We start from the raw sequence: 57538 nt of genomic DNA on the forward strand, positions 1-57538 counted from the left end.
CCCGAACAGGTGTTAAGTCAGGTGTCCCGTTCTTTAGAAACTATCCCCGAAAAACAGGTGCAAAGCAATCTCGCTGCCGCCACCAGTATTCTCGCCGGGTTAGTATTAAATCGGGAGACGATTAAAAAAATCCTTCGGAGTGACATTATGAGAGAATCAGTCATCTATCAAGATATTTTAGAGGAAGGCGAGGAAAAGGGACTACAAAAAGGACGACAAGAAGGACGACAAGAAGGACTGCAAGAAGGACGACAAGAAGGTAAAGAAGAAAAAGCCCGACAAATTGCCCTAAAAATGCTATCTGCTGGCTTTTCTGTCCCAGAAATCGCCCAATTTACCGATTTATCCCCCGCAACTATCGAGGAATTACAAAGACAGCAGCACAATTAAAGCTTTTAACCGCAAAGGGTGGCGAATTGGCAAAATTTTGGCTCATCCCCCCACCCCAAGCGCGGTTAACGACGTTTAGCGAGGCGACACACCACTAAACCGCTCCCTAGTATGCCTAGTCCGATAATACTAGAAAGTTTGGGAGTGGACACATTACCAATATCACCCGGAATATCAGCAGCAACAAGGCGAAAGTTATCGATTGCAGCATAACCACTGCTGAGAATATCGGTTTTATCCCAAAAAAGCCCCAATTTTCTCCACGGCAGCCTCTAGAATATCGGGATCGTGAACTAAGGCAAAACGCACATAACCCTCGCCACCCTTACCAAAACCGGAACCGGGGGAAACAGCGACACCGGTTTGGGCCACCAATTGCCGACAAAAATCGACGGAATTACCCGGCCAACTGGGGGGAATTTTCGCCCAAACGTACATAGTGGCGGCCGGGGTGGCAACTGGCCAACCGATGCGATTTAGGGCATTAATAAACACATCCCGGCGTTTTTGGAAGATAGCGACGGTTTCCTTGACTGAATCTTGATTACCGGTTAAAGCAGCGATCGCACCGTTAAGGATGCCCAAATACTGATTAAAATCAACCATGGCTTTAATCTGTCGCAAAGCCATAATTAACTGCGGGTTGCCAATGGCGAAACCGATGCGAAAACCGCCCATATTATAGGACTTAGAAAAGGTAAAAAACTCGATCGAATTAGTTTTAGCTCGATCGGCCTGTAAAATTGACGGGGGGGGCGATGTTCCCGCAAAAAAGATGTCTAGATAGGGAAAATCGTGGATTAAAACTAAATTATGCTGACGGCAAAAGTCAACCGCTTTTTGGAAAAATGCCAAAGGTGCGATCGCTGTAGTGGGATTATGGGGATAACTCAAGACCATCAGCTTCGATTGTGCCAGCACTGCCTCAGGAATGTCCTCTAAAACCGGCAGAAAGTCATTTTTTGCCAAAATTGGCATTCCGTACATTTGACCGCCAGCAAGGGCAACACCGCCCAAATGGGAGGGATAACCCGGATCGAGGAGCAGAGCAAAATCCCCGGGGTTGAGAAGGGCCAAAGGTAGATGGGCCGTGCCTTCCTGAGAACCAATTAGGGGTAAAACCTCCGTTTCCGGATCGACGGGGACACCAAAGCGATCGCTATACCAGTTAGCGGCAGTTATTCGGAAGTCTCGCGTACCATTATGGAGTAAATAGCCGTGGGTGTGAGGATCGTGGAGAGATCGCTCAATAGCATCGACAACGTGGGGAGCAGCCCCAAGATCGGAGGAACCGAGCGAAAGATCGATAATGGTATTACCCGCTTCTCTACTGGCAGCTTTTGCCCGATCCATATCGGCAAAAACGTTGGATTGGAGTGCCTGTAAGCGGTGTGCTAGGGTTAAGTTATTCATAACCACAGATACCTAATTAGCTGACATAGGTATCGATAAAAGATTGTAATTGTGGTTTGCCGATCGCCCCTTCATGAGTGGCAATAAGTTTTTTATCTTTAAAGATGCGTAAAGCGGGAACACCTTTCACATCACATTTAGCCACCGAGTTGGGGTTAGGGTCCACCTCTAGTTTAACTACTTTTAGCCGTTCGCCGTAGGTGTTGGCTACCCAATCGATCGAGGGGGATACCAGACGGCACGGACCGCACCAACTCGCCCAAAAATAGACTAAAACGGGTTTTTCGACCTCAAAAACCTCTTGGTCAAACTTCTGATCGCTAATGACAGTTACGCTACTCACAGTATTTATTTCCTCACCATCGTTACTGATCATCATAGGGGTTCTGGGTAATTTTCGGCAATTATCCACTTCCACAATTCCTCAAACATGAGGATCGAAGACATCGCGTAAACCATCACCGATAAAATTAATACTTAACACTGTGATCACGATAGCCAGAGCCGGAAAAATGACCAAGTGGGGGGCAGTTGTCAAGTAATCTTTAGCTTTAAATAACATTTGTCCCCAAGTCGGCACATCGGGGGGGAAACCCAAACCCAAAAAACTCAGGGTTGACTCGGTAATAATCGCATTACCCACCGCTAAAGTAGCCGCCACGATAATCATTCCCAAAACATTAGGCAATAAATGCACCCAGATTAAACGGAAAGGAGTGGCCCCCAAAGCAATCGCAGCCGAGATAAACTCCATCTCGCGTAATTTTAAGAAATTTCCCCGCACCAATCGCGCCACCGACATCCAATTTAAACCCCCGATTACTAAAACCACGAGGATAAAAATACCCGTTTCCGGTCCGGCGATTTTTTTGATGCTATCGCGAAATAGATAGACAATCAGTAAAAGTAGGGGTAATTGGGGCAAAGATAGGAATAAATCCGTTAATCGCATCAATAAGCCATCGATTGCGCCCCCGTAAAACCCGGAAATAGCTCCGATCGCCGTCCCTAGAATAATCGCAACTATCATAGCAGCAATCCCCACCGCTAGGGAAATTCGACCCCCCACCAAAATCCTCGCCAATTGATCCTGGCCCAGATCGTTAGTGCCGAAAAGATGTTTTAAACTAGGGGGAGCAGTGGTTTGACTAAAATCAATGGTATCGATGGGGACCCGATAAAAAATCGGACCGAATAGGACGGCAAGAATAATTATAATTAATGCGATCGCTCCTATTGTTGCCAGGGGATCTCGGTAAAAACGTCGCCAAGTATCGATAATTGCAGAAGACAGGGGAGACATAAGCTGTTAAGTGTTTAAATTACTTTTTGAGACGAGGCACTCTTGCATTAGGGGAGATTCCGCTAATCTAAGAATAAACGGTTTAAATGAGTCTTTTTAGTCTGCTGTATTTTAGGTAAAATCTCAAGATGAGTCCCTTTATTGAAGGAACCGTTGTGTTATAGTATAACTCAAGTTCAGAAAATAGAGAGTAAAACTATGACTGTTAAAGAACTTATTCAAACAGCAATTGATAATTTACCTGAAGAACAACTAGATGAACTTTATCAATTAATTAAAAATTTCACCGCCAGCAAAAACAACTTATTAGAAGAAAAACCATCCTTATTCAAACGTCATTTTCCAGTTGAGAATATGGTGGGTAAAGCTAAAATACTAGGTGATATGGTCAGTCCTATTGTAGATGAAGAAGATTGGGAATGTCTGAAGTAATTGTGCTTGATACTCATATTTGGTTGTGGTTAATAAATGGCAATTTTGACAGATTTCCCGAGCATTGGCTAGAAAAATTTGAGTTAGCAGAATCTCTCGGAGTTTCCCCCATTTCTTGCTATGAAATAGCCCTTGCTAACCAACGGGGGAGATTAGAATTAAGTTATCCCCTTCAAGAGTGGATTCAACAAGCTTTAACAGTAGCTAAAATAGATATATTTTCAATTACCCCCGAAATTGCCATTAGAGCCGTTAATTTATCTCCCATTCACAAAGATCCTTTTGACCGTATTATTATGGCTACAGCCTTAGCATACGGGGCAAAACTGGCTAGTATTGATAACTTATTTTCTAAATATGTTGAAATCAAAGATCATCTCATGGAGAGAGGGAAATAGTGATAAGTAAGAGGACAAAATCAACAGATGATTAAAATTTACACGGAAATCGAACGGGGGCAAAATTGGTTAGAGCGCCATCAAAAATCTTCTCCGATATTTGCCCTAGTTTTGGGGTTTACCGAGACGGGATTAATCCCCGGAATCTCCACCGCCGGCGCCACCCCGGAAGATAGAAAATATACAGCGATCGCCGATGCCGAATTTATCGTTAAAGGAGTTTCACCCCATCCCCGTTATCCCTTACCCCCCCTAACGGTGGGAGCCTCCCCTGCCTATATTACCCGCGCCGTGGTGGAAAAATTAGCCATTCCCGTCCGGGTTTTTAACGCCGGTTTACCCTTGCCCCCGGCCGTCGATTATATCGAACTGGGGGGACAACCGGCCCGTTGTCTCTCCACCGGCCGCGCCCTAGATTTCGACATAGTAAAACACCTGTTCGCCCAAGGACTAACCTGGGGAGAAAAACTAGCCCGCGAGTCTAGTTATCTAATTATCGGCGAGTGTGTGGTCGGTGGCACCACCACCGCCCTCGCCATCCTCACCGGATTGGGTTATCGAGCCAACGGCAAAGTTAACAGCAGCCATCCCCAGTGCAATCATGCTCAGAAATGGGCAATAGTTGAGCAGGGATTAGCCCGAAAAGAAATTTTTGATCCTTTTGAGGTAATCGCCGCCCTAGGCGATCCTCAGCAGATTTTCGTCGCTGGCATGGCGATCGCCGCCAGTCGCCAGGGTGGGGTACTCCTCGCCGGAGGAACCCAAATGTTAGCCGTTTCTGCCCTAATTAAAGCTCTAGTGGCTAAATATGCCTATCCCGTTAACTGGGAAAATATCATCGTCGGCACAACTCGCTGGGTAGCGGAAGATAAAACGGGGGATACGGTGGGATTAGCCCGAATGATCGGAAAAGTGCCTTTATTAGCCACACAATTAAACTTTTCAGCCTCTAAATACCCGGTTTTGCAAGCTTATGAACAGGGTTTCGTCAAAGAGGGAGTAGGTGCGGGGGGATGTGCGATCGCCGCTTATCTGTACCAGAATTGGACTAATCAAGATTTACTCAAAGCGATCGAAAATTTAATCGGGTTTCAACTATAGCAGTTATCTTAATGATCAGGTAGGAAGTTTTCCTTTTAGGGAGTCGGTAGTCGGATGTGAGTTTTTTAAATTTTATCTAGCTCTAAACTTTTATTTATTCTCTCCTACTACAGATTGATAAAATCTTTCTAGACTTTCTACAGAGGTTTGATCGTTAAATACTGTATCGATATTCATTTTAGTATAATCTTTGATTGTTTGTCGCCATTGATTATCTAAACCTAAACGAATAGCAATTTCAAGATAGTGATTTTTATCCGTAGCAATTGTCTCGGTTATGCCTAATTTTTTCAAGATAGCATAGGAATGTCTTCCGCGCATAAATTCCCCCGGACAGGTAACAACTGGAAGTTGACAGGCAATTGCTTCTAAGGTGGTATTTCCCCCCGACCAACTTAAGTTATCTAAATAGATGTCTGCTAATAAGTTAAGCTGAAAATAATCATTTTGTTCTAATTGTGGCATCATTACCCCGTAATCTTGCCAATTGAGTCCATACTTATCAAAAGCTTGACTTAATCTCGACTGAAAGCAATGGGTCACAAATTCGCTACGATGACAGATAAAAATAAAGTGGCTGTGGGGAACTTGTCGGGCAATTCTAGGAAAAATATCGTCATTTTCTGGCAGATATTTAAATAAACTCTGACAGTTTAAATAGATGATTTTATCCTCGGCTAATCCCATCTCTAAACGAGTTTTTCTCTGGGGAGGAAGCGAGGGTTTAGCATAGGCAATACCTAAATTAGATAAGCGAATTAATTTTTCACTGTAGTGATTATCTCCCTCCGTGGGTTCCATTAATTCACTGGAGATAAAATAATCAAGGGTTGGTAATCCTGAGGTGATTGGATGGCCCCAAGTTACACATTGTACTGGAGCTAAACGCAATGCTGCTAGTTGGGTAGTGCGAGCATCCATACCAATATCTAAATAAACCAGAATATGTAACTGATTATCTAAAATATGTTGAGCAATTCTTCCTATATTGACCAGATTATCAAATTGATAAAAATAATCACTTTGCTCTTGATATTGTTTGGTAAAATTATCCCAGGTGTTATTAATATCTATTCCATAACAGTAAATTTCAAATTGCTCTCGATTTCGCCACTGCAACCATCCTTGAAACAGTTTCGCTACTGTGTGATGACGCAAGTGAGCAGAAATATAGCCAAGGCGGATTTTTCCCGTAGGCATGGTTAGGTTTTTCACCCAATTAGGAAAGTTAACCGAGGCAATTTTACAAACCAATTCTCCATATTTTTTTTGTAGTTCTAAATCATTTTTAGCTTGATATTGAAGATAAAAGTTAGTTCTTAATCCAATACTTTTCCAAGCATCCTGTTGTTGATTAGTAGTAGTTAAATCAAGATTGGATAAGATATTATCTAACTGTTTCTCGTAGTTTGATCGATATTGCATAATATCGGCTTGAGTTGTGTAAACTATTGGCATTAACCGCATTAATTCTAACTTCAGAGATAGGTGATCGGGAAGATACTCTAAAGCCGATTTAGTTGCTTGAATTGCCACCTCGATCGGATAATTATTTTGTAGTAACCAAATTAGGCGCAAATGTAAATCAATATTTTCTGGATGATAGGCAATGCCTTTTTTATACACTTCCAAAGCTTGTTTTTCTTCTTTAAGAATGAGATAGCAATGGGCGCAGTTTAAATAAAAATTGCTCTCCTCTATTTTAATTGCTAATAATTTTTGATAATAGTTTAATGCTAATTGATAGATTTTTCTTTGATAAAAATAATCACCTGAATAAAGATTTGCTCTTTTTTGGTCAGCTTGCAGAATTTCCCAAAGGGAGAGATTTTGACTAATTTCTCCTCTATCTCCTGCCAGTTGTTGAGCCGTTTTATAAGCATTTTTTGCCTCTGTCCAAGCTTGTTTAACTAAATAGACATTGCCTAAATTGATATAGAAAGGATAAAAATCACCCTGTTTATTAATTCCCTGCTGATAGAATTTTTCGGCTGACTCTAGCTGCCCTAGTTTATAAAATAAATTGCCCAGTTTGTTATAAGCATCGAGAAAATTATCCTTGAGATCAATCGCTTTTTGATAAGCTGATAAAGCTATATCTAAACGGGATTGTTTTTCTAGCACCATGGCCATAGTATAATGATATAAGGCTTGATTTTCCTCTAAGTTGATGGCTCGTGCCAAACAGTTAAAAGATTCTGTTAGTCGGTTAATTATATAGTATAAATATCCTAAATCGTGCCAGATGTAAGCTAATTGTTCACGCCAAGATAAAATTCTTAAGTAAAAGTCCTCAGCTAAAGTATATTCTCGCCGATTAATTGCCTCTTGCACCTCTTGAAGACAGGAGTTTATCACCGTCAGGGCATAATTTTCTATCTCTTCATCCCCTTCTATTTCTTCTAATTCTAGCCACTGGAGATAGATTAATTTAGCTTCGGCAAACTGCCAGCAATCGAGATTTCTAATTATCTCTTTTTTGAGCAGCATAATTAAATCCTGACTGGACTCTGATTCTAACAGCCAAAATAACCAAATTTCTTGCGCTGTTGCTTGCTGCCCTAGCAGCAAATAAGCTAATCCCAGATAGGGATAATAATCAGTCACTTCCGGATGAACCGCCAGTGCTTGCTGACAAAATAACAATAATTGATTATAGTCTCCCGATGCTAACATTAGCTCGATCGCTTGTTGGTGATTACTGTTGATCATTATTTTGACTCTCGCTGCTTTTATTCCACAATACCCTCGATCGAGCTTAGGGTAACATTTTGGGCTTATTGAACTTAACTAGCGATAGATTCGAGGATTTATTAGCCCCATCAAAACCAAAAACCCTGATTTTACCTAGATTTTACCCGATCTACCGCCCTAGCCCAACAAATAATTTTTCGCACAGATAAGAATTATTCTCAATAGCTGTACAATAGGAAAAGACAACTTTACCAAGAATCGAGCAATGAACGATAAAATAACTCGTAGAGTCTTTCTAGGCGCAGGAACAGCCACCTTAGCCCTAGCGGTGGGTCAATTAGGGAAAATAAACGAGGTTTCCGCCCAAACTAACCAATTAAACCTCTATTCCTCCCGTCACTACAACACCGACCGACGATTGTATGACAACTTCACCCGACAAACGGGAATAAAAATTAACCTCGTCGAAGGGGAAGCGGACCCATTAATCGAACGGATTAAAAGCGAAGGCAGCAATAGTCCTGCCGATATACTCCTGACGGTAGATGCGGGGAGATTATGGCGGGCCGACCAACAGGGAATTTTTGCCCCGGTCAATTCCCGCATTCTCACCCAAAGAATTCCCGCTAATTTGCGTCACCCCAAAGGTCACTGGTTCGGGTTTAGTAAACGCTTGCGGGTAATCATGTATAACAAAGACAGAGTTAACCCCAGAGAAATCGATTCCTATGGGGATTTAACCAATCCCAAATGGAAAGGAAAAGTCGTCACCCGGTCATCTAGTAACATCTATAGTCAATCTTTTACCGCTTGGTTAATCGACATCCAAGGAGAAGCAGCCGCAGAAAAATGGTGTCGGGGATTAGTGGCTAATTTTGCCCGTTCACCCCAGGGAAATGATAAGGCACAAATCGAAGCTGTCGCCGCAGGAATTGCCGATTTAGCCCTAGCTAACACCTATTACTTAGCTGGGTATGCCGAAGAAAAAGACCCCGCTAAACGGGCAATTTATGACAAAGTAGGCGTAATTTTCCCCGACCAAACAGGGCGCGGCGCTCACGTTAATATTAGCGGTGGTGGTTTAATTAAAACCGCCCCCAATCGAGAATCGGCCATTAAATTTTTAGAGTATCTTTCTAGCAATGAAGCACAGAACTTTTTTGCTAAGGGTAATCAAGAATATCCCGTCGTTCGAGGAGTTACTTTAGACCCTGTTCTGGCAAAACTCGGACGCGGGAAAGAAGATACAGTTAGCGTGGCTAATTATGGTCCTAATTTAGCCAAAGCAGTACAGGTAATGAATCGCGCCAGTTGGAAATAAGTTATCAGTTATCAGTTATCAGTGGGAATTATGAATTATGAATTATGAATTATGAATTAGGAAGTTAGGAAAATTGAAGATATATTTTGGGTTCGATCCCCCCTGCCCCCCTTGATAAGGGGGGTGCCGATAGGCGGGGGGATCCCCCCTTGATAAGGGGGGTGCCGATAGGCGGGGGGATCCCCCTTAATAAGGGGGCATCTGACAGTTTTTAACACCTAACCACTTATGTTAAGGCAAATAAAACCGAGAGATTATTAGCGGGCATAGGAATTACTTCTAACAATTGTAAACCTCGATCGCTCGCTGCTTGCACCACATCTTCTAAATTCCTAACTCCCCAAGCAGAGTTTTGAGAACGGAGAGAAAAATCAAAGCTTTCATTACTAGGAGAAGTATGTTTTCCCTGTCGTTTATAGGGACCATAAAGATAGAGAATTTCCCCCGGACTGAGAAGGCGACTCGCTCCTGCCATTAAAGCTAAACAAGCGGACCAAGGAGCGATATGAATCATATTAATATTAACAATGGCATTAATGACGATATTTTCCGTCTCTACCGCCCAAACTGACTGATGAACATCGATAAATAGGGGGTGAGCGAGATTGGAACTAGGACAATAATCGCACCAACTGCGAATACTATCTAGAGCCAGAGGGTGACAATCCGAGGGAATCCAACGACAAGGAGCAAGACGAGGAGCAAAAAAAACAGCGTGTTCACCCGTGCCGCTAGATATTTCTAGGATATTCCCAGTCTTTGGTAAAAATTGGCTGAGAACTTCTAAAATCGGCTGACGATTGCGTTCTGTTGCTGGAGCGTATTGACGTAAATCAGACATAATTAGGCTTTGCGGCAAAAAGTTTGTTGGTGGGGTTAGGAGTCGGTCGTCAGTAGCCGCTCGTCGGGAGAGGAAGTCAGAATAACAGAATGACCTCGCACGTCTGGAAGCGGAACCCTTCGAGACTGCCAATAGTGGTCGCGTCCAGTGCTAGGGCGATTCTTTCTATAGTTATAGGCAGTAAACTGATGACCCACACTAACAAAGGTGCAAAACAACTGCTTATCTCAAGAGTGCTGCGCTTTTCTCCTTTTTTCGCTTTCCAAGACTCATACCATTCTTTCAGTCTCTGCCTGACTGTGTTGGGTTTTTCCTCGTTGACTGCCGCAATCAACCTCGACACCTGAGTCAAACTGCTCGATTTGGTCATGACCATGCCAAAACTCCAAGTTGCCAATCCGATAGCTTGCGGTATTGACAAATGGGGCAGATGTTCTGATTCTATGCACGACCACTGCTTGAGATATTTGTTGTTTAGCATTGTCTTTCACGATGCTCCTCTAAATCTCTAGCTTGGTTTTCTCAGCATGAGTAGGTGACTGCTCACCTCTTTGTAATAAACCTACACCTGTAAGCGATAGGCGGGGGTATCTGAGAGTTTTTAACACTTACCTACTTATTAATTATCCCACTAAAAGGTTTTCTTCGGGGTAATTAATAACTGTTGGTTTCGGATCGCCGATAATAGCCGCTATTAAAAGTATAACTCCCACCCGTCCCAGATACATCATAAAAACAATGATTAACTTAGAAATCGGCGATAAAGAGGCGGTTATCCCCATAGATAAGCCGACAGTTCCAAAGGCAGAAACCACCTCAAAAAACAGTTGAATCATTTGAAAATCTGTCTCCACAAATGAGATAGCTAGGGTGGAGATAATAATCGCTATAACCGAACCAAAAACCACGGCCATTGACTTTAAAATTAACGGCATAGGAATGCGCCTTTGATAGAGAGTCACTTCTTCACGACCTCTTAAAACCGAGCGAGTACAGTTATATAAAATCCTAAAAGTTGTGGTTTTAATACCTCCCCCTGTACCGCTAGGACTGGCACCAATAAACATCAAAGCCATGGTAATTGATAAACCTTCTACGGAAATTTTACCAATATCAATGGTATTAAATCCTGCTGTTCTCGATGTTACCGATTGGAACCAAGCGGCCAGCAATTTATCTTTAATTGATAAATTAGCCAAAGTGTCAGTGTTTCCCTGTTCAGTAAGTAAAAAAGCCAAGGTTCCTATCACTAATAAAAATATAGTTGTGCTGATAGCAACTTTATAGTTAAGGGAAAAAACAAAGCCTTTTCGTTTATATTGAAAGCGATGAATAAACCAAGTGTAAAACTCGATAATTACCTGATAACCGATACCTCCAAAAATGATCAATCCTGTGATAGATAAGTTAATAATAATTGAAGACTGATAGGACATCAAATTATCTTTAAACAAGCCAAAACCCGCATTATTCCAGGCACTAATACTATGGAATAAAGATAACCACACCGCATATCTAAAATCATACTTTTGGGCGAAGACAGTTAACATAACAAGAGTTGCTGTTAACTCAAAAACTAGAGTAGTAGCAATCACTGATTTCATTAAACTTTGACTACCTTGCAGGAAAGGTCGATCGAAGGATTCTTGAATTGCTAACTTCTGTCTCAGGTCAAATTTTCGCCCAATTAATAACATTAAAAAAGTGGTAGTGGTCATATATCCCAAACCTCCCACTTGCACTAATAAAGCAATAAATAATTGACCCCAAAAAGAAAAATAAGTCCCTGTATCTACTACTGCTAAACCCGTAACACAGACAGCAGAAGTGGAGGTAAACAGGGCAACAATTGGGTCATTCCAAGTGCCGCTAGTGGTAGAAACAGGCAACATCAACAGGGAAGTTCCCGCTAAAATTACCGCAATAAATCCCAAGCAAATTGTCCGGGCAATCGTCATATAAATTCCTTAGTGAAAGTAGCTAAGAGAAGATTGTTTTTTGGCTAACACTTCTTGATAAACTAACTGTAAGCGATCGATATTTTTGCTGAGAGTGTAAGAGTCTAAAACTCTTTGACGGGCTTTTTGTCCTAAAATTGTTGTTAATTCGGGATGATCTCGTAAGACGGGCAAGAGAGTTTTTAATTGGGTAATTAGTCCTTTAGTATCTAGAACTATTCCCGCACCTTTTAACACTTCCCCATCGGCACCCACATCCGTAGCCAGACAAGCAACACCACAGGCCATCGCTTCCAAGAGGGAAATCGATAAACCTTCCACTAATGAGGGTAAAATAAAGCCGTCAACCCCGCGCAAAATTTCAATTCGTTTATTTTCATCGCCGATAAAACCTAACCAGATAATACCATCTTCTTCTCCATAAAAAGGTTTGAGGGAAGGAGTTAACGGACCATCGCCAACAATGAGCAGTTTGCATCTACTCCCTAAATTGGTTTTTTTCCAAGCTTTCAATAAAGATTCTACATTTTTCTCCGGCATGATCCGACCGAGATAAACAAATAAACAATCGGCATTATATTGAGCTTTAATATTCGATAGTCCTGGACAATACTTATTAACATCAACCCCATTGGGAATAATTGCTAATTTTTCTTCGGGAACTCCCAATTTAACTAAAAAATCCCGTTGAGAGGTGGAAAAAATAATTACCTTATCGTAATTAGCTAAAAAAGGGGCGTGTAGTTGGTAGGTTAATAATTGGGTACTGGAGATGAGATTGCGAATTTTACTATCAAAAGCCGGGTGAAAAGTCGCCACCAGAGGCAAATCTAAAGACTCACAAATTTCTGGTAGCAGAAAATCGAGGGGAGACAGGGGTAAGGACGCATGAACTAGATCGGGTTTCAGTTCCCTGAGTTTATCCTGTAGAACCCGACTCGATTTCAGGGTGGGAATAGTATAGACTTGGGAACTATAGAGACGTGGCAGGGTGATTTCGTCGTAAAAGTCGGGCCAATCGCTTACGGTGGGTTTTTCGGAAGAAAAATGCAGAAAACTGACTTGATAATCTCGATCGAGCAGGGAATTAGTCACTTCTCGCCCATAGGTAACGTTACCGCAAAAAGGAGATTTTTTTCCTAACCAGGCAATGTGCATTGAGATTCTCTTAAGAAAAATTTAATTTAGTCAAGTATCAGCTTACTAAATTAACCGTAAAATTAAAAGCTAATAGAGTACCCAAGCAAAATTAATTACCCATCTAAGTCCTCAGCTAAAAATTGCCCTTTGCAAGAGTGCCTATTTGATAGTTAAAATTCTCGGCTTTTTACTGATTGGCCGAGGACTTGCGACGACGACAGCGTTCTGAACAGTATTTGACCTCATGCCAACAGTTTTGCCACTTTTTGCGCCAAGTAAAGGATAAACCGCAAACGGGACAAATTTTACTGGGAAGATCGGACTTCGAGACCTGACGTGCCATGATTAAAATTAAAAAGTCAAAAACTGCGCCTTATCTATGAGTGTAGATGAAAATAATCAGAGTTCCCCACTCGATCGCCTGAGAATTATTTTAGTTGAACCAGCCGGAGCCTTAAATGTGGGTTCCACCGCCAGAATTATGCGGAATATGGGCTTAAGTCGCTTAATTATCGTCAATCCTGCCTGTGATATCCTTGCAGAAGAAGCGCGACGCATGGCAGTACACGGGATTGAAGTCCTAGAAAACTGTTCACAGGTAGCCACCCTTGGGGAAGCTTTGCAGGGTTGTCATCGCATCATTGCCACCACCTCGAAACCCCGTCACCTGAATACTCCCCTCGAAACACCCCGGACCGCCTTACCCTGGTTACTCACCCCTAACCTGGAATCGGCCCTAATTTTCGGGCCAGAAGACCGGGGTTTAAGTAACAGCGAACTGAACCACGCCCAGCGTTTTGTCGGTATTCCCGCTAATCCTCAATATTCCTCCCTTAATCTGGCCCAAGCGGTGGCGGTTTGCTCCTACGAACTGTACCAAATGGCAAGGGAAAATAGGCTCGAACCCCCGGTAGAAACGCTCCCTAATGCCACTTTTGAGGCTCTAGAAGGCTATTATCAGCACTTAGAGAGCTTTTTGCTCAAAATTGGCTATCTTTACCCCCACACCGCCGCCGCTAGGATGGAGAAATTCCGGCAATTTTATCATCGGGCCCGGCCCACAGTGGAGGAATTAGCCCTGCTGCGGGGTATTATCGGTCATATTGAAAGTATCGGGCAACTTTTTCTCGGTCTTGATAGTCTCAAGGGCAAGAAAAAAAATTCTCCTAGCGATCGATAATAAATCTGGATACCCTTGAGGAAAACCGTGACTCGTCAAGTAACTCGTCGTCCCACTAAAGTCCAATCCGGCCCTGGGTCCCCTAAGTCTATGGACTCAAACAATAAAAAAAGGTCTTTACCAGTTAAAAAGTCGCAAAAACAGCGTAAACCTAACCTAATCGCCTCTTTTCTCCTTCAGGTTCTTCGCTTCTCTATCCTTGGTGTCGGTTTAGGTGCGATCGCTGGTACGGTTTTAACGGTGGTGGATCCGAGCAAATTACCCCTACACCCAAAACCCACCGCTACTAATTCCCCGACTCCCCAACCCGTCACCCCGAAACCGACCACGTTAGTTTTAAACGAAAATCTCAGCAGCCTCAACCAGAAATTACAGGCTTTAGCGGTCAAATATCCGAAATTACAGGCGGGAGCTTTATTTATTGACCTCGATAACGGTGCTTACGCTAATTTTCGCGGAGATACTATTTTTGCCGCCGCTAGTACGATTAAAATCCCGATTCTGGTGGCCTTTTTTGAGGATGTGGATGCGGGAAAAATTCGTCTCGATGAACCCCTTGTGGCCACTAAGGATGTCATGGCCAGTGGGTCCGGGGATATGCAGTATCTAGGAGCGAATAAAACCTATACTGCCCTAGAAACCGCCACTAAAATGAACGTAATTAGCGATAATACCGCTACTAATATGTTAATTAAGCGCATGGGAGGCAAAAAGGCTCTTAATCAGCGTTTTCAAGCTTGGGGTTTGACCAGTACGGTAATTAATAACCCTTTACCTGATTTGGAAGGAACCAATACCACAAGTCCGAGAGATTTGGTGACAATCTTAGGAAAAGTTAATCAAGGGGAATTACTCAGTTTACGTTCCCGAGATCGTCTATTGAATATTATGCAGGAAACGCGCACTCGCACCCTGCTGCCCCAAGGTATCGAGAAATCCGCCGATATTGCCCATAAAACCGGTGATATTGGCTCGATGTTAGCGGATGCGGGGATTATTGATATGCCCAACGGGAAACGCTATCTAGGAGCAGTGATGGTCAAACGTCCCCACAATGATAGTAACGCTAGGACTCTGATTCAACAAATATCGCGCACGGCCTACCAACACTTTAAATGGTATCAAACTCAACCCCCAGCCAAACCGCAACCGGTCGCCCAATCTTCTCCCTCTCCTAGTCCGGTCGTTATTCCTAGTCCGGGTAATTAGGGTTTGCGGCAAAAAGTTTTTCGTGGGGGTAGGGTGTGGGGTGTGGGGTGTGGGGTGTGGGGTTTTACCCATTTTCAGGTGGTCAATTACCTAATTTTCAGGGAAAAAGTAGCTGAATTTTGCCCCCGATCCCCGCAATGGCTGGCACTTTTTGAGGGAAAAAAAGTCTAAAAGTCTTATCCAACAAGGTTTTTAGATTTATTAAGCAAACCCTAATTAGCCCCTAGGTTAAATTATTGGCTAAAAGACGGGCCAATTGTTCGGCATTTGCCCGGGGGGAAAGACGAGGAAGGATTTTTTCCCCCGTGGCTAGTTTTTGACAGAGGACGGGGATTTCGTACTGATAAGCGTTAAACCAATCCTCTCGACTGGTAATGTCCCTAATTTCTAACTGCCACTCTGGTTGACGGATTTTTTCTAGTTTTTCTAGCAACCCTTCGCAAAGATGACAGTCTGGTTTACTGTATAAAATTAGTTCTATGGTAGTCATAAATATTTATGTTCATTACCTCCACGATTAGTCTCTCATCAACAATTCTACAAACTCCCACACCCACACCGACTTTAAATAATAATTTAGTTAATTCAGGTAGTCAATATCTAGTCTATATCGGTGTGTTTCTTTTGGCAATTACCGTAGTCATGGTTATTGGTATTATCAATCAAAAAATTGAATACGCTCTCATTTTTGCCGCCACTCTCACTGTTATTTTAGTTGCTTTTTTCTGGTTTTTATAAGTCCTTCAACTAAGGGAATTGAGGGCAAATCCCCCTTAATAAAGATTAACGGCTCTCGTTGATTCACCTTCACCAAATTGTTAACTAATTCGAGTTCAGACTTGACAAAAATCTCCCTAGGTCCGAGCGGAAGATTAAGGAATGCATCCTATATTTGCAGAAATACCGACAATTAGCAATTATCAGTGACTCTTAAATTGGTACAAAAATATGAACAATCGCGTGTAAGCATCTCACCGAAAAACTAATGCGCGGTAGGGTTGATTCATGAATCAACCCTACTATGAATCAACCCTAGGGGTTTGGGGGGTTCTACCCCCCAAAAGCTTGGATTGAGTGATAAAACCGAAAGTAACGGCCGATTTTAGGAGAAAGTTTCCCCTTAAAAATCGCAACTTAGTCGATTTACAAAAATGAGATGTACCCCAAGCAAAACGATCGGACTTATAATATAATTGTATTGATTGTGGCTTGTTGCTAGAATCACCCCAAATTGACTCAATGGGTTTATAAACGATGACAACCCTAGATATTGCTAACGATATTGTCTGTCCTCCCACCGATTTATGGAGTGATGAACCACCCTTGGAAAGTGATCTGCATTTACAACAAATTATTTTATTATTATCTTGTCTTGATTGGCTCTGGCAAGATAGAAACGATTACTATGCCTCGGGCAATTTGACTATTTATTATAACGAAAGACAACTGAAACAGCGAGATTTTTGTGGACCAGATTTTTTCGTAGTTTTAGATACGGAGAAACGTCTCAGAAAAAGTTGGGTCGTCTGGGGAGAAGGGGGTAAATATCCCAATGTAATCATCGAAATTCTCTCCGATTCCACCGCTAATGTGGACAGAAAAGCCAAAAAGGAACTATATCAGCATACTTTCCGGACTCCTGAATATTTTTTGTTTGATCCTAATACTTTAGAATGGCAAGGATTCACTTTAATCGAGGGACAATACCAACCGATTACCCCCAATAAAAATGGTTATTTATGGAGTAAGCAACTAGGATTATATTTAGGGATTTTTGCCAATAAATTGCGCTATTTCACCGAATCGGGTGAATTGGTTCCCACCCCTCAAGAGTCAGCCCGACAGGAAAGATTAGCCAAAGAAAGAGAACAACAACGGGCGGAAAAATTAGCCCAAAAGCTGCGAGAATTGGGCATTAATCCCGATGAAATTGCTTAAATATCCAGTTGGGGGTGTTAGGGTTGCCCAACTCACCCCAGCAGTCTAGTTATAAATACTTATAATTTCTCAGGGAATTATAACAATTATTAAATAATGTGTAGTTTTGTATACTGATGTCAGGAACTTAGATACAATATCAAGTGGCGTAAGATATATAGAGATTAGCTAGTGAGTCGGCATCAAGACAGTCAAACTGACCGGAAACGAGAAGAAACACAGTTCACTCCTTACAGTGCAGAAGCGATCGCTCAACAATACCGTTACAAACCTTGGCAATTGTTCGGTCGCGCTTTCGTGATTATTTGGTCTTTAGGATTATTTCTGCTCAGTCTCCTCTGGGACAAATGGACAAAGCAAGAAGAAGCCAATAAATACCGGCGTGCCAGCGAACTTAGGCAAATTCTCACCCGTTTGGGTCCCACCTTCATCAAAGTCGGTCAAGCTCTCTCTACCCGTCCCGACCTCGTTCGCAAAGACTTTTTAGACGAATTAGTTAAACTGCAAGACCAACTTCCCCCCTTCGATAACCACATCGCTTTTGCCATTATCGAGACAGAATTGGGGATGCCTGTAGAAAAAGCCTATCGAGAAATATCCCCCACCCCGGTAGCTGCCGCTAGTTTAGGACAGGTTTACAAAGCTATTCTCCCCACCGGCGAAGAAGTAGCCGTTAAAGTGCAACGGCCCGGGCTGCGGTCGCTTTTAAGCCTTGATTTATACCTAATGCGCTGGGCTGCCCAAAAATTCGGTCGTTTATTACCCCTCAATCTCGGCCACGACCTCACCCTGATTGTCGATGAATTCGGAACCAAACTCTTTGAGGAAATCGACTATCAAAACGAAGGTCGCAACGCTGAAAAATTCGCCACCAACTTCCAAAATAACCCCGAAGTTAAAGTTCCCAGTATCTACTGGCGTTATAGTGGTCGCCGCGTCCTCACCCTGGAATGGATTGATGGCTATAAACTCACCGATACCGAGAAAATCAAAGCTTTAGGATTAGACCCCAATAATATCGTTAAAATCGGCGTAACCTCTGGATTGCAGCAACTCCTCGAACACGGCTTTTTCCACGCTGATCCCCATCCGGGTAATCTTTTCGCCACCTTTGATGGTCGCATGGCCTATATCGATTTTGGCATGATGGATCAGTTAGAGGAGGAAACTAAAGAAACCCTCGCTAGTTGCGTCGTCGATTTAATTAACAAAGACTACGAAAACCTAGCCAGCAACTTTGTCAAACTGGGATTTTTAACCCCAGAAACCGATATAAAACCAATTATTCCCGCCCTAGAACGAGTTTTAGGCAATGCCATCGGTCAAAGGGTCGGTGACTTCAATTTCCGCACCATTACCGATGATTTCTCCGAATTGATGTACGAGTATCCCTTCCGGATTCCCGCCAAATTCGCCCTGATTATTCGTTCCCTCGTCACCCAAGAAGGGGCAGCCCTCACCCTCGATCCTAACTTCAAAATCGTCCAAGTGGCCTATCCCTACGTCGCTAAACGTCTCCTGACCGGGGAATCGCCCCAACTGCGCCGGCGTTTACTGGATGTACTGTTCAAAGACGGTAAATTTCAGTGGCAACGCCTAGAAAACATGATTACAATGGCTCGATCGGAAAGTAACTTCGATTTACTGCCCACAGCGCAATTAGGCATCACTTTTCTTCTCTCGGAAGAAGGTCGTTATCTGCGTCGTCAATTGCTATTAGCTTTGACGGAAGATGACCGTCTCCACACGGCCGAAGTGCAACGTCTCTGGAGTTTAATTCAAGGAGAATTGCAACCGCGGCGACTCTTGGATGTGGCCATGAGCGCTTTTCGGGAATTATCGTCCCAAGGTGTGGCCGCTGTCGTTCCGCGAGAAACCAGTTCGCGTTAGAGTGTTTAAGGTCAACATCGGTTAATCACTTTTTCTATGGATTATTATTTTCTGCCCCAACCGCCCTATTTTCTGGTTGTTGCCGGTTTATTTATCGGTATTACCTGCGGGGCCGCTTTTGAAGCTAGTCTCAAGCAAGTGGTTAACAATTGGTATAAAAATAAGGGTTCGGACGATCAAAATCTTTTAAAATCCAGTTCCTTACAAATTCCTTTTATTGGTATTTGTGTAGGAATCTGTCTTTTCCTTGCCTCGGGATTAGATATATTTATTCTCAATGGTTGGGTTGCCTACGCTATCTCTCTCCCGATGACTATCTTTATCGGTGGTTTGGTTTGGAGTCAGTTAGGGGAATTATTAGGCCAATTACAGCGCGGCGGTTCTAAAGAAATTGACCTCGATTATCGGGGATAATTGGGAGGCAGCAAACATTTAGGACTAAGATCATCGGTGTTAGCAGATAGGAAAGAGCAACTTCCCCACAACTAACACCAAAACCCTAGTTATACCCAATTTACCAGCTATTTTGGCCCGCAATTAGATGCAAAAACCTTTAGCATGGCATTGGCGATCGCTACCCCTGCATCAGCGCACCGGTTCCGAGGTTTTTGCCTGCTTATTCGCCCAAGATGCGATCGCTACCTTACTAGAAAGTCCCTATCCGGGTAATTCCCTCTCCCGTTACTCTCTTTGTGCTGGTTCCCCGCGTCAGCTTTGGACCCCCGCACTAGGGGAAATTTTCCCCTTTTTAAGCAGTTTACTCCCCCAAACTCGATCGGATGTGCTTCCCGATCATCTTCCCTTCCATGGCGGTTGGTTGGGGTGGTTAGGCTACGATTTAGCTTGGGAAATAGAAAAATTACCCGACAGGAAAGCTGATACTCTCCCTTTTCCCATCGCTTATTGGTATGAACCGGATAGTTTTGCCCTTCTCGATCACCAAGCACAAATTCTCTGGTTAGCTGCCACTAAACCCGAAGATTTAGATAAATACGAACAATCTTTAACCACTAACCCCGATTTTGAGTTGATCGATCCTCATCCCTCTCCCTTAATCTTTTATACTTCTCAACTCGACTACGAAAAAGCTGTTAAAAAAGCGTTAGATTATATCAGAAAAGGTGATATTTTTCAAGCAAATTTATCCCTAAGATTTCAAAGCACAACTAGGGCAAAAGGATGGCAAATTTATCGCAGTTTACAACAGATAAACCCTTCTCCTTTTGCTAGTTATTGGCGCACCCCTTGGGGAGAAATGATTAGTTGTTCTCCCGAAAGATTGGTCAAATTAGAAAGAGGAATAGCCAGCACTAGACCGATCGCTGGAACTCGTCCCCGGGGTAAAACCGAGGCACTCGATCGACAATTGGCCGAGGAACTATTAACTAATAAAAAAGAGCGCGCCGAGCATATTATGCTAGTGGATCTAGAACGTAATGATCTGGGTAGAGTTTGTGAATGGGGATCGGTTGATGTGGATGAATTACTGACGATCGAGCGTTATAGTCATGTTATGCACTTGGTCAGTAATGTTCAAGGAAAATTAGATAAAAAGTATCATGCTATTGATTTAATTAAAGCTCTTTTCCCCGGGGGAACAATTACCGGTTGTCCGAAAGTTCGTTGTCTAGAAATTATCGAAGAATTGGAACCAGTGCGACGCAATTTATTCTATGGTTCCTGTGGCTATATTGACAGCAGAGGTCATTTAGATTTGAATATTCTCATCCGTACCCTATTAATGACTAATCAAGGGAATTTAAACACCGTTTGGGGACAGGTGGGAGCGGGAATAGTTGCCGATAGCGATCCCGAAAAAGAATGGTTAGAATCCCTTCATAAAGCTGAGGCACAATTAATCGCTTTACGTTCTTTTTAATTTTTGATTTCAACAAACTCACCTAAGTAGGTAGGCATTAAAAATTATCAGATGCCCCCCTTATTAAGGGGGGACTAAGGGGGGATCGGCACCCCCCTTATCAAGGGGGATCCCCCCGCCTTCGGCTTCCCCCCTTATCAAGGGGGGTAGGGGGGATCGAACCTAAAATCCATGTTTAATTTAATTATAACCAGCTACCTATTGTTGCATCTAAAACCGATCTTTTTACTTTTTACCTTATCTGCTATTTTGTAGGATAGCTTCTGATCTTGAACCCTATTCATGAATCAAATTTCTATCGCTGTTACTTTTTTTCTTAGTTTATTCTTGACCTCGCTTCCCTTTTTACTTTTGGGGGCAGCCGTTTCCAGTTTTTTGCTGGTTTTCGTCAATAAACAGCGATTAGCGGCGATATTTCCCCGTAATCGACTGTTAGGAGCGATCGTCGGCAGTACAATCGGATTAATCTTACCCGTCGGACAATACGGCACGATTCCCGTCGCTAGAAGATTCTTATTAGAGGGAGTACCCCCAGGGGTGGTGTTTAGCTTTCTCACCGCTGCACCTACCCTAAATATCGTCACTCTTTGGCTAACTTGGCAGACTTTCACCTATTCTAGTATTTTCTTCTATCGATCGCTTTCGGTGTGGTTAATGGCAATTTTTATCGGCACTCTCTTTAGTTTCTATCGGGAAAAACCCCGCACCGATAGTGAAATTCCCCTAGAATCGAGTTTAGTTCTTTCTGGTAGTTTTTTACCGGAGGAAGCAGCCAGTCAACCCCTGCAAAGAGTCGGCAGTCTTGTTTATGAGTATAAAACTAGAGATAGGCAAGCTTGGCCAATTTCTGTGCAGTTATTTCTTGATAACTTTATCGATGAAGCGCTGGAATTAGGGGGATTATTAATTATAGGCTGTGCGATCGCTAGTGTCTTTCAGCTATTATTACCTCAGAGTCAATTAATTGCCTGGGGGAATACTCCCGCTACTCAAATTCTCGTGCAGTTGTTCTTTGGTTTCACCCTCGCTGTTAATGCCAGTCTTAGCACTTTTGTCCCCGGTTCTTTAATTACTAATCTGTCCGTCGGTTCCACTCTAGCTTTTTTACTGGTCGCTTCCCTCATTGATATTAAAGCTTTTATCCTCCTCCTATCAGCTTTCCGTCCTAAAATTGTCCTTTATTTCGGAATTTTATGCCTGTTAATGACTTTTTTAGTGGCTCTGATCCTCAGTTTTTATCTAGGTTGAATTCCTTCCGGGTCAAAAAAATTTTCTCTTGACAAAAGTCCCTTGACATGATATTATATTCATAATGGAAAATCCGTGCGCCTACAAGCCCTATTTTCCCAAGCATTTAAACTCTATCTTGATTCTGCTTGCTGGAGTTGCGACAACATAGTTTTATAGTTCTCACTCCACCCACCTACCTAGAGGTTCAATAAGCATCTTTTCGATGAATACTACTCAATATGATAATCAGCATTTCTTGATCTTGAATTTTGTAAATGATGCGATAATCCCCTATTCTAATTCGGTAGGTGTCATCATATCCTTTGAGTTTCTTGACTCCGCTAGGACGAGGTGTATCGGTAAGTAGTCTAATGGCAGTAATTAAGCGTTCGCGTTGTTGTTTGGGTAAGTTGTTTAGTTGTTTTTGAACTGGTTTCGGAATAATAACTCTGTAGTTCACGCTTGAGTTGCCTCATATTCTTCGAGGGTTAGATAGTCTCCTGCTTGATAAGCTGATTCAGAAGCGATTATGTTAGCTTGCTCTTCTTCTGTAATTTCTATTGCAGTATGTCGTTCTTTGATAAAGAGCAAAAAGTCAAGTAATTCAGTCAAAAGGGTGTCAGGTGTCTGCTCGATTTCTTTAATTAGTTGTTCTTTGAGTGTCATAGCTTTATCAGTTATCAGTCATCAGTTATCAGTTATCAGTGAGCAGTAATCAGTTATCAGTGATTAATTCCATCATAGTCCATCATTCAATCATTCCAATCATAGTCGATGATAGGTGGTGGGTTACTGGACTAGGTAATAGGTGTAGGGGTAATTCATGAATTACCCCTACAATCGGCTAGGTTTTTCTGGATTTTGTCAAATTTTCTCTTGACAAAAGCCTCTTGACATGATACTATATTCATAATGGAAAAGCCGTGCGCCTACAAGCCCTATTTTCCCAAGCATTTAAACTCTATCTTGATTCTGCTTGCCGGAGTTGCCAGAATATACTCCTATAATTCTCCATAAGGTTGACCTGGAATAGTCTTCTGATAATATATCCAAAAGTCCCTATAATATCAAATCCGTCGCTTTTTATTGAAGTTATCTAAAGCGGGAAAAATCCCCTTTTATGTAGTCTGTGATACTGTTTTTGGGATTGAGATCGTCTAAGGTCAAAGAAATTGCTTCTAGGGTTCCGATTTAAGCGTGCTTAAATGTCAGGTCCGAGAGGAGCAAGCTAGTCTTAAATGAGCGGATCAAACATTTTTTCCGTCTAAGCTGGCTACACGGCGGGATAAAAGCCCGGGAGACTTTAAGGATAACTGTTTTGAGGCAGTGTCTTTGAAGACTCCTGGGTTATTGTATTTTGAGGTGAAATGATGTCCGAGGAATCTACTTTTCAACCCCCGCATTTAACCGAAGCTCAACAGGCCCTAGAAAAAGAACGCCATTTGCCCCTAACCGGTTGGCAACAGGAAGTTTCCCAGGGGTTAACCTACGGTTTAGAGGCGGCCGATAGTATTCGCGATCGCAGTATTCCCACCTTTTCCAGGGGTGAGTTACCCCACTATGCGGGAATTAACACCTTTATGAAGGCCCCCTATTTGGAAGATGTGCGGAATGTGGGCAATTATGACGTGGCAATCGTCGGTGTTCCCCATGATTCGGGGACAACTTACCGACCCGGAACTCGTTTTGGACCCCAGGGAATTCGGCGGATTTCGGCCCTTTATACGCCCTACAATTTTGAATTAGGGGTAGATCTGCGCGAACAAATTACGCTCTGTGATTTGGGGGATATTTTCACCATTCCTGCTAATAATGAAAAGTCCTTTGATCAAATCTCTAAGGGGGTTGCCCATGTCTTTAGTTCCGGCGCCTTGCCGATTATTTTAGGGGGTGATCATTCCATTGGTTTTCCGACAGTGCGGGGTATTTGTCGGCATTTAGGGGATAAAAAAGTCGGTATTATTCACTTTGATCGCCATGTGGATACCCAGGAAACGGATTTAGATGAACGGATGCACACTTGCCCCTGGTTTCATGCCACCAATATGAAAAATGCTCCTGCTAAAAATCTCGTCCAATTAGGGATTGGTGGTTGGCAAGTTCCCCGTCAAGGTGTTAAAGTTTGCCGCGAGCGGGCCACTAATATTTTGACCGTCACCGACATTGTAGAACGAGGCATTGATGCGGCCGCCGAATTTGCCTTAGAACGAGCTTTAGATGGTACGGATTGCGTTTGGATTAGTTTCGATATTGATTGCATTGATGCCGGTTTTGTCCCCGGTACAGGTTGGCCGGAACCGGGCGGGTTATTACCCCGTGAAGCCTTAGCTTTATTGGGTAAAATTATCCAAAAAGCTCCCATTTGTGGTATGGAAGTGGTGGAAGTTTCCCCTCCCTACGATATTAGTGATATGACCTCTTTGATGGCTACCCGTGTTATTTGTGATGCCATGGCCCATCTGGTTATTTCAGGTCAATTACCCCGTAAAGAAAAGCCCTATTATATTCATTCTGATGCCAATATGGAGGTTGATGAACCTTGGATTTAAGGACAAAAGCAGCAATAATTAGAGAGGTAACACATTCGCGAAGAAACACCGATGGCCAAAGGATTTGGAACTCCTATTAACAAAAGGTTAGGTTACGTTTTAACTCTAGTATCTGATCCTAAAATTTATGCTGCTGCTGAAAATGCTTTGCCCTATCTTGATCAAGATGAATCAGATGAACCTTTTGCTGGTATTACTAATGACTTGTCAATGGCGCGTGTCTGGAAAAGTCGCAAACAAGCAGAAAAAAGTGTTCAGAATTATCTTGGATTTTTAATGGATTGGATGACTAATGAAAATTTAGACAGATTAACTATTTTAATTTGTTCTTTAAACGCTAACAACAAAGGAGAGTTAACGACCGAAATTGCCCAAAAAATGCAGCTAGAGAGAGTAGAAAAGGAGTAGCCACTTCAGCATATTATGCACGAAACTGATATGACCAAGGCGTTAATTATGACAGTTCGAGATTGGTATGATAGTCAACCTGAAAAGCTCAAAATTGAAAAAATTCATCTCATGGTTGGTGAATTTACCTGTGTCGAACCGGTCAGTTTACAATTTGCCTTTGAAGTTCAAACTGCCAATACTTTTCTGGCTGGCGTGGAATTAGCGATTAAAAATATTCCCCTAATTGCTTATTGTCATTGCTGCCAAAAGGATTATAAACCCCAAATTGGCCAGCAATATTCCTGCCCAACTTGTCGATCGCCGATGGAGGATATTCGTTCAGGTCGAGAGTTAAAAATTGACCACATTGAATATTCTTTAGATTCTTAAACAAAGTTGGGCGATCGCTTCTACAAGTTCGATGATCAATTATTCATTCTCAACTAAAATGCACCAAACTTTTGACGCAGCCCTAGAAATTAATCTACTTCATGCCAATCAAGCAGGAGCCGATCACAACCGGGAACATTTTGACGAGTGGGGCATTACCTGTTTAAACCTGATGAGTAGTCCAGGTGCGGGTAAAACTGTGTTATTGGAAAAAACCCTCGCAGCCTTAAAAGATCAATTAAAAATGGCTGTTATTGAAGGTGATATGACTACAGAACTAGATGCAGAGCGCCTGAGACAATATGGAGTTCCCGTGATTGCCATTAATACTGGTCGCTCCTGTCACTTAGATTCCAAAATGGTAGCCGGGGGAATTCATCGTTTCAAAGAAGATTATAACCCCAAAGAGTTTGATTTATTGTTGGTGGAAAATGTGGGAAATTTAGTTTGTCCCGCCGAATTTGAGGTAGGGGAACACGCTAAAGTTGCTCTATTAAGTATTACTGAAGGAGAAGATAAACCCCTTAAATATCCAATTATGTTTCAAGAAGCGGATTGTCTGATTATTACCAAATTAGATCTGGCTCCTTATTTAGAGATTGATTTAAAACGTTTAGAGGCAAATGTTCGTTCTATGAATCCCGATGTAAAGATTATTGCTCTTTCTGCTCAAACAGGAGAAGGTTTAGAAGACTGGTTAAATTGGCTAAAAAGCCAAGTCAATAGACCGAGTTTTTTGAATTGTTAATCAGTAACAGTTTTTGAGATTTATTTCTGTTTTACTAGCTGTCATCTCTAAAGGCTATTACCTATGAAACGGCGCAATTTTTTCTCCTTACTTCTCGTTTTTTTTAGTAGCTTACTGCTGACCATTAGTTGTAATCAAGCTCCTCAGCAAACCCCCAATGCAAGTAGTTCTCTGAGTAATACTGCCCCCATTGTCATTGGTTATAGTAATTGGGCCGGTTGGTGGCCCTGGGCGATCGCTGAAGAGGAGGGATTATTTGCTAAAAATGGGGCTAATGTTCAAATGAAATGGTTTGATGGTTATCTTGAATCCTTGCAAGCTTTAGCTGCCGGACAATTAGATGGAAATAGCCAAACTCTCAACGATACAATCGCTTTTGCGGGAGATGCAGTGAATGGTCAGGTTGCTGTTTTAGTTAATGATAACTCGTCAGGAAATGACAAAGTTATTGTCACAGAAGAGATTAAAACGATTCAAGATTTAAAAGGCAAAAAAGTTGCTGTTGAAGAAGGCGTTGTTGGTGACTTTCTCCTCAGTTTAGCCCTAGAAAAAGAGGGAATGAGTCGTAAAGATGTGCAAATTGTCCCCATGGAAACAGGGGCTGCCGCCGCCGCTTTTGCATCGGGAAAAGTCGATGCAGTGGCCGCTTTTCCACCCTTTTGGTCAACGGCCCTTAAACGAAAAGGTTCTAAAGAATTAATTAGTTCTAAAGCTTTTCCAGGTGCTATTCCTGATTTGTTAGTTGTCAGTGCCAAATTAATAAAAGAAAAACCAGAACAGGTTCAGGCTCTTGTCAAAACCTGGTTTGATGTTCGAGAGTTTATGGCTAAAAATCCCCAAAAAGCCGATGAGATTATGGCCAAGCGTGCGGGCATTAGCACAGAAGAATTGGCCTTATATAAAGAGGGAACGAAGTTTTTCACCTTAGAAGAAAACCTAGAAGCCTTTAGTCCGGGGAAAACCATGAAAAATATGCCCTTTGCCGCTCAAAAAATGGCTGATTTTATGAGGGAAGTTGGCTTTATTAAAAAAGTCCCCGATCTAACAACCATTTTAGATGCCCAATTTGTCAAGGCGTTGGCAAATCAAGACAAAAAATCCTAATTAGTCCCTTAATCATTGACTTCAAGAATTGTTTGATAACTGGGTGATATTGGCTATCAAAATTATTCTTTTCTTTGGCAAATCCCATGACCACAACACATAAAACGCTTCCTCAAAGCACTTTTTGGCGGATTACCGAGGATATTCCCGAATCCCTCAAATGGACTTTAATGGTTTCCTCTATTATTGTCCCGCTTATTTTCTGGTTACTAATCTCTAGTTTTGCGGGCATTGAATCCGTATTTTTGCCTTCTCCTTTAGCCGTTATTCAGGCCTTAGGAAAATTAGCAGAACAGGGCTTTTTAATTCAAGATACTATTACCAGTTTTTTACGAGTAGTTGGGGGCTTTTTTTTAGGAGGATTGTTTGCTATTCCCCTAGGGATTTTAATGGGAACTTTTCCGAGTATTCGTAGTTTAATGGAACCGATCATTGGCGTTGTACGTTATATGCCCGCTCCTGCTTTTATTCCTCTATTGGTTATTTATTTGGGTATTGGAGAAACGTCAAAAATTATGCTGATTTTTATCGGGACAATTTTCTTTAATACCCTGATGATTATGGATGCAGTTAAGTTCATTCCCCGTGAATTTATCGAAGTAACTTATACCCTTGGAGGAACGCGAAAACAGGTTTTATTTAAAGTGATTACTCCCTATATTATTCCTAATATTATTGATACTTTTCGGGTTAATATGGCAGCCGCCTGGAATTTGGTAGTAGTGGCGGAATTAGTGGCGGCGGATAATGGATTAGGCAAACGCATTTTATTAGCCCAGAAATTTCTGAGAACCGATGAAATTTTTGCCTGTTTAATTGTCCTGGGAATTATTGGCTTTGCCCTAGATTTAAGTTTTCGTTTGTTTTTGCATTGGACTTGTAAATGGTCAATTACTCGTTAACTTAAAAACTCAATAACAGAGTTTATTCTGTCACCAGTAAAGTTATTTTAATGATAAGAGAAGAACCTTAATGCACTTAGAAATTACTCAAATCAATAAAATTTTCACCACTAAACGAGGTGCTGTGGTCGCTCTGAAAGATATTAATTTACACGTTGAAAGTGCTGAATTTGTCTGTGCGGTCGGGGCCTCTGGTTCGGGAAAATCGACTTTGTTGCGAATGATTGCGGGTTTAGAATTGCCCACTTCCGGCAAAATTACCGTTGATGGTGTTGAAGTGACAGGGCCAGGAGCCGATCGCGGCATGGTTTTTCAAAATTATACACTCTATCCCTGGATGACGATCCAAAAAAATGTTGAATTTGGCTTAAAACTACAGGGATTATCGACAAAAGAATGCTGGGAAGTGGCCTGTTATTATCTGGATATTGTCGGTTTAATCCAATTCGCTAATGCTTACCCCAGAGAACTATCGGGTGGGATGAAACAACGGGTTGCGATCGCCCGCTCTCTTGCCTGTCATCCCAAAGTCTTATTAATGGACGAACCCTTTGCAGCTTTAGATGTACAAACCAAAGAAAGAATGCACGAATATTTAATTGAAATTTGGCAAAAAATCAGGTGTAGTATTTTAATGATTACCCATGATGTGGATGAAGCGGTTTTTTTGGCTCAACGTATTTATGTTTTGAGTGCTAGGCCCGGGACTATACAACGGGAATTAACAATTAATTTACCCGTAGATCGTAATTATAAAATTAAACGACAAGCTCAGTTTTATGACTATACGGATCAAATTTACGGCCTGCTACGGGGTGAGAAATGCTAGAAAAAACTAGGGATGATCAAGAGTAGTCCCGGGTTGAAAACGAGTTAGAGCAGCAAAAATCATCCTTTAGAGATACTTTCGGTTATCTAGCATCGCCAAACAGCGATCGCTCGTTGCTGCCGCAAACCCTAGATAAGTGATAGAACAGTTGTTCAACCATTAAGATTTTGTGATAATCCCGGGTAAGTGTGATCTAAAGTACAGCTTTTTTTGGGAAAGTTTCCCCGGGGGTGCTGCCTTGGGGCGCAAATATGATAGAATGCTGGTAGATTGATACAAAACTTTACTTCAAGGTGAATCTATGCCGTTTACGATCGAATCAGCGCGGAGCATTTTCCCCAACACGCTATCAGCGGATGTGGTTCCTGCCACGATTGCGCGTTTCAATCAGCTGAATACCGAAGATCAACTAGCCTTGATTTGGTTTGCCTACCTAGAAATGGGCAAAACCATCACCGTTGCCGCCCCCGGCGCTGCTAGTATGGTGTTTGCCGAAAAAACCATGAATGAAATTCGGCAGATGTCACCCCTGCAACAGTCGCAGGTGATGTGCGACTTAGCGAACCATGCTGACACCCCGATTTGTCGTACCTACGGCACTTGGTCTGCTAACATCAAACTGGGATTCTGGTATCAATTAGGACAATGGATGGAAGATGGCAATGTTGCCCCAATTCCCAAGGGTTATGAACTATCTGCTAATGCCAGCGCCGTTTTAGACGGGATTAAAAAATTAGAGTCGGGACAACAAATCACCGTTCTGCGGAATTGTGTGGTCGATATGGGCTACGATCCCAAGAAACTGGGCGATTATAACCGTATTTCCGAACCCGTGGTTCCTCCCCAAAATATTGCCGAACGGACCAAAGTTAGCATTGAAGGCGTTACCAATGCCACCGTCCTCAACTATATGGACAACCTCAACGCTAACGACTTTGATGTATTAATTGAATTATTCACCCCTGACGGCGCTCTGCAACCACCTTTCCAACGTCCCGTCGTCGGTAAAGAGGCAGTATATCGCTTTTTCCGGGAAGAATGCCAAAATTTGAAATTAATCCCCGAACGCGGTGTAGTAGAACCCGCCGATGACGGTTTTACTCAGATTAAAGTGACGGGAAAAGTACAAACTCCTTGGTTTGGTGCAGGTGTGGGTATGAATATGGCATGGCGCTTCCTCCTAACTCCTGATAATAAAATTTTCTTCGTAGCGATCGATTTATTAGCTTCTCCGAAAGAATTATTAAACTTTGCCCGTGGCTAAATAGCTACTGAGAGAAATCATTAAAAATTCTGATGAAACTTATTAGAGTTCCTTGTCAAGTGAACTCTTTTTTTTATACAATTAAAAGGCTGACTTAAAAAAATTGGTAAATACACCGGTTTCTTCTCCGATCTAGGTAAGAATAACTAAACAATTATTCTTACAGATGTGGGCGAAAAGAGTCGAGGTAGTTCAAAAATCCAAAATTATCATCCCTAAAACTAAAATCATGCCTATGAGTGAAATAATTTGGTCAGATACGGAACAAGAAATTGCTCAAACTGCTTTCCAAAAAGCCTATCAGCGAGAAACTAGCACTTTAATAGAACATATTAAAGAACAGTCTGGTCAGATCACGGTTTTAGATGATATCTGGCAAATGCACGATTATCTAAGCGCCCGACGACATCAGATTGATGGTAAATATGACTATCGCTATACTTCCCTAATTTTTGTCTTTGCTCAACTGTTAAAGGAAGGATGGTTAAAGCTAGAGGATCTCAACGGTTTGGAAAAAGATAAACTAGCAAAAATCGCTGCCCTGTCGCGAATGTAAATTAATGATTAGCATTAAGCTATCAGCTTTCTGCTCCTAGTTGGGTGACTAAAAAATTCATCTCTAGATAATCCACACCGTCTTAAGTTTTTCCTAAGCGGCAACCAATTCCGCTAGAATGAGTCAATCATCCCGATCGCTTTTCGCTTGTTTTGCACCTTTGGTTTATGTTCAAAAATCTTTTACTTCCCCTAGGAATATCTATCTTTCTCGGTGTTTGTCAGTCTTTGTCAGCCGCCGAATCAGCTATCATCAAATACCACATCTTCCAAGGGTCCGTATCGGTATCAGAATTAAAGCAATTGAGCGAAACAGGCGAATTAGCTCCCGCTTTGGCGGCACAATTAAAGATGGCTAACCAAAAACCCGAAGAATTCCGCAAAATCCTTAATCGTCGGGTAGCGGTGGATGCCGTCTTTCTTTCCAAATTTCTTAATAGTTTTTTTGGCGAAAGTTTGCTAGATTATGCCGCCGAAATTGTCCACACCCCCAATCGAGCCGCTAGTCGGCAAGCTTTACGCGGTTCCTTAGTCACTTCTGCCCTCAACGATAACGAGATTCAAGTCATCGAAGTCCTTGCCAATTATCCCACCAGCGAGGTTCATGTGGATGGCAATCGTCTGCTGGATTTAATCAACCAAATTGAATCAGTATTGAAAAAAATGCCCCGTTTACCTTTCTGATACCAAATCCGCCTTTCAGGTTTTCTTGAATTGCGCTGTAAATTGAATAAATTAGGATAATCTAGCAATAATAATGACCACTTCTTTGTCTCAAAGGAAAACAGTTAGCGGCAAACCTTTTTTAAAGTGGGCGGGAGGCAAAACTCAACTGGTTCCTAATATTCTATCTTTGATTAATTCCCATATTTCTCAGGATTGTCAGTTTAACTACATTGAACCTTTTGTCGGAGGTGGGGCAGTTTTATTCTCAGTATTAAATAATCCCTATCCTGTTCAAAAATTTATTATTAATGACATCAATCCTGATTTAATCATGGCTTATAATGTTATTAAAGATAATGTCAAAGAATTAATAGTCAAGCTTAAAAAAATCCAGCAGGATTTTTATGAACTTAAAAATCTAGAGGAACAACAAAAGTTTTTTTTAGATAAAAGAATAGAATTTAATTCTCGTGGCTGTGATGAAGATGTAGAAAAAACAGTTTTGTTATTATTTCTCAATAAAACTTGTTTTAATGGACTTTATAGAGTCAATAGCAAAGGACTTTTTAATGTCCCTTTTGGAAAATATGTCAAACCATTGATCTGCAATGAAGAAAACTTATTAGCTGTCAACCATCATTTACAAAAAGTAACGATCCTACAAGGAGATTTTGTCCAAACCCTAAATTATGCCAATAACAAGACTTTATTTTATTTTGATCCTCCCTATAAACCGATTAAAAAAACATCAGCTTTTACCTCTTATACTAAAGAAGATTTTAACGATGAGGAGCAAATAAGATTAAAAGAATTTATCGATCGAGTCGATCGGGCAGGTTATAAATTTATTTTAAGTAATTCCGACGTTAAAAACTTTGACTCTGACAATAATTTTTTTGATGATTTATATAAAGATTATAATATTCAAAGGGTAAAAGCCCGACGAAATATTAATTCCCAGGGCAATAATAGGGGAGAAATCTGGGAATTACTGATCAATAATTGACAAAAATTAAGCCTAACAGAAAATACGACATGAATAAAAATATTTCTTCAACAGATCGAGGGTGGCAAGCTGTATTCGATAGATATAACTTGCACGATCATGATTTTTGTAATCATCCTTATTTTATTAAGGCTGAACAGATTAAAGCATCCACAAAACATTTTGAAACTACAGGGGAAAGAGAAGTAAGAATTTTATGTAAACAAGATACAAGAGAAAGCCGCCCAGAAGTTTTTAAAAAGCTAGGATTGTTTATTTTACCAGTCAAGAATGGAGAGTATGTGATATTAAAGGGCGAGGGTTATGTTGATATTCCTATCATAGAAACACCCATACAAAATTATCAAACTTTATTAGATTTTCAATTAGAAACTTCCTTGATAGGTGATTCAGAAATGCAACATCTGGACTTCGCTTACGCATCGAGTCTAATTCGTCACTTTATCAAAGATAATAGCCTAGTATTAACCATTCGTGGTAGAAAATATACCCCTGAATTTACACTAAAAATTAATGATCATGTTCTTAAAATTAAAGGTGTACAAACAGAGGTGGATGCAGGATATGAAGGCAAGAACCAAATTGTCCTGATTGAAGCCAAAAACTTAAGTATAGACAATGTAATTATCAGACAGTTGTATTATCCATCTAGACAATGGCAACTGCATACTAAAAAGAAAATTGTTACACTATTTTTTGCTAAGAAATCAAATATATATTATTTATGGAAATTCGAGTTTGAAAATCCAGACAATTATAATAGTATTAAGCTGGTGGACTCAGCGAGATTTGAAATCATAAGCTAAATTTATCGTAGTTCTCATATCAGTTAGACACAATTAACTGATTGTTGATTAAGCGTATCAAAATCTAGAATGTCTCTCATGAGAACACTAGAATAAACCGACCATTTTGATCTGCAAAAAACGCCTTGTTTACCCTTCTGAGTATGAATTTTATCTGCAATCATCCCTCGATCGAGCATTGTTTAAAACAACAATTAATTAATATTTTTCCAGAAAACAACCATAAATTAACTTTCTATCGTTGCCCAAAAACTGATAGTGTCCTCTATCGTTCACCTCTGTTTTATTATTTTACGCCCGCTCAATGTCAAACCATATTTAACCATTTAATCGCCCTTTTTCCACAAATTCAGCTTAGGGAAGGATGGCTAGAATTATTATTAGATCAGCAATTTTTGTCCTTTTGGTTACTGAAACTAAACGATTTAATCGATAAGTTTTTCTCCGATCAGCTTCCTCTCCATCCCAGAGGAGAATTTTTCTTTTTATTTCAATACACTCACGCTCGTTATTCTGGTTTGTTACAACTGCTCAATCGGGAAAAAATTAGATTAACCGAGTCTGAACCGTTATCGTGGCATCATCCCGCCGAAATAGCCTTAATCCTGCAAATTTTAACCGTTTGCGATTGTTGGGAAGGCCAGAAACTTTATCCCCTAACCGCGAATTTTTGCGAAGCGATGCTCAATTTTGAGCGTAACTGTCGCATTATCGGAGAATCCGCCCCAATTCAGCGATCGAGATTAATCCTGATTAGCGTCAGTCAAAAACTACTTAACCGTCTTCTCCGTCAAAAATGGCAACTGCTGCCAATGACGGAACTATAAAAATATCAACTTTTATGAATTTAGTGGACAAAACCATCAGCCTATGATAGATTTTAATTAGTGTGAGGAGCGAACCAGAATAGAGAGCCGAGACGAAACATGGACAGTCGCCGGCTCTCTTTCTGTTGTTTAGGAATTATTTTCTTCTTGGCGATATTTAATAAAAGTGGGCAAATCAACCCGAAAAGAGGAATATTTCGGGGAAGGAGAGATGATAGGTGCGGGCCAATCCCTGTCTTTCTTCTTTAAGGATTCTACTGGCTCAATTGTCTCTAATTCCGCTAAAAACTCATCGATGGGAGCCACTTCATCGCTTTCTTGGTTTTCTGTCTGAGACCAAGGCTCGATCGCAGCTGCCTTGGCAACAATGGCTAAATCTGGGGAAAAATTGCGATCGCTACCGCGCTGGAAATACTGGGCCAAGGCCGCTTTATACTGGAGGGTGTAGCGTTGCTGACGTTGGAGACGGGTGCGTAATTCCTGCAATTGCTGGTCATAGTTGCAGAGTTTTTGGCTTTTTTCCTGATAACTTTCCTGAATTAAGGCACATTCTCGCTCTAAACGGGCTAATTGTTGGCGTGTGCGGGTCAATTCTGCGGTCAAATTGGCAATAATCATCGGTTGCCGTTGTTCTGCTTGACGATACTGTTCGATTTCTCCTAAAGCTCGCTGTAATTGTTGCTTTTCGTATTGCAGTTCCTCGTTTTGCTGCTGGATTAGGGTATCGCAACTTTGCCAGCGACGATGTTGCTCGGCTAACTGCGATCGCAGTTCCCCGAGAGCTTGCTCCCGTCGCCAGATCTCCGCTTGTAATTCTTGATTTTGTTGACGTAAATGAGAGGATAGAGCTGCCCAATCTGTCTCATCTGTTGATTGACTCTCATGCTCGACAATTTCAGCAGTAATGACAGTATCCGCATGGGTGAGATGATCGAGGTACAGGTCGGAATTATCGTTCATAAAAGCCAAAGGATGAGGAAACCTAGAAGTTTAGAGACGTTAAAAGCCTTCTATCGTTCCAAAAAAAAATGGGAACCGCATTGTTAGAGACTGCCGCGCGGTTCCACTGCCGATCCTTGAGAGGAGAACACTATAAATAACTATAAGCTTATTAGGAATTGTTGTCAATACTTAATGAGAAATTTTTTCAATAAGTTGGGGAGAGAGGGGAATCGACTAATTCCTAGATAGCTATAGTGCGGGGTATCTGGCCTGGATCCAGGGAAGAATTAGCCACAGCAAAATTGACACAAGCAGCGGTCGAGCGGGTTAGCGGCTCGATGTGCTTCAATAATCCTATAGTTTTTATTTTCCTTGTCGTATCATGCCACGTCCCCCGAAGAAAACCCCTAGCACCCCTGAACCTCCCGAAGAGCCAATTAAAACCACTCCTCCCCTACAACCTCTACAAATTATTAAAAAGGGTTCTAGGGCTGCAGTACCCCCCAAACCTCCAGAAACTCCTCCAGAAATCATCGAGGAAAAACCAGCCGAGGAAACGGTAAAATCAGTCAGTAGCGAGATAAAATCTCCTCTCCGTCCCCGTTTCGATTCGGCTCCTCCATTCCGAAAACCAATTCCCAAAGCAGAAATTCCCGTCATCGAAAAAGCGACGGGAGCTAATGGCGAAGTATTTAATCTGACCGATTCTGTCCTGATTACCGAACCTTTCGGTACTCGTATTGCCGCTATTATCGATAGTTTTTATGCCGATGCTCAAGGCGAAATCTGGGCCCGACTCAAACCAGTGGAAGTTAATCCCGATTGTCGCTGGGAACTGGCCTGTATTCGCTCTCAGGGTTTGGTAAAGGCCGAGTAAGACAGTTATCAGTTATCAGTTATCAGTTATCAGTTATCAGTTATCAGATTTGAGTTTTAAGTGTGCAGTATTAACAAGTAATTTAGATAATATCTCTTGCATAGTTGATTTTTGAGGGTTCAAAAACGTCAAAAATAAGGATTAAATTGCATAAAATATGTAAATAGACCACTTAATTGATTTTTATTCATTCTTAATTCTCCTGACGACCGACTACTGGCTACTGACTTCTAACCCTAACAACAATTTTTGATTTTTACAAGAAGTCTGATGATTTGGTATTCTCAAAAGGTTTACTGGCTATGGTATGATTAAGGGGGGTTTGTCAGACTCTGATATTTTTCATGATAAGTAGCTGGTTATAATTAATAAATTAAAAATGGATTTTAGGTTCGATCCCCCCTGCCCCCCTTGATAAGGGGGGTGCCGATCCCCCCTGCCCCCCTTGATAAGGGGGGTGCCGATAGGCGGGGGGATCCCCCTTGATAAGGGGGGCATCTGATAATTTTTAACGCCTACCCACTTAATCTGTTTTTATATGATATCATGTTGAGCAAAATTAACTCTCTAGATTTGGGTTTAAATTATGATAACTACACTTATCGAACGAGAAGCAGAACCAATTTTAATTAGTGACTTAACCTGGAGAGAATTTAAAGCTGTTGAACAGCTAATCGATCGCCCAGGGTTAAAGTTATCTTTTTTAGATGGAGTTTTGGAGATTAGAAAAATGCCAGGGAAAAAACACGAAACTATCAAAAAACGTATTGCTTCCTTAGTAGAAATTTATTTAGAATTTTTGGGATTAGATTTTACTCCTACTGGTTCTGTCACCTTAGAAAATGAATTTGAAAAGGTTAAAAGAGAAGGTGATGAATCTTATGAATTGGGAGCAAATAGAAAACATCCTGATTTAGTTATTGAGGTGGTTGTTAGTAGTGGAGGAATTAATAAACTAGAAGCATACAAACGGTTACAAATTCCTGAAGTTTGGTTTTGGATGAATGATGAGTTATTGTTTTATAGTTTAGGAAATGAGGGATATAAAGCTGTTAGTAAATCGCAACTTTTACCGAGTTTAGATGTAGGTTTATTGATGCGTTGTATTGGTATAGAAAATCATGCTCAAGCACTGCGAGAATTTAGAGCAGGGATAAAAATTATTGAATCAACATAACCAGCAATTCTCATTTTAAGGTTTCATGACATTAAAACCCTTGCACCCAGAGGGGTTAATAATTCTTAACGAATCTCTAGATCGCTGAAACAACGCAAAATCGTTTCAAAATGAGGACTGTGGGAGAGAGCATATAGTGGATATCGTTTGAACAGGGACCTGCAATATTAAACCAGCGAGTCATAGAATTTTGGTAATAGATGAACTCTTTAAGTTTAGACATTTTTTATGCTCTTGATACATTATTAAAACCACCAGCTAATGAGAGTTGGTTAATTCGGCAATTAATTGTTCAGGAGTGATAATTCGTGGCGTGATAATGGGGAAATCTTGAGGATTACGGGTAATAATTGCATCCAATTTATTAACTACCGCAGTAGAGTATTGAATAGAATCTTCAAAATCCTGAAAATTGGTTGTGAAAGCCATTATAATTGCAGCCTGATTTACTGTAGCAATTTGACAAAAAGTAAGTATTTCTTGCAAAAACTCAATAGTTAAATCTCGACCTTTTTGTTTACGAATAAGATAATAAAGGTCACTAATAGTTGATGCTGAAATGTAGCCTTCTATTTGTCCCTGTTCAACAAATGCCAAAACTGTCTCGCTATTAGTAAAGTAAGGCTGTCTTTCCAGGGCAATATCTATAATGATGTTGGTATCAAGCAAGACTTTCACAGGTTATGTTTCTCCTTTAAATATTCCCATTTAGCTTGCTCTGGATCAAAATCAGGAGGTGCAGGTTGGGTTTTCTCAAACCAGTTTTGCAAAACCTTGATTTTAGTTGGTCTTTTTGGTGTTTCTGGTGCTGGTTCAGTGGTTGGGGTTGTGGTATGATCAAGGGTATCTGTGGCTGCCCAAACTACAATTTCCACGTTTCCGGGGGGTAAATTCAGGGGTTCGGTAATCAGCAAGTTACCAGATTGATCAATTTTTCCTTTGAGTTTGTACGCTTGCATGATGTTTTTTATGATACTCTGTTTTTATATCATATCATAGTCAACAAAATTCACGCTCTAAATTTGGGTTTAAATTATGATAACTACACTCATTGAACGAGAAGCAGAACCAATTTTAATTAGTGACTTAACCTGGAGAGAATTTAAAGCTGTTGAACAGCTAATTGATCGCCCAGGGTTAAGGTTATCTTTTTTAGATGGAGTTTTGGAGATTAGAAAAATGCCAGGGAAAAAACACGAAACTATCAAAGAACGTATTGGTGCTTTACTAGAAATTTATTTAGAATTTTTGGGATTAGATTTTACTCCTACTGGTTCTGTCACCTTAGAAAATGAATTTGAAAAGGTTAAAAGAGAAGGTGATAAATCCTATGAGTTGGGAGCCAATAGAAAACATTCTGATTTAGTGATTGAGGTGGTTGTTAGTAGTGGAGGAATTAATAAACTGGAAGCATACAAACGGTTACAAATCCCTGAAGTTTGGTTTTGGATGAATGATGAATTATTGTTTTATAGTTTAGGAAATGAGGGATATAAAGCTGTTAGTAAATCGCAACTTTTACCGAGTTTAGATGTAGGTTTATTGATGCGTTGTATTAATACAGAAAATCATGCTCAAGCACTGCGAGAATTTAGAGCAGGGATAAAAATTATTGAATCAACATAACAATAGAAAATGGTGATTTTTTCTGCCTATCTAAAGATTATGGGTTAACTTAAAAGTTGCAGAATGCCAAGAATTAAATTCTCAATATTCCAGCAAAAGGGAACAAGTTTTTAACCGTTTCATCGCCTCCGTATTATTAGAAGAAAGACGAGCAGGTAATATTCCTGCTTAGGAAGGAATTAGGATTGTAAGAGAAAGAATTTAATAGCGATATTAATCATTTAAAAGACAGTATTTTTGGGAAAATGCTCTCATTTCATCAACTCAATAACCAATCTAGATGATTCTGTAAACATTGCTTGAGGTCGTAGCGTTGCTTGATAGTTTCCCTAGCATTTAAACGCAGATTTTGCCAACCCTGGGGATAATCTAACACTTCATCGACGCGATCGGCTATTTGTTGAGGAGAAAAGAAATCCACTAATAAACCATTTTCCCCATCGGTAATTAATTCTCGCACGGGGGGAGTATCGGAACCAATCACCACGCAACCCATGGCCATAGCCTCTAACATTGACCAAGACAGCACAAAAGGACGGGTAAGATAGATATGGGCCGCTGATGCCTGTAAAACCTGTTTATATTGACCGTAGGGCAGAGAACCGGTAAAATGCACCCGGGATAAATCCAAAGAAAGGCTTTCTAACATCAATTGTTTATAGGTTTTGCCGTCCGGTAGAGTTTTCCCATAAGCGACCCGATCCTCCCCGACAATCACCACATGACAGTTAGGCCGACGGGCTAAAATTAGGGAAACAGCCGTCATAAATTGGGGAAAACCGCGATAGGGTTCCATTCCCCGGGTTGCATAGGTGACAATCTCCTTAACACCCGATAAATCTAAACCTATCTCTGGAATCACTAACTGCACATCGGGACGGGGACAGAAATAGTCCGTATCGATGCCATCGTGCAAAACCGTCAGTTTCGAGTGAAATTCGCTGGGAAATTGTTGTTTTTGCCAGATAGTCGGCGATAAACCTCGATCGCAACTGACCAGATCGATCAGGATCGTCGCATTTTTAATTCTAATCCGGGCTTCGGCATCAGCATTAAGGGGATCCGCCGGATCAAAATCAGCATCGGAACCATGGGCATGATAAAACCATTCAAAATAGGCTAAAAACTTAGTTTTCGGGAAAATATCCTTGATAAATAGACCCGGCCCCCAGCCAGAATGTGCATAGACAATATCGGGATAAAATCCTTGATTTTTCAGTTGTTGGCAAACACCATAAACCGCTTGACCTTGTAAAACCGCACTTTCGAGGGGACGGACATAATGATGGGTTTGGGGAGAAACAGCGCGACTTTCCTTGTAAATAAATTTTTTTACCCCCGCTATCTCTCCCTCTTGCCGGGTAGTGCCGAAAATAACTTGATTTCGGGGGTCTTGAGCCAAAACCGTGCTTAAATGGCGAAATTGGGCGGGAAAGTTGGAATGAAGGAATAAAAATTTCATCGCGGGTAAAGGTTTAGAAAAAGCGATCGCTAACCGTACATTGTCCCTGAAAACGGAGCAGATGATCGCATAATACCAAAGCCATCATCGCTTCTACCATAGGGACCGCTCGGGGTAAAACGCAAGGATCGTGTCTTCCTTTGGCTGCCAGGGTGGTTTCTTCCCCGGTGCGCGTCACGGTTTTTTGTTCTTTACCGATAGTTGCGGTGGGTTTAAAAGCGATGCGGATAATAATATTTTCACCGTTACTGATTCCCCCTTGGATACCCCCCGAACGATTGCTCGTGGTGCGAATTTCCCCGTTATCATCGATAAAATACTCGTCATTGTGTTCGCTGCCGGTTAAGAAGGTTCCCGCGAATCCCGATCCGATTTCAAATCCCTTGCTCGCGGGTAAGGACATCATCCCCTTAGCTAAATCGGCTTCTAGCTTATCAAAAACGGGTTCTCCTAGACCTTTCGGCACATTTCTGGCTACACATTCCACCACACCGCCGATCGAGTCCTTATTCAGGCGAATTTGGTCGATCAGGGCGATCATTTGGGCGGCCGTTTCCCCGTTGGGACAACGCACTATATTACTTTCCACCTCGTCGAGGGTGACGGTGTTGGGGTCGATGATTGCCTCAATATCTTTAATTCGCTTCACATAGCCGATAATCTCGACATTATAGATAGATTTAATGATTTTTTTGGCGATCGCTGCTGCGGCCACCCGGCCGATGGTTTCTCGGGCCGAAGATCTGCCTCCTCCTTTCCAGTTGCGAATGCCGTATTTTGCCTCGTAGGTGGCATCCGCGTGGGAAGGTCGGAATTTCTCGGCCATTTCGTTGTAATCTTGCGAGCGAGCATCCTGATTCCGCACTAGAATAGCGATCGGTGTACCGAGGGTTTTGCCGTCAAAAACGCCCGAAATTATCTCACAAATGTCATTTTCCCGACGCGGGGTCACGATTCTGCTTTGTCCCGGTTTGCGACGGTCTAAATCGATTTGAATCTCCTCTTCAGAAATTTCTAAGCGCGGGGGACAACCATCGATAACCACTCCTACCCCACCCCCGTGAGATTCTCCAAAAGTGGAAACCCGAAATAGTCGTCCGAAAGTGTTACCCATAATCTCAATGTCTATTAAGCCTCAAGCTTTTATTGTACCTGAGCGGTTATCAGTTATCAGTGATCAGATGTGAGTTTTTAGTGGACAGTCTTAAGTAGAAAATTGCCGTTTTCTTGTCACTGATGCCATTTTTCAAAAGTAATCGCAGAGATGGTTAATTTCCCTTACCCCCACAACCAAAGGGAGAGGGGAGTAAAATGCCGGCTCTCTTATTCTTTGTGTGATAAGTTTAACTTATATAAGACCGATCAATCTTTGTGTCCTTTGTGTCTTTGTGGTTCGTTCCATTTGCTCGCCAGCAGAACTGTATTTTAGAATACATTTTACCCACCAAACCCAAGAGAGTAAAATGCCTGCTACGAATAAAGGAAAATACTATGATTACTGTTTACTGATCACTGTTCACTGATAACTGAAAGGTCTCCTGTCTTCAGGTTAAGCTCCCAAAAAAAGGCTATTCTTTACCTTATATAGCCTGGCGAAAATTTGATGACTTCTTTGTTAGTTCACACATACCCTTCTCTTGTCAAGGGTATTTTAATTAAACGTTACAAACGCTTTTTTGCCGACATACAACTGGACAACGGAGAATTAATTACGGCCCATTGCGCTAATACCGGACCGATGACCGATGTATGCGTAGAAGGTCAACCGGTTTATCTTTCTCGCAGTGATAACCCGAAGCGAAAATTAGCTTACACCTGGGAGATGATTCAACTGGGGGAGACTTGGGTGGGAGTTAATACCAATCTTCCTAATCAGGTGGTGAAAAATGCCCTGTTGCAAGGGGTTTTTCCCGATTTGGTCAAAAATGACACCGAGGTGCGATCGGAAGTGGCCTACGGTCAAAATAATGGCAGTAGAATTGATTTTCTTTTGACCCATGGGGATAATTCCCTCACCTATATCGAGGTTAAAAATACCACTTGGAATCAGGGAGAAACGGCACTTTTTCCCGATACTGTCACCACGCGAGGACAGAAGCATTTACAGGAATTAATGGCTTTATTGCCGGCAGCGGAGGCGATTATGTTCTACTTTATTAATCGGGGTGATTGTGACCGGTTTGCTCCGGGGGATAGTAAAGATGCTAAATACGGGCAGTTATTACGTCAAGCAGTGGCTAAAGGAGTCAAGGTTTTACCCTGTCGCTTCCAAGTGACACCCACGGGAATTTATTATTTAGGTTTAGCAGAATTGCAACTGTGAAACCAGTGGTTTAGATGGGCCAGCTTTTGACAAAATCCCCCAGACCGCAACTGACCTTGAAAAGCTTAGAGACACAGTTACCTGTGCCTCTAATGGCGATTTTGTCGATACATATTTGAGGTAATTTGTCAAGGTTTTTGATAACTAATTCCGTGGCGCATTTTCTCTAATTTCTGTTGCACCTGAGCATCGAGAGAATGGAATAAAAAACGCCCTTTGGGACTTTGAGAAGAACTCTGGGATTTTCTCAGACGACGACCGGTTAAATCCACCTCGATTTCCAGACGTTGAGCGGAAATCCAGTGGGCCCCATAACCCATAACGGTCATTTTTTGGGCATTATCAGAGGTAGCGACGATAATCCGTCCGATAGCTGGGGCGCGATCGTGCCAAAAATCGGCGCAGGTTTTCTCGATATAGGTGTCGGCGGTTTGAGCGTGAGCGGTAAAATAAACCGATAAATGGTTAGTGTAGCGTTCTTGGCTGCCGGGGGTATCTTGAAGGTAGGAATCGAAGACGATTTGGGTTTGATAACCCTGATGGTGGGTGTAACCGATTAGGGTTTCAATTAACTTGTCTCGCGCCGGTTCGAGACCGTGGCGATCGCTGATTTTTTTCAGGGACGGCCAAGCGCCGATGACGTTGTAGCCGTCAACCAGCAGAAGGGAACGATCAGAAGAATTAACCATGGCTTTGAGAGTAATTGGTGTAGCATTAAGGGCAGTTCTAAAAAACAGCATCCTAATGATATTAACAAAAAATTTAAGATTCAACCGCCGCACTTGCCAATAATCTCGCTTTTAATTCTAGGGGATTTCCCCGATCCGTTACCTTACCCCCCTCTAACAAAAATGCCCCATCGCTGTAATCCAATTCCTCCAGGCGATGCGTCACCCAAAGGGCTGTAATACCTCGGTTTTTGACCAATTTCTGCACTTGAGAGACTAATTCTATTTGGGTATCCCCATCCAAAAGGGCGGTGGGTTCATCAAAGAGCAAAACCTCGCAATGACGAGCTAAAGCCCCCGCAATGGCGATTCTTTGCTTTTGTCCGCCACTGAGAGCATAGATCGGTCGTTTTTCCATTTCTAATAAATTCACCGCCCCTAGGGATTCCCGCACCCGGGCCCGAATTGCCGGCGTGGATAAACCCTCGGATACCAATCCAAAAGCCACATCTGCCCCCACTGTTGGCATAACTAACTGATGGTCGGGATTTTGGAAAACAAAACCGAGGGGGTTAGGTATCTCTATTTCACCGCGACTAGGTTTTAATAATCCCGCTAAGAGCCGCAGCAGGGTTGATTTACCGCTGCCATTTGTCCCCAACAACATCCAAAATTCTCCTCTGGGAACTTGCAAAGAGCAGCCATTTAATACTGATTTCCCATTCGGCCAGCTAAACCAGAGATCTTTTACTTTTATAGTCATGAATTATCAGCCTTTTCAGTGATCAGTGATCAGTTATCAGTTATCAGTTATCAGTTATCAGTTTTGAGTTTTGAGCCGAAAGTGTTATGTAGGCGGTTGCCGTTTTTTGTCACTGATTACTGGTTACTGCTCACTGATAACTGATTAAAGAACTATTCTGTGGCTAAAGCGACAAACCCCGGCGCTCTACCAGTGGAGGCAGCCCCGGATTTTTGTGACACAATCACCGCACTGATCTGATCGCTCAAAACCGCCACCTTTTTATCGGTTTGTTTTTCGCAGGTTAATTCTAATAATTCTGGATTCGGCGATCGCATAGCGTTAATAATTGTTTGATACAAAGCGTCTGCCGCCGCTTCTTCCTTGCGCTGCACGGAAATGGGGATGGGCGAGAGTTTCAGGGTAATATCGATCGAATACATAGTTTAGCGTTCCCTTCCAAAAAACAAGTCAAAAACCATTGTATAACAGGGCTTGGGTGTTGGGGTTTTAGGGTGTTGGGGTTTTAGTTGAAATTCCCCTATCTCCCCATAGTTGCCCATCACCCACCGCCGATAACCTTAGGGTCATAAGGGACTTGCGTAGGAGAGGCAGCTCACCTGTTAACATTTCATGTAACATCATCTCCAACTCAAACAAATCGCTATAACTTCCTGCATCTTCCCCTAAAATTACCTCTGGAGCTGCATAGCTTTCAGTAAAAGCTTGAACACTGCGACTATTCTTTCTCAATCCTTGCCTTGCTGCCCCAAAATCGATTAAAACCAGCCGTTTTTCATCGGTAATTAAGACATTATCTGGTTTTAAATCTAAATGATAAATATCTTGCTTCTCATCATGCACTGCTTCCCAAGCACTGACTAAATCATTCATTACCGACTCAATATCTTTCTCATTTAATCTCTTTTCTGGTTGTTTATCGTAAAATATCTCTTAAAGTTTGTCCCTTCACCAATTCCATCACCAAATAAACGGTTATCTGGCAAGGGTTTTAAGAATTGTTAATTGATCTGTTTTTGCCAACAACTCATCTAACTCAGCTACCTCATCAGCGCAGGGCAAAGATGCTGCATTTCTCATCACTAAATCATCTAAACGGGTTGGCTCTACCAGGGCTAATTGACAACTTGCCAGCGCTTTTAATTCATCCACACTCAAACCAATCAAATAATCTTGATCGAGGCCTAATAGATTGGCAAATCGAGAATAGGTGTTCCAGTCTAATAAAACCCCAACTCGTTCCCGTTGCTCATTTGTTAAGTATTCTACCGGCTTGGACAGATCAGAAACACCCAGAAGACAATGTCATCCTATTTTAGTAATTAACTCCAGATAATGCTATCGATCGCCGATCAGGTTATCTTATTTTTGTTTTCCTAATTGTTAGGTTTTCTAAAAAGTTGAAAAAGTACGGGCGAAGCATTCGGATAGAAAATCTCTGGTTTCAGCGATAGGTTATTGTCCGAATGCTTCGCCCCTACAGGACGCAATTGCCGATCAGGTTATCTTATTTTTGTTTTCCTAATTGTTGGGCTTTATAAAAAGTTTCTAAACTGTGACTATCCCCGACAAAACGCCAGTGCCAGGGTTCATAATTAATACCCTGGGGATTATTTTCGGGGAAAGATAACTCGAAACTATACTGGGCAGCGTTATTTTGCAACCAACGAAAAGCGGCAGTATTAGCAAAACTGCTACTTAAATTCGTTGCGGGAGTGCTACCATCACCAATATCGATCGCATAACCGGTATGATGTTCGCTGTAACCCGGAGGTGCGCTCACTTCTGCTCGTTTGCGGGTTTGCTGATTGCGTTGTTTTTTAACTTCAAAAAAGAGCTTTTCTTGGGTTGCTTTCGATCGAAATGCGGAAATCGGCATTAAAATCACCCCCGACCTTCTCGCGTCACTCTGCATCTGGATAAAAGCCTTGGCTGCCGGTTTCCTTAAACGCATAGTACCATCCCCAGTAATGGGGGCTAATTCCGTCTCTGGGGCCTCTTGATAGGGTAAATGACCTAGAATGTTCTCAATCGGGCTAGGAGTGGCTTTAATGGGGGGGGATGGGTTAATAACCGGTTTTTTTACGGAAGCAGGGGGACGATTCAAGACTGCTATGGCAATTAGGCCGGTTCCCACCAGAGCGAGTAAACCGCTTGCGATCGCTATTAGACCCTGGGGATTAGTAGTTTTTCTGTACTGGTTGTCCCGCAAAGCTTCGGGAATATCATCGATCGGTTTCACGGTTTACTTACCCTCCTGCACCATAATTACATTATTCCCCGGCCACTCCATCTTGACGAGCAGCCTGTTGAACGGCGGCGGCCACAGCCGTAACTACACGACCATCAAAAACCGAGGGAATAATATTCTCTCGATCAAGATTAGCAGGAGTGATCAAAGAAGCGATCGCTTTGGCCGCTTCCAGATACATATTATCGGTGATTGCCCTAGCGCGACAGTCCAAGGCCCCGCGAAATAATCCGGGGAAAGCGAGAACATTATTAATCTGATTGGGATAATCGCTGCGTCCGGTAGCCACCACGGCCACCAAATCATTGATTAATTCCGGTTGAATTTCGGGAATGGGATTAGCCATGGCAAAGACGATCGCATCTTTAGCCATTCCCTTAACCATTTCGGGAGTCAATACCCCCGGTGCGCTCACCCCCAGGAAGACATCAGCGCCTTTGAGAGCATCCCCTAGCTTACCAGTGGCAGCCACGGCCCAAGCTTGTTTTTCTGGGGTTAAATCGTCCCGGTTTTGGGAGAGGATGCCATGGGAATCACAGAGGATTATATTTGTGGCTCCTGCGGTTTTAAAGAGAGTAGCGATGGCGATTCCCGCCGCACCCGCACCATTAATGACGATTTTGACTGTATCAAGCGATTTTTTGACAAATTTGAGGGCATTAATCAGGGCAGCCAGGGAAACGATCGCTGTACCGTGTTGATCATCGTGGAAAACGGGAATATTTAATTCCGCTCGCAGACGTTTCTCGATTTCAAAACAGCGTGGAGCGCCGATATCCTCTAGGTTAATACCCCCAAAAACCGGAGCGATTCTTTTGACGGTTGCGATGATTTCTTCGGGGTCTTGGGTGGCTAAACAGATGGGAAAAGCATCAATTCCGGCGAATTCCTTGAATAACATCGCTTTCCCTTCCATTACCGGCAGGGCAGCCTCTGGCCCGAGATTTCCTAATCCTAATACCGCGCTACCATCGGTCACTACAGCGACGGTGTTGCCCTTGATGGTCAATGAGTACACCAGTTCGGGTTGGTGAGCGATAGCGGTGCAGATGCGACCAACTCCGGGGGTGTAGGCCATGGCCAGGTCATCTTGGGAGGTGAGGGGAATACGACTCTCAATGGAGATTTTACCCCGACGATGGATATCGAAGGTGCGATCGGAAACTTTGAGCAGTTTAACATCTGGTAGAGCTTTAACCGCAGCGATAATCTGTTCCGCTTGGTCGGTACTAGCGGCATCAACCATAATCTCGCGGGTGCTAATCTTTAAATTGCGTTCGATCAGAGAAATTTGCCCTAAATTCCCCCCCACATCGGCGATCGCATTGAGGACAGAAGCGAAGGTTCCCGCTTGATTGGGGATTTCTATCTTGAGACTTAGACTATAGCTAGGATTGGGCGTTAAATGAACCATGCTGAAGGCTTCCAATACTGATAAATATTGATTATCTTCTATCTGTGAGGGACTTTGGTATCTAATCGTGCAGTTTCTTTAGCTATTAGGGTCTCTCTGGGCCTAACACCAGGGGAGCGGGGTGTGGGGTGTGGGGTGTGGGGAGATGGCAAATTAGGTTAGACTTTATCTTAATGAGAAAGACTGTAAATATGACTAGAGAATTATATCCGGCGATCGATCCCTATTGTACTGGTTACTTAAAAGTATCGGCTCTCCACACAATCTATTATGAAGAAGTGGGCAATCCCCAGGGTAAACCGGTAGTATTTCTCCATGGCGGGCCTGGAGGTGGTATTGAGGGGATTTATCGTCAGTATTTCGATCCACAGAAATGGAGAATTGTCCTTTTTGATCAACGGGGTTGCGGGAAAAGTACCCCCCACGCTGAGTTAAGAGAAAATAACACTTGGCTGTTAGTGGCAGATATCGAAAAACTACGAGAATTATTAAAAATTGATCGCTGGGTAGTTTTTGGCGGTAGTTGGGGAAGTACCCTATCTTTAGCCTACAGTCAAACCCATCCCGAACGCTGTTTAGGCTTAATTTTGCGCGGGATTTTTCTACTGCGAGAAAAAGAATTAAAATGGTTTTATCAAGAGGGAACCAGTTATATTTTTCCCGATATTTGGCAGAATTATTTAGCACCTATTCCCCCGGAAGAAAGGGGTGATTTGCTGGCCGCTTATTATCGGCGACTGACTAGCGATAACCCCCAAATCCGTCTAGAAGCTGCCAAAGCTTGGTCAATTTGGGAGGGAAGTACCAGCAAATTAATTCCCGCGGACAATTTAATCGAGAGATTCGGTCAGGATAATTTTGCCGAAGCTTTTGCACGCATTGAATGCCATTATTTTGTCAATAAGGGTTTTTTAGAGACGGATAACCAACTGATCGAAAATGTTGATAAAATCCGCCATATTCCCGCGGTTATCGTGCAAGGACGTTATGATATTGTTTGTCCGATGATTTCTGCTTGGGAATTACATCAAGCTTGGCCGGAAGCGGAATTTATCATTGTTCCCGATGCGGGACATTCGATGACAGAAGTGGGAATTCGTAGTGCTTTAATTGAGGCTACCGATAAATTTGTTAACTTATAAATCACCTAATTATCGTGATGATTTTGCCAAATTTGTTCGTAGGCTTTTTCCATATCTAGGGTAAATTTTTTCCCATTCCAGAGGGGAGATATATGACGAGATTGACGTAATTGATAACGAATTTCTTCCCTTAAATTTTGATCTAATCCTAACTTAATTCCCCACTGCACATATTCCTCATCACTCCAAGCTATACCCTGACTAATGCCGGCATTTTTCATAAAAGTATAGCTATTACGGGCTGCAAATTGTTCACCAACCCTAGTGACTAAAGGAATCCCCATCCAGAGGGTTTCTAGGGTTGTGGTAGCACCACTATAGGGATAGGTATCGAGAACTATATCAGCAATTCCTAGATTAGCGCGATGGGTTTCCTCATTGAAATCATTGGGCAAAAATCTTAATCTATCTTGACTAATTCCCAATTCGTCGGCACTTTTGAGAAATAATTCTCGAATGGTTTCTTTGTCGGCAAAACCTTTGATTAAAAGATAGCTATTAGGAACCTGTTGAAGAATCTGCAATTGCAGACAAATCATGTTTAAAGTGCGTTTTAATCCCGATTGCACGGTCAGATAAATAATAGCATCATCGGGAATATTTAAATCAGTTCTTCTCCTAGTGGGAACACCCACTTCAAAACCATCCACGGATAAATAAGAGTTAGGAAGTCGGATAATTTTTTCTGAATAAATTTCTTGAGCATTTTCGGGTAAAACGTAGTTATCGGCAATAAAATAATCAATAGCAGGGATTCCCGACGCATCTAATCCTAACCAGGTTACTTGTATCGGTGCTGGTTTTAAAGCCATTACTAGATAAGTTGTATTATTGGTTAAGCTATCAATATCCACTAAAATATCTAAGTTATCTTGACGAATTTGTGCAGTTATTTGTTCAATTTTTGCGGGCAAGTTATAGCTATAATCTGAGTTATTTATAAACCATTTTTCAGTAATTTCGTCCGCTGCTTGGTTGACAAAATAGGTGTAAATTTCAAATTTATCTCGATTATGATAGTGAAATAACCAGCGACTTAACCAACCCACAGAATGACGACGGAGAGTATGGGCAATATAACCAATTTTTATTTTTCTTGCTGGAGATTTTGGAGAAGAAACAGGAGCTATATAGTTATAGCGGTTTCTCACATCTGCTTGGAAAATTTCCGCTAGTTTACTTTGTAAATAGCGATTAATTTTGGGATTATCTTGATAGTAGGGAAGACAGCTAGTAACTCCCAAAATAGAGTCGATAATAAAGGGACGTGCATTAAATTGTTTGGCCTTAATTTGTCCCTCGATTAGTTGTATTAATTCATCGATAAATTTAGGTAAATTTCCCCAGTCTCCCTTAGCTTGTAAAATACCAATTACTAGAGAAATTCCCAAGAGCTTTTCAGTAGTTGTTTGGCAACTTTTATAAAAATTATCGGCAATTTCTAGAGATTTTTTATAGTCAACAGTGGTGGTTTTATAAAGATTAAACAAACTATTTTGTAGGTATAAATCCTCCGGTAGAAAGCGCAAACAAAGTTCTACTAAATTAATGGCAAATACACTTTGCTTTTGTTGATAAGCATAATTGACAATTGCTGAGATAACTTTGGCTGCAATTATTTCTGGATTATTGATATGTAAGGCTGCTAATTCTAAAAAGTGGATGGTATCAGTACAGGGGTAGATTAAAACTTTTTCCGTCACTCCCAGCAGTAAATCAACATTAATTGCTGCTGTAGCTGTATTTTCTAACAGTTCAAATACACACCAATCATTGAACTTTTCCATCGCAAAAATTTGGAATTGGATTTCTAATTCCATCAGATGCAGGAGATTGTTTAAAAAACTAGGATTAAGATTTTGTAGCTGCAATCGAATTAGATAACTTGTCTCTAATCTTTGGGAATTTTCTTGTCTGGTTGCCTCTGCATCTAAGATTTGAGTTAAAGTTTCTATCCACCCCGATAATTCTGATTCGGCTGCTTGACTCAACACCAGTAACCAAGTAGCTTGCGCGTCTTCTTCTCTATCTTGTAAAAGATAGGCTAATCCTAGATAAAAATAATCCTCAATTACTGGAGAATTGTTTTCAATTAATTGTTCATAAAACTGCAATACCAGTTGATAATTATTGTCGTTTAAGTGTGTTTGTATGTCTTGATGCCATTGCATAGTTTTTATCCGCTAAGATTGACAATAAATATTCCACATTTGCCGATAAGCATTTTCTAAATCTCTGGTAAATTGTTTGGCATTCCAGAGGGGAGATGTATGACGAGACTTTCGGAGTTTCCAACGGACTTCCTCTCTTAAATTTTTATCCAATCCTAACTTAATTCCCCACTGCACATATTCTTCATCACTCCAAGCTATACCCTCAGTTATTCCCGCATTCATCATTAAAGTATAACCGTTGCGTGATGACCATTGTTGCCCCACTTTAACCACGAGAGGAATTCCCATCCAGAGGGTTTCTAAGGTGGTTGTACCACCATTAAAGGGATAGGTGTCCAAAACCACATCAGCGATGGCTAAATTTGCCCTGTAGGTTTCCGTCTGATAGAGAGGAAGCATCTTAATTCGATTAGTTTCTACTCCAACTTCTGCGGCAATTTGACAGAATAAATCCAGGAGGGAATTATCATCAGCAACTCCTTGAATCAGGAAATAACTATTAGGTACCGATTTGAGTATTTGCATTTGTAAGCGAATCATCGCTGGATTACGCTTAATTGCTGTTTGAGAACTTAGGTAAATAACCGCATCGTTATTAATACCTAAATCTTCTCTTCGCAGGGTAGGAACGGCTATTTCAAAACCATCCACAGCGACAAAAGTATTAGGCAAACGCCAGATTTTTTCCTGATAATATTCTTGGGCATTTTCTGGCAATACATAAGGATCCGCTAAAAGATAATCTACTGCGGGTAAACCAGAACCATCAAAACCTAACCAGTTAACTTGAATAGGGGCAGGTTTTAAGGCAATAACTTGGGCAACGATTGCCCCAGTACCACTATCTAAGTCCACAAGAATATCGATGTTATCTTCTTTAATTTTGCGATAGGTTGTTAAGGAATCAGCAGTAGCATGATAGATTTTATCTGCGGGATTAGAAAACCATTGTTTAGTTATTTCATCCACAGGTTGACTCACCATATAAAGGTGAATATCAAACTGTTCACGATTGTGATAATTAATAGTCCAACGACTCAATAAACCGACGGGATGATGTTTTAAGGTTTGGGCAATGTAACCAATTTTAAGTTTTTTATTGGCATTATCTTCTCTAGGTTTATCAAAACTTTCCTCTTGAAAACCCAGCATTTCTTTGTAGGTTTCTTGAAAAAAACTGCCAATCTGACTTAAAAGCGGTCGATTCTCTTTCGGGTTATCTTCATAGTAAGAAATCGGATTCATAACTGTTAGTAAAGCTCCCCGAACTAAGGGATGTATATCTTGGGGCTTTTTTTCTATAAATTCTTTAATTAAGTGTTTATACTCTTGACAAATACTAGGAATGTCATTCCATTTTGAGGCTCGTAAAGAACCACTAAAGAGGAGCGATTGACTAAACATTTTTAAATCAATCGTTTGACTTTTCTCTTTCAACTTATTGACTAAATTGATGGCTTTTTCATAGTCAGGTAAAGAGATATAAAACCAAAATAAATTAACTTCTAAGTACAAACTTTCTGGATAAAGGGGAAGAAAAGCTTCCGCTAAGTCAACGGAATAAATAGCTTGATATTTCTCAAAAGCAAAGCGTCCAGCAACAGTGATGACGTAATTAAGTAATTCTGGAGAATTGCCAAGATAGGGTAAACTTAACCGAACTAATTCTATGGTATATTCATGAGCGTAAGGTATGACGGCAATTACTACCCGTTCCAATAATTGAGAGTTAACTGAACCCTGAGTAATTAATTCTAGTATTTGCCATTCTTGCAGTTGTTGAGAATCAAATCTATTTAATTTAATTTCAATGAGGGTTAAATGCAGTAAATTATCGAGATAACTGGGATTAATTTCCTGTAGATGTTTACGAATTAACCAACTGGTTTCTAGATTTTCTAACTCTAATTGTCGGTTAGCTTCGGTAGTTAAAATATTGCTTAATTCTAGCATCCATGAATCAGTTTCCTGTTCATCTCCTTGAGTGAAAACAAATAACCAAGTAGCTTGTGCTTGTTCTTCTTTTGCCTGCAAAAGATAGGATAATCCTAAATACCAATAATGACTAATTTCTGTGGTTTCTTTTTCTATCAGTTCTTCGTAAAACTGACTAACAATATCGTATTGATTGTTTTCTAAAGCGGTTTTAACTTCATTTTGCCAAGACATGATTTAATTCTCCCTGATTAACTTTCACAATAGATTTGCCACATTTGACGATAGGCATTTTCCACATTTTTAGTAAACTGACGTGCATTCCAAATCGGTGAATTTTGTCTAGATTCGTCTAATTTAGCGATAACTTTGCGTCTCAACTGTTCATCCTTACCTAACTTAATTCCCCAATCGATATACTCCTCATCACTCCAAGCAATACCCTCACTAATTCCCGCATTAACCATTAAAGTATAACTATTTCTCGATGACCATTGTTGACCAACTTTTGTAACCAAAGGTATCCCCATCCACAGCACATCTAAAGTCGTCATTCCTCCCGTAAAAGGATAGGTATCTAAAACCACATCAGCTATTCTTAAATTTGCTCGATAAATTCCTGTGGGATAGAGGGGTAAGATTTTTAATCTCTCATAATTAATTCCTTCTTCCTCGGCAATTTTGAAAAATAATTTTTCCACTGATTTAGCATCACTTAACCCTTGAATACTCAAATAACTATTAGGAACTGCCTTTAAAACTTGTAGCTGAAGTCGAATAGTTTCAGGGTTACGTTTAACCCCCGTTTGTACGGTTAAGTAATTAATTGCATCCTCTGGAATCCCTAAATCATCCCTGCGGAGAGAGGGGGAAGCAACCTCGACACCATCCACACAAATATAGGAATTAGGTAAGCGCCAAATTTTTTCTCGGTAGTATTCCTGTGCATCTGCTGGTAAAACATAATTATCAGCAAGATAGTAATCAATTGCGGGAATTCCTGACGCATCAAAACCTAACCAAGTCACTTGTATTGGTGCGGGTTTTAGTGCCATGACTTGACAAGTTGCGTTATTAGTGATGCTGTCTAAATCTACCAAAATATCAATGTTATCTTGACTAATTTTTTCAGCAATCAGTCGAGGTTTAATTGCTAAATTATAGCAGGCATTCACCTGATTTTTAAAAAAAATTTCAGTGATAATGTCTTCTTTTTGAGATACTAGGTATAAAGAGACATGAAATTCATTATAGTCATGATACTTCATTAACCATCTAGCGATTAATCCGATAGAATGATTATATAAAGTATGGGCAATATAGCCAATTTTTAGAACTTTTTTGCTGTCTTTAATAGTCGATTTTTGAAGATAATTACAGTTAGAATTATTGCGAACATATTCCTGAAAAAGTTGACCAATACAATTACTAATATAACGGTTTTTTCTTGGGTTATCTTCTAGGTAAACTAGAGGGGATAAAATTGTTATGTATGGTTTATCCAATAATCTTGGACATTCTTGATTAGCGATACTTTTTTGCAAGGATTCTGCATATTCTTCAATATCTGCCTTAATATCGACCCAATTACCACTAAATAATTTGACATAAAGAGCAATAAAATCAGCTACAGCTTGAGAAGGCAACCCTTGACAACTTGTTTTTAATTGATTAGCTACTTGGATAGCAGCGGCAAAATCTCGATTATCAAAATAACATTGATAAAGTTCAGCTAACAGATAAATTTGCTCTGGTTCTACTGCTAAACAAGTATTAATAATATCAATAGCCAATGGTTTATTGTTTCTGGCTAGAGAAGGGACTTTAGCTTCTACTACTTTGATGAAAGTTTGTCGCTGACAGTGAGATTGAAATATTGCTTCCAAGTAAGGGACGGTTTCTGGTATCTGAGAATCGAGAAATTTTTCTAAAACTTCTACTAATAAACCTAAATCGAGACTCTGGAAATTATTTGTTTTTAACACATCGACAAATAACCAAGCTTTTAACTGCTCTTTATCGAAATAATTCAAATCAATTGCTAATAAAATAAACCGCAGCAAATTATCAATATTATCGGGACTAATCTCGCGAATATGTCCTCGAATTAACCAACTGGTTTCTAAATTGCCTAACTCTAACTGTCTTCGCGCTTCCCCATCCAAAATATTGACTAAATCTACTGTCCACAGCATCACCTCCTGTTCATCCCCTTGACTGAGGACGAATAACCATGTAGTTTGTGCTTCTTCTTCCCTAGCTTCTAAAAGATAGGCTAATCCTAAATACCAATAATGACTAATTTCTAGGGGGTCTCTTTCTATCAGTTCTTCGTAAAATTGGCTAACCTGCCAGAAATCCCCTTGGATAATTGCCGGTTCAACTTGGGAATGCCAAGACATAAGTATTTATCGTTAAGTGTCTCTACTAGCATACTCAAATAGAGGCAAAATTTTTCTATATAAGTAAAATTTATCAGTCGCTCAGGGGTTGGGTTTTGGGGTGGTCACTGCGTGCGCGTTGCGGGGGGGTGTTGGGGTTTTAGTTGAAATTCCCCCACTACCCCACTTCCCATTCCCCCACTTCCCACTCTGCACCCAGTTTCAACGCGTCCCAGCTTACCATCAATCTCAGCCAAGAGTCAGTCCCGATGAAAAAGTTTTCACCACCAGAGACGAAAGAGGTTTCCTTCCCTATACCCCACACCCTACACCCTACACCCTCTTTCAAGTCAGTTTTTTGAAAGATTTTCTAAATAAACCAATAAATCGGCCATAGCTTGAGTATCGGGCTTAAATTTGGGCATTGGCGGTGTTTTACCGCTAATTACCTGTTCAATCAGACTAATTCTCGATTTGCGACGGGAAACGTCCTCTAAACTCGGTCCGACGATGCCATCAGCAAACTGACCGTGACAAGCAGCACAGTTAATCTGAAAGATTTCGTAACCACGACTGACATTGCCTTGTCGGGATAACACCTCTTTAATGTAGGGATCCGACATCTTAGCCAGATGAAAGGTGATTAAAAAGGCACTAATCAGGAACAAAACCACGATTATAACCATTAAGAATCGATAAAGTCCGAATTTTGGTTTAAATAACTGACTATTCACGCAAGCTGCCGAAGGAAAGATGAGTTTCTCTTTACATTTTGCAACTTTTTGCCCCAAAATTCCACCGCCGCTGCTAGAGATAGGCAAATGGAGAATAATATAAGACAAAAGTGTATCTTTTTCTAACCCTCTAGCAATGAACCTATTAACCAGACTGGAAGATTGGCCCTATATTATCTTACCTATCATCATCGTCCTCAGTTTCCTGCTGTTGGGATGGCTCGTAGAAAAGCGCGTTGTCAGTCAACTTTTATCGATTGCCAGAGAAAAAAACCTGCGTTTCTCGGAAGGGGTTTTACGTTCCCTTCGCGGATTAAGCATACTTTGGTTCGGACTTTTGGGTTTAAATATTGCCCTCTCCCTTCCCAATCTTCCCCTCTTTCCCTACCTGATTCTCCTGAGCCAAAAATTGCTGCTAGTGGCTTTTTTAGCTTCGGCTACTTGGGCTATTGCTCAATTATCCGTGGAAATATTACGATTTTATACCACGGGAGATGATGGCATTTCTTCCCTAACTTCCCTATTTGAATTTCTCGCCAAAGTTCTGATTTTTAGCTGCGGTTTTTTGCTTATTTTAAGCTCGATTGGCATTTCGATAACTCCGATGCTTACTGCCTTTGGTATTGGGGGTGTTTCCCTCGGTTTAGCTCTCCAAAATACCCTAGCTAATTTAATGTCAGGGATTAATATTATCACTTCTAAAAAAGTTAGACCGGGAGATTATATTGAACTGAGAACGGGAGAAGCTGGTTATGTGCGAGATGTGGATTTAAGATGCACAGTAATCGAAGAAATTACCAATAATCTTTTGGTTATTCCCAATGCTCAGATCATTTCTTCTAGTTTCCGTAACTATAGTTTACCAGATCACTCCCTCCTCATCCCCGTGGAAGTGGGCATTAGTTACGATAGTGACTTAGAAAAAGTCGAAAAAGTTACCCTAGAAGTCATGCAGGAAATCGCCCAGTTATTGCAACCTCACCTCGGTGACTATCAACCTTTGATCCGTTATGGTAAATTCGATTACTATAGTATCCTGCTGACGGTTTATCTCAAGGTGGTAGAAGAAGAATTTTTTCAACACCTCACCATTAAACACGAATTTATTAAACTCCTACACCGACGCTATCAGCAAGAAGGAATTAAACTTCCCTATCCGATTTTTTTTCCCTATCCCCCCACTAATCCCCCTAGTTAACCTCAATTCCCTATGGCAACCAACAATTTAAAGCGCGGGCAGCTCACAACTGATAATTCTCCTCAAAAAACTTACGAGTCATCGGTTGGGCAACTTCAAGACCGTGGCCTTCTCCTAA

63 protein-coding genes, 1 pseudogene and 1 riboswitch (1 of these 65 cut by a window edge) are annotated in these 57538 nt (G+C 41.4%); of the genes and pseudogenes, 33 read left to right on the forward strand and 31 right to left on the reverse strand.

The annotated features are described in order from the left end of the window. The coding region (locus LW728_RS07765) for an RpnC/YadD family protein (RefSeq protein ID WP_502845973.1) at window positions 1–390 on the forward strand (390 nt) is incomplete at its 5' end. A gap of 65 nt (window positions 391–455) precedes the next feature. Here the strand turns inward: LW728_RS07765 and LW728_RS07770 are convergent. From LW728_RS07770 to LW728_RS07785, 4 genes are read right to left on the reverse strand one after another with little or no spacing between them, the layout of a single operon-like run. After that, window positions 456–644 (reverse strand): hypothetical protein, encoded by a 189-nt coding sequence (locus tag LW728_RS07770; protein WP_002801130.1) that lies wholly within the window; start codon window positions 642–644, stop codon window positions 456–458. Continuing rightward, window positions 625–1803 carry an LL-diaminopimelate aminotransferase gene (locus LW728_RS07775; RefSeq protein ID WP_287667487.1) on the reverse strand — a complete coding sequence of 393 codons (1179 nt, stop codon included), beginning with the start codon at window positions 1801–1803 and terminating at the stop codon, window positions 625–627. The genes LW728_RS07770 and LW728_RS07775 overlap by 20 nt, the downstream gene beginning before the upstream one ends. Window positions 1804–1819: 16 nt before the next feature. Then, window positions 1820–2182 carry a thioredoxin family protein gene (locus tag LW728_RS07780; protein WP_002801133.1) on the reverse strand — a complete coding sequence of 121 codons (363 nt, stop codon included), beginning with the start codon at window positions 2180–2182 and terminating at the stop codon, window positions 1820–1822. A gap of 45 nt (window positions 2183–2227) precedes the next feature. Beyond that, window positions 2228–3106 (reverse strand): ABC transporter permease, encoded by an 879-nt coding sequence (locus LW728_RS07785; RefSeq protein WP_287667484.1) that lies wholly within the window; start codon window positions 3104–3106, stop codon window positions 2228–2230. 198 nt (window positions 3107–3304) lie between these two features. Between LW728_RS07785 and LW728_RS07790 the strand changes: the two genes are divergently transcribed. From LW728_RS07790 to cobT, 3 genes are read left to right on the forward strand one after another with little or no spacing between them, the layout of a single operon-like run. Beyond that, entirely contained in the window at window positions 3305–3538 is a 234-nt protein-coding gene (locus tag LW728_RS07790) for a hypothetical protein (RefSeq protein WP_002739069.1), read from the forward strand. After that, window positions 3526–3936, forward strand: coding sequence for a type II toxin-antitoxin system VapC family toxin (locus LW728_RS07795; RefSeq protein WP_002738349.1), 411 nt, complete (start codon window positions 3526–3528; stop codon window positions 3934–3936). The genes LW728_RS07790 and LW728_RS07795 overlap by 13 nt, the downstream gene beginning before the upstream one ends. A 27-nt stretch (window positions 3937–3963) precedes the next feature. Continuing rightward, a complete protein-coding gene (gene cobT, locus LW728_RS07800; RefSeq protein ID WP_287766104.1) occupies window positions 3964–5037 on the forward strand; it encodes a nicotinate mononucleotide-dependent phosphoribosyltransferase CobT in 1074 nt (357 codons plus the stop codon). A gap of 90 nt (window positions 5038–5127) precedes the next feature. On the opposite strand, the gene LW728_RS07805 is transcribed toward cobT, so the two are convergent. Beyond that, on the reverse strand, window positions 5128–7749 hold the full coding sequence (locus LW728_RS07805; RefSeq protein ID WP_287766105.1) for an O-linked N-acetylglucosamine transferase, SPINDLY family protein: 2622 nt from the start codon (window positions 7747–7749) through the stop codon (window positions 5128–5130). 247 nt (window positions 7750–7996) lie between these two features. Here LW728_RS07805 and LW728_RS07810 point away from each other — a divergent pair, with 247 nt between their 5' ends. Then, the gene (locus LW728_RS07810; RefSeq protein WP_287667476.1) at window positions 7997–9052 is read left to right on the forward strand and encodes a Fe(3+) ABC transporter substrate-binding protein; all 1056 of its coding nucleotides are present in this window, start codon (window positions 7997–7999) and stop codon (window positions 9050–9052) included. A 226-nt stretch (window positions 9053–9278) separates the two neighbouring features. Here LW728_RS07810 and LW728_RS07815 read toward each other — a convergent pair whose 3' ends face one another. The 5 genes from LW728_RS07815 to LW728_RS07835 form a co-directional block, all read right to left on the reverse strand. Then, the gene (locus LW728_RS07815; RefSeq protein WP_002801258.1) at window positions 9279–9893 is read right to left on the reverse strand and encodes a DUF938 domain-containing protein; all 615 of its coding nucleotides are present in this window, start codon (window positions 9891–9893) and stop codon (window positions 9279–9281) included. 76 nt (window positions 9894–9969) lie between these two features. Beyond that, entirely contained in the window at window positions 9970–10374 is a 405-nt protein-coding gene (locus LW728_RS07820) for a hypothetical protein (protein WP_002801259.1), read from the reverse strand. 142 nt (window positions 10375–10516) lie between these two features. Continuing rightward, the gene (locus tag LW728_RS07825; RefSeq protein ID WP_002801260.1) at window positions 10517–11851 is read right to left on the reverse strand and encodes a TrkH family potassium uptake protein; all 1335 of its coding nucleotides are present in this window, start codon (window positions 11849–11851) and stop codon (window positions 10517–10519) included. Window positions 11852–11860: 9 nt separating this feature from the next. Next, window positions 11861–13009, reverse strand: coding sequence for a glycosyltransferase family 4 protein (locus tag LW728_RS07830; RefSeq protein ID WP_002801261.1), 1149 nt, complete (start codon window positions 13007–13009; stop codon window positions 11861–11863). A gap of 169 nt (window positions 13010–13178) precedes the next feature. Continuing rightward, entirely contained in the window at window positions 13179–13334 is a 156-nt protein-coding gene (locus LW728_RS07835; protein WP_002801262.1) for a DUF2256 domain-containing protein, read from the reverse strand. A 36-nt stretch (window positions 13335–13370) separates the two neighbouring features. Between LW728_RS07835 and LW728_RS07840 the strand changes: the two genes are divergently transcribed. Both LW728_RS07840 and LW728_RS07845 read left to right on the forward strand, forming a co-directional pair. Continuing rightward, the gene (locus LW728_RS07840; RefSeq protein ID WP_287766109.1) at window positions 13371–14171 is read left to right on the forward strand and encodes an RNA methyltransferase; all 801 of its coding nucleotides are present in this window, start codon (window positions 13371–13373) and stop codon (window positions 14169–14171) included. A gap of 27 nt (window positions 14172–14198) precedes the next feature. Further along, a complete protein-coding gene (locus LW728_RS07845; protein WP_002801264.1) occupies window positions 14199–15380 on the forward strand; it encodes a serine hydrolase in 1182 nt (393 codons plus the stop codon). 223 nt (window positions 15381–15603) lie between these two features. Here the strand turns inward: LW728_RS07845 and LW728_RS07850 are convergent, their stop codons facing one another. Next, window positions 15604–15870, reverse strand: coding sequence for a glutaredoxin family protein (locus LW728_RS07850; protein ID WP_002750529.1), 267 nt, complete (start codon window positions 15868–15870; stop codon window positions 15604–15606). Between the two features lie 8 nt (window positions 15871–15878). On the opposite strand from LW728_RS07850, the gene LW728_RS07855 reads away from it, so the two are divergent. The 6 genes from LW728_RS07855 (at window position 15879) to LW728_RS07880 (ending at window position 22335) form a co-directional block, all read left to right on the forward strand. After that, the gene (locus LW728_RS07855; protein WP_287766110.1) at window positions 15879–16118 is read left to right on the forward strand and encodes a hypothetical protein; all 240 of its coding nucleotides are present in this window, start codon (window positions 15879–15881) and stop codon (window positions 16116–16118) included. Between the two features lie 516 nt (window positions 16119–16634). Next, window positions 16635–17318: a Uma2 family endonuclease gene (locus LW728_RS07860; protein WP_287667462.1), complete on the forward strand. Its 684-nt coding sequence runs from the start codon at window positions 16635–16637 to the stop codon at window positions 17316–17318. 171 nt (window positions 17319–17489) lie between these two features. Continuing rightward, a complete protein-coding gene (locus LW728_RS07865) occupies window positions 17490–19208 on the forward strand; it encodes an ABC1 kinase family protein (protein ID WP_287667460.1) in 1719 nt (572 codons plus the stop codon). Between the two features lie 36 nt (window positions 19209–19244). Beyond that, window positions 19245–19622, forward strand: a complete 378-nt coding sequence (locus tag LW728_RS07870) for a hypothetical protein (RefSeq protein ID WP_002801269.1) — start codon at window positions 19245–19247, stop codon at window positions 19620–19622. 127 nt (window positions 19623–19749) lie between these two features. Then, window positions 19750–21087, forward strand: coding sequence for an anthranilate synthase component I (locus LW728_RS07875; RefSeq protein WP_287667458.1), 1338 nt, complete (start codon window positions 19750–19752; stop codon window positions 21085–21087). Between the two features lie 282 nt (window positions 21088–21369). After that, complete coding sequence (locus LW728_RS07880) at window positions 21370–22335, forward strand: permease (RefSeq protein ID WP_002803658.1); 966 nt, start codon at window positions 21370–21372, stop codon at window positions 22333–22335. A 187-nt stretch (window positions 22336–22522) separates the two neighbouring features. Here the strand turns inward: LW728_RS07880 and LW728_RS07885 are convergent, their stop codons facing one another. Beyond that, window positions 22523–22777, reverse strand: a complete 255-nt coding sequence (locus tag LW728_RS07885) for a type II toxin-antitoxin system RelE family toxin (RefSeq protein WP_002760924.1) — start codon at window positions 22775–22777, stop codon at window positions 22523–22525. After that, window positions 22774–22983, reverse strand: a complete 210-nt coding sequence (locus LW728_RS07890; protein WP_002760925.1) for a hypothetical protein — start codon at window positions 22981–22983, stop codon at window positions 22774–22776. The genes LW728_RS07885 and LW728_RS07890 overlap by 4 nt, the downstream gene beginning before the upstream one ends. Window positions 22984–23484: 501 nt before the next feature. Further along, window positions 23485–23619, forward strand: a riboswitch (guanidine-I (ykkC/yxkD leader). A 68-nt stretch (window positions 23620–23687) separates the two neighbouring features. Between LW728_RS07890 and LW728_RS07895 the strand changes: the two genes are divergently transcribed. The 13 genes from LW728_RS07895 to LW728_RS07955 all read left to right on the forward strand — a co-directional run bounded on the left by LW728_RS07895 (window position 23688) and on the right by LW728_RS07955 (window position 34353). Then, the gene (locus LW728_RS07895; RefSeq protein WP_287766111.1) at window positions 23688–24866 is read left to right on the forward strand and encodes an agmatinase family protein; all 1179 of its coding nucleotides are present in this window, start codon (window positions 23688–23690) and stop codon (window positions 24864–24866) included. 51 nt (window positions 24867–24917) lie between these two features. Beyond that, entirely contained in the window at window positions 24918–25274 is a 357-nt protein-coding gene (locus LW728_RS07900; RefSeq protein ID WP_287667454.1) for a hypothetical protein, read from the forward strand. 15 nt (window positions 25275–25289) lie between these two features. After that, window positions 25290–25646 carry a hydrogenase maturation nickel metallochaperone HypA gene (gene hypA, locus LW728_RS07905; RefSeq protein WP_002731704.1) on the forward strand — a complete coding sequence of 119 codons (357 nt, stop codon included), beginning with the start codon at window positions 25290–25292 and terminating at the stop codon, window positions 25644–25646. A gap of 58 nt (window positions 25647–25704) precedes the next feature. After that, window positions 25705–26394 (forward strand): hydrogenase nickel incorporation protein HypB, encoded by a 690-nt coding sequence (gene hypB, locus LW728_RS07910; protein ID WP_287766113.1) that lies wholly within the window; start codon window positions 25705–25707, stop codon window positions 26392–26394. A 63-nt stretch (window positions 26395–26457) separates the two neighbouring features. Continuing rightward, complete coding sequence (locus LW728_RS07915) at window positions 26458–27498, forward strand: ABC transporter substrate-binding protein (RefSeq protein WP_287766115.1); 1041 nt, start codon at window positions 26458–26460, stop codon at window positions 27496–27498. Between the two features lie 86 nt (window positions 27499–27584). Continuing rightward, the gene (locus LW728_RS07920; protein ID WP_287766116.1) at window positions 27585–28400 is read left to right on the forward strand and encodes an ABC transporter permease; all 816 of its coding nucleotides are present in this window, start codon (window positions 27585–27587) and stop codon (window positions 28398–28400) included. Between the two features lie 70 nt (window positions 28401–28470). Further along, window positions 28471–29229, forward strand: coding sequence for an ABC transporter ATP-binding protein (locus LW728_RS07925; RefSeq protein ID WP_287667445.1), 759 nt, complete (start codon window positions 28471–28473; stop codon window positions 29227–29229). A 301-nt stretch (window positions 29230–29530) separates the two neighbouring features. Beyond that, window positions 29531–30493, forward strand: coding sequence for an orange carotenoid-binding protein (locus tag LW728_RS07930; protein WP_002801386.1), 963 nt, complete (start codon window positions 29531–29533; stop codon window positions 30491–30493). Between the two features lie 229 nt (window positions 30494–30722). After that, window positions 30723–31049 (forward strand): fluorescence recovery protein, encoded by a 327-nt coding sequence (frp, locus tag LW728_RS07935; RefSeq protein WP_002746320.1) that lies wholly within the window; start codon window positions 30723–30725, stop codon window positions 31047–31049. A gap of 167 nt (window positions 31050–31216) precedes the next feature. Next, the gene (locus tag LW728_RS07940) at window positions 31217–31732 is read left to right on the forward strand and encodes an alpha/beta hydrolase (protein ID WP_002784786.1); all 516 of its coding nucleotides are present in this window, start codon (window positions 31217–31219) and stop codon (window positions 31730–31732) included. A 73-nt stretch (window positions 31733–31805) separates the two neighbouring features. Next, complete coding sequence (locus LW728_RS07945) at window positions 31806–32720, forward strand: DNA adenine methylase (protein WP_287766119.1); 915 nt, start codon at window positions 31806–31808, stop codon at window positions 32718–32720. Window positions 32721–32749: 29 nt separating this feature from the next. After that, a complete protein-coding gene (locus LW728_RS07950) occupies window positions 32750–33526 on the forward strand; it encodes a type II restriction enzyme (protein WP_287766121.1) in 777 nt (258 codons plus the stop codon). Window positions 33527–33669: 143 nt separating this feature from the next. Then, window positions 33670–34353 (forward strand): anticodon-binding protein, encoded by a 684-nt coding sequence (locus tag LW728_RS07955; protein WP_287766122.1) that lies wholly within the window; start codon window positions 33670–33672, stop codon window positions 34351–34353. Window positions 34354–34482: 129 nt separating this feature from the next. Here LW728_RS07955 and LW728_RS07960 read toward each other — a convergent pair whose 3' ends face one another. Further along, window positions 34483–35313 (reverse strand): hypothetical protein, encoded by an 831-nt coding sequence (locus tag LW728_RS07960; RefSeq protein WP_287766124.1) that lies wholly within the window; start codon window positions 35311–35313, stop codon window positions 34483–34485. Between the two features lie 364 nt (window positions 35314–35677). Here LW728_RS07960 and LW728_RS07965 point away from each other — a divergent pair, with 364 nt between their 5' ends. Continuing rightward, a complete protein-coding gene (locus LW728_RS07965; RefSeq protein WP_002801393.1) occupies window positions 35678–36172 on the forward strand; it encodes a hypothetical protein in 495 nt (164 codons plus the stop codon). 586 nt (window positions 36173–36758) lie between these two features. Then, window positions 36759–37349, forward strand: a complete 591-nt coding sequence (locus LW728_RS07970) for a Uma2 family endonuclease (RefSeq protein WP_287766126.1) — start codon at window positions 36759–36761, stop codon at window positions 37347–37349. A 115-nt stretch (window positions 37350–37464) separates the two neighbouring features. Here the strand turns inward: LW728_RS07970 and LW728_RS23375 are convergent. From LW728_RS23375 to LW728_RS07980, 3 genes and pseudogenes are all read right to left on the reverse strand, one after another. Beyond that, window positions 37465–37572, reverse strand: a pseudogene (locus tag LW728_RS23375) (ATP-binding protein); the annotation flags it as partial. 35 nt (window positions 37573–37607) lie between these two features. After that, window positions 37608–38027 (reverse strand): type II toxin-antitoxin system VapC family toxin, encoded by a 420-nt coding sequence (locus LW728_RS07975; RefSeq protein ID WP_002804348.1) that lies wholly within the window; start codon window positions 38025–38027, stop codon window positions 37608–37610. Next, complete coding sequence (locus LW728_RS07980) at window positions 38024–38308, reverse strand: hypothetical protein (protein ID WP_149977975.1); 285 nt, start codon at window positions 38306–38308, stop codon at window positions 38024–38026. Before LW728_RS07980 ends, LW728_RS07975 begins: the two co-directional genes overlap by 4 nt. 76 nt (window positions 38309–38384) lie before the next feature. Between LW728_RS07980 and LW728_RS07985 the strand changes: the two genes are divergently transcribed. Next, entirely contained in the window at window positions 38385–38975 is a 591-nt protein-coding gene (locus LW728_RS07985; protein WP_287766131.1) for a Uma2 family endonuclease, read from the forward strand. A 259-nt stretch (window positions 38976–39234) separates the two neighbouring features. Here LW728_RS07985 and LW728_RS07990 read toward each other — a convergent pair whose 3' ends face one another. Both LW728_RS07990 and aroC read right to left on the reverse strand, forming a co-directional pair. Continuing rightward, entirely contained in the window at window positions 39235–40437 is a 1203-nt protein-coding gene (locus LW728_RS07990) for a glycosyltransferase family 4 protein (RefSeq protein WP_287766134.1), read from the reverse strand. 13 nt (window positions 40438–40450) lie between these two features. Further along, window positions 40451–41551, reverse strand: coding sequence for a chorismate synthase (gene aroC / locus LW728_RS07995; protein WP_287766137.1), 1101 nt, complete (start codon window positions 41549–41551; stop codon window positions 40451–40453). Window positions 41552–41771: 220 nt separating this feature from the next. Between aroC and LW728_RS23155 the strand changes: the two genes are divergently transcribed. Beyond that, complete coding sequence (locus tag LW728_RS23155; protein WP_071839390.1) at window positions 41772–41960, forward strand: hypothetical protein; 189 nt, start codon at window positions 41772–41774, stop codon at window positions 41958–41960. Window positions 41961–42040: 80 nt separating this feature from the next. After that, window positions 42041–42760 carry a DNA/RNA nuclease SfsA gene (sfsA, locus tag LW728_RS08000; RefSeq protein WP_002755011.1) on the forward strand — a complete coding sequence of 240 codons (720 nt, stop codon included), beginning with the start codon at window positions 42041–42043 and terminating at the stop codon, window positions 42758–42760. 128 nt (window positions 42761–42888) lie between these two features. Here sfsA and LW728_RS08005 read toward each other — a convergent pair whose 3' ends face one another. The 7 genes from LW728_RS08005 to LW728_RS08035 all read right to left on the reverse strand — a co-directional run bounded on the left by LW728_RS08005 (window position 42889) and on the right by LW728_RS08035 (window position 47856). After that, window positions 42889–43449 (reverse strand): NYN domain-containing protein, encoded by a 561-nt coding sequence (locus LW728_RS08005; RefSeq protein ID WP_196219400.1) that lies wholly within the window; start codon window positions 43447–43449, stop codon window positions 42889–42891. Between the two features lie 73 nt (window positions 43450–43522). Then, complete coding sequence (locus LW728_RS08010; RefSeq protein ID WP_002799790.1) at window positions 43523–44191, reverse strand: energy-coupling factor ABC transporter ATP-binding protein; 669 nt, start codon at window positions 44189–44191, stop codon at window positions 43523–43525. Window positions 44192–44343: 152 nt separating this feature from the next. Next, the gene (locus LW728_RS08015; protein ID WP_002756830.1) at window positions 44344–44613 is read right to left on the reverse strand and encodes a UPF0367 protein family; all 270 of its coding nucleotides are present in this window, start codon (window positions 44611–44613) and stop codon (window positions 44344–44346) included. A 67-nt stretch (window positions 44614–44680) separates the two neighbouring features. After that, complete coding sequence (locus tag LW728_RS08020) at window positions 44681–45121, reverse strand: protein kinase domain-containing protein (RefSeq protein WP_287667493.1); 441 nt, start codon at window positions 45119–45121, stop codon at window positions 44681–44683. A gap of 45 nt (window positions 45122–45166) precedes the next feature. After that, entirely contained in the window at window positions 45167–45343 is a 177-nt protein-coding gene (locus tag LW728_RS08025; protein ID WP_002799794.1) for a hypothetical protein, read from the reverse strand. A 355-nt stretch (window positions 45344–45698) separates the two neighbouring features. Then, window positions 45699–46433, reverse strand: a complete 735-nt coding sequence (locus LW728_RS08030) for a M15 family metallopeptidase (protein WP_002799799.1) — start codon at window positions 46431–46433, stop codon at window positions 45699–45701. 31 nt (window positions 46434–46464) lie between these two features. Beyond that, entirely contained in the window at window positions 46465–47856 is a 1392-nt protein-coding gene (locus LW728_RS08035) for an NAD-dependent malic enzyme (RefSeq protein ID WP_287766142.1), read from the reverse strand. A 191-nt stretch (window positions 47857–48047) separates the two neighbouring features. On the opposite strand from LW728_RS08035, the gene pip reads away from it, so the two are divergent. Next, entirely contained in the window at window positions 48048–48998 is a 951-nt protein-coding gene (gene pip, locus LW728_RS08040; RefSeq protein ID WP_002782674.1) for a prolyl aminopeptidase, read from the forward strand. Window positions 48999–49003: 5 nt separating this feature from the next. Here the strand turns inward: pip and LW728_RS08045 are convergent, their stop codons facing one another. The 4 genes from LW728_RS08045 to LW728_RS08060 all read right to left on the reverse strand — a co-directional run bounded on the left by LW728_RS08045 (window position 49004) and on the right by LW728_RS08060 (window position 56330). After that, window positions 49004–51169: an O-linked N-acetylglucosamine transferase, SPINDLY family protein gene (locus tag LW728_RS08045; RefSeq protein ID WP_287766145.1), complete on the reverse strand. Its 2166-nt coding sequence runs from the start codon at window positions 51167–51169 to the stop codon at window positions 49004–49006. Window positions 51170–51181: 12 nt separating this feature from the next. After that, window positions 51182–53341 carry an O-linked N-acetylglucosamine transferase, SPINDLY family protein gene (locus LW728_RS08050; protein ID WP_287766147.1) on the reverse strand — a complete coding sequence of 720 codons (2160 nt, stop codon included), beginning with the start codon at window positions 53339–53341 and terminating at the stop codon, window positions 51182–51184. A 17-nt stretch (window positions 53342–53358) separates the two neighbouring features. Beyond that, a complete protein-coding gene (locus LW728_RS08055) occupies window positions 53359–55509 on the reverse strand; it encodes an O-linked N-acetylglucosamine transferase, SPINDLY family protein (RefSeq protein WP_287766150.1) in 2151 nt (716 codons plus the stop codon). Window positions 55510–55838: 329 nt separating this feature from the next. Continuing rightward, on the reverse strand, window positions 55839–56330 hold the full coding sequence (locus LW728_RS08060) for a c-type cytochrome (RefSeq protein ID WP_002799809.1): 492 nt from the start codon (window positions 56328–56330) through the stop codon (window positions 55839–55841). A gap of 28 nt (window positions 56331–56358) precedes the next feature. On the opposite strand from LW728_RS08060, the gene LW728_RS08065 reads away from it, so the two are divergent. Continuing rightward, window positions 56359–57420 (forward strand): mechanosensitive ion channel family protein, encoded by a 1062-nt coding sequence (locus LW728_RS08065; RefSeq protein ID WP_002799810.1) that lies wholly within the window; start codon window positions 56359–56361, stop codon window positions 57418–57420. 43 nt (window positions 57421–57463) lie between these two features. Here the strand turns inward: LW728_RS08065 and LW728_RS08070 are convergent, their stop codons facing one another. Next, a protein-coding gene (locus LW728_RS08070) for a GerMN domain-containing protein (protein WP_287667307.1) crosses the window boundary here: on the reverse strand, window positions 57464–57538 show its end. The gene runs 606 nt beyond the window's last position; only the last 75 of its 681 coding nucleotides appear in the window; the start codon falls outside the window, past its right edge; the stop codon is at window positions 57464–57466.

It is taken from the genome of Microcystis sp. 49638_E5, from assembly GCF_021300285.1.
Taxonomy (GTDB): Bacteria; Cyanobacteriota; Cyanobacteriia; order Cyanobacteriales; family Microcystaceae; genus Microcystis; species Microcystis aeruginosa_C.

Bases quoted from the DNA above. Each gene is read 5' to 3' on its own strand.
- LW728_RS07775 (WP_287667487.1), bottom strand. From the start codon at position 1,803: ATGAATAACTTAACCCTAGCACACCGCTTACAGGCACTCCAATCCAAC.
- LW728_RS07780 (WP_002801133.1), bottom strand. From the start codon at position 2,182: ATGATGATCAGTAACGATGGTGAGGAAATAAATACTGTGAGTAGCGTA.
- LW728_RS07785 (WP_287667484.1), bottom strand. From the start codon at position 3,106: ATGTCTCCCCTGTCTTCTGCAATTATCGATACTTGGCGACGTTTTTAC.
- LW728_RS07790 (WP_002739069.1), top strand. From the start codon at position 3,305: ATGACTGTTAAAGAACTTATTCAAACAGCAATTGATAATTTACCTGAA.
- LW728_RS07795 (WP_002738349.1), top strand. From the start codon at position 3,526: ATGTCTGAAGTAATTGTGCTTGATACTCATATTTGGTTGTGGTTAATA.
- cobT (WP_287766104.1), top strand. From the start codon at position 3,964: ATGATTAAAATTTACACGGAAATCGAACGGGGGCAAAATTGGTTAGAG.
- LW728_RS07805 (WP_287766105.1), bottom strand. From the start codon at position 7,749: ATGATCAACAGTAATCACCAACAAGCGATCGAGCTAATGTTAGCATCG.
- LW728_RS07810 (WP_287667476.1), top strand. From the start codon at position 7,997: ATGAACGATAAAATAACTCGTAGAGTCTTTCTAGGCGCAGGAACAGCC.
- LW728_RS07815 (WP_002801258.1), bottom strand. From the start codon at position 9,893: ATGTCTGATTTACGTCAATACGCTCCAGCAACAGAACGCAATCGTCAG.
- LW728_RS07820 (WP_002801259.1), bottom strand. From the start codon at position 10,374: ATGCTAAACAACAAATATCTCAAGCAGTGGTCGTGCATAGAATCAGAA.
- LW728_RS07825 (WP_002801260.1), bottom strand. From the start codon at position 11,851: ATGACGATTGCCCGGACAATTTGCTTGGGATTTATTGCGGTAATTTTA.
- LW728_RS07830 (WP_002801261.1), bottom strand. From the start codon at position 13,009: ATGCACATTGCCTGGTTAGGAAAAAAATCTCCTTTTTGCGGTAACGTT.
- LW728_RS07835 (WP_002801262.1), bottom strand. From the start codon at position 13,334: ATGGCACGTCAGGTCTCGAAGTCCGATCTTCCCAGTAAAATTTGTCCC.
- LW728_RS07840 (WP_287766109.1), top strand. From the start codon at position 13,371: ATGAGTGTAGATGAAAATAATCAGAGTTCCCCACTCGATCGCCTGAGA.
- LW728_RS07850 (WP_002750529.1), bottom strand. From the start codon at position 15,870: ATGACTACCATAGAACTAATTTTATACAGTAAACCAGACTGTCATCTT.
- LW728_RS07855 (WP_287766110.1), top strand. From the start codon at position 15,879: ATGTTCATTACCTCCACGATTAGTCTCTCATCAACAATTCTACAAACT.
- LW728_RS07860 (WP_287667462.1), top strand. From the start codon at position 16,635: ATGACAACCCTAGATATTGCTAACGATATTGTCTGTCCTCCCACCGAT.
- LW728_RS07870 (WP_002801269.1), top strand. From the start codon at position 19,245: ATGGATTATTATTTTCTGCCCCAACCGCCCTATTTTCTGGTTGTTGCC.
- LW728_RS07875 (WP_287667458.1), top strand. From the start codon at position 19,750: ATGCAAAAACCTTTAGCATGGCATTGGCGATCGCTACCCCTGCATCAG.
- LW728_RS07880 (WP_002803658.1), top strand. From the start codon at position 21,370: ATGAATCAAATTTCTATCGCTGTTACTTTTTTTCTTAGTTTATTCTTG.
- LW728_RS07890 (WP_002760925.1), bottom strand. From the start codon at position 22,983: ATGACACTCAAAGAACAACTAATTAAAGAAATCGAGCAGACACCTGAC.
- LW728_RS07895 (WP_287766111.1), top strand. From the start codon at position 23,688: ATGTCCGAGGAATCTACTTTTCAACCCCCGCATTTAACCGAAGCTCAA.
- LW728_RS07900 (WP_287667454.1), top strand. From the start codon at position 24,918: ATGGCCAAAGGATTTGGAACTCCTATTAACAAAAGGTTAGGTTACGTT.
- hypA (WP_002731704.1), top strand. From the start codon at position 25,290: ATGCACGAAACTGATATGACCAAGGCGTTAATTATGACAGTTCGAGAT.
- hypB (WP_287766113.1), top strand. From the start codon at position 25,705: ATGCACCAAACTTTTGACGCAGCCCTAGAAATTAATCTACTTCATGCC.
- LW728_RS07915 (WP_287766115.1), top strand. From the start codon at position 26,458: ATGAAACGGCGCAATTTTTTCTCCTTACTTCTCGTTTTTTTTAGTAGC.
- LW728_RS07920 (WP_287766116.1), top strand. From the start codon at position 27,585: ATGACCACAACACATAAAACGCTTCCTCAAAGCACTTTTTGGCGGATT.
- LW728_RS07925 (WP_287667445.1), top strand. From the start codon at position 28,471: ATGCACTTAGAAATTACTCAAATCAATAAAATTTTCACCACTAAACGA.
- LW728_RS07930 (WP_002801386.1), top strand. From the start codon at position 29,531: ATGCCGTTTACGATCGAATCAGCGCGGAGCATTTTCCCCAACACGCTA.
- frp (WP_002746320.1), top strand. From the start codon at position 30,723: ATGCCTATGAGTGAAATAATTTGGTCAGATACGGAACAAGAAATTGCT.
- LW728_RS07940 (WP_002784786.1), top strand. From the start codon at position 31,217: ATGTTCAAAAATCTTTTACTTCCCCTAGGAATATCTATCTTTCTCGGT.
- LW728_RS07945 (WP_287766119.1), top strand. From the start codon at position 31,806: ATGACCACTTCTTTGTCTCAAAGGAAAACAGTTAGCGGCAAACCTTTT.
- LW728_RS07950 (WP_287766121.1), top strand. From the start codon at position 32,750: ATGAATAAAAATATTTCTTCAACAGATCGAGGGTGGCAAGCTGTATTC.
- LW728_RS07955 (WP_287766122.1), top strand. From the start codon at position 33,670: ATGAATTTTATCTGCAATCATCCCTCGATCGAGCATTGTTTAAAACAA.
- LW728_RS07960 (WP_287766124.1), bottom strand. From the start codon at position 35,313: ATGAACGATAATTCCGACCTGTACCTCGATCATCTCACCCATGCGGAT.
- LW728_RS07965 (WP_002801393.1), top strand. From the start codon at position 35,678: ATGCCACGTCCCCCGAAGAAAACCCCTAGCACCCCTGAACCTCCCGAA.
- LW728_RS07970 (WP_287766126.1), top strand. From the start codon at position 36,759: ATGATAACTACACTTATCGAACGAGAAGCAGAACCAATTTTAATTAGT.
- LW728_RS07980 (WP_149977975.1), bottom strand. From the start codon at position 38,308: ATGCAAGCGTACAAACTCAAAGGAAAAATTGATCAATCTGGTAACTTG.
- LW728_RS07985 (WP_287766131.1), top strand. From the start codon at position 38,385: ATGATAACTACACTCATTGAACGAGAAGCAGAACCAATTTTAATTAGT.
- LW728_RS07990 (WP_287766134.1), bottom strand. From the start codon at position 40,437: ATGAAATTTTTATTCCTTCATTCCAACTTTCCCGCCCAATTTCGCCAT.
- aroC (WP_287766137.1), bottom strand. From the start codon at position 41,551: ATGGGTAACACTTTCGGACGACTATTTCGGGTTTCCACTTTTGGAGAA.
- sfsA (WP_002755011.1), top strand. From the start codon at position 42,041: ATGACTTCTTTGTTAGTTCACACATACCCTTCTCTTGTCAAGGGTATT.
- LW728_RS08005 (WP_196219400.1), bottom strand. From the start codon at position 43,449: ATGGTTAATTCTTCTGATCGTTCCCTTCTGCTGGTTGACGGCTACAAC.
- LW728_RS08010 (WP_002799790.1), bottom strand. From the start codon at position 44,191: ATGACTATAAAAGTAAAAGATCTCTGGTTTAGCTGGCCGAATGGGAAA.
- LW728_RS08015 (WP_002756830.1), bottom strand. From the start codon at position 44,613: ATGTATTCGATCGATATTACCCTGAAACTCTCGCCCATCCCCATTTCC.
- LW728_RS08035 (WP_287766142.1), bottom strand. From the start codon at position 47,856: ATGGTTCATTTAACGCCCAATCCTAGCTATAGTCTAAGTCTCAAGATA.
- pip (WP_002782674.1), top strand. From the start codon at position 48,048: ATGACTAGAGAATTATATCCGGCGATCGATCCCTATTGTACTGGTTAC.
- LW728_RS08045 (WP_287766145.1), bottom strand. From the start codon at position 51,169: ATGCAATGGCATCAAGACATACAAACACACTTAAACGACAATAATTAT.
- LW728_RS08050 (WP_287766147.1), bottom strand. From the start codon at position 53,341: ATGTCTTGGCAAAATGAAGTTAAAACCGCTTTAGAAAACAATCAATAC.
- LW728_RS08055 (WP_287766150.1), bottom strand. From the start codon at position 55,509: ATGTCTTGGCATTCCCAAGTTGAACCGGCAATTATCCAAGGGGATTTC.
- LW728_RS08065 (WP_002799810.1), top strand. From the start codon at position 56,359: ATGAACCTATTAACCAGACTGGAAGATTGGCCCTATATTATCTTACCT.